We start from the raw sequence: 55,810 nt of genomic DNA, 5'->3' as shown, positions 1-55,810 counted from the left end.
GCCACTGGGCCGCTGGCTGGGCTTCGTGCTGGTCTGGGTGGCGCTGGCGATCTTCACCGGCGAGGCCGTGCGCCACGGACGTCACCGGCGGCGCCAGCTCGCTCTCTCGGCGGAGTCGGTCGCGTGAGCCGGCGCCGGCTGGCCCTGGTCGCGGCGCTCGTGGTCGTCGTGGCGCTCGTCGTCGTCGCGGTCGTCGTACGACGTGACGAGGCGCCGGCTTCCGTCCCTGCGCCCGCGCAGGCGGACCCGACACCGGGCCGGCCTACCCCCTCGCCGACGCGCACCGCTCGGCCCCGCCTGGTCGGCGACCGCACCGGCGACGTGCTGGTGCTCCCCTCGCTGGGCGTCCGGGCGCCGCTGGTCTCGGTGGCGATGTCGGCGACGAGGACGCTGACGCCGCCGCGCAACCCGCGCGAGGTCGGCTACTGGGACGGCAGCGCGGCGCCCGGCTCGGCCACCGGCCAGACGCTGGTCGCCGGCCACACCGTGCACACCGGCGGTGGCGCGCTCGACCGGCTCGCGACGCTGCAGCCGGGCGACCGGGTCGTCATCCGCCGTCCGTCGGCGGGCGCCGAGCGGATCGCCTACCGCGTGGTCACCGTCGAGGACCTCAGCAAGGCGCAGCTCGCCGCTCGGGCAACCGACCTGTTCGGCCAGGGCCGTGGCGCCGGCCAGCTACGCCTGGTCACCTGCACCGGCTGGAACGGGCGCTCGTACGCCGGCAACACCGTCGTCACCGCCGTGCCGCTGCGACCGCCGGCCTGACCGCAGGATCGTCGCGACCACGAGTGCGCCGCTCGCCGCGGTGACCGCTGCCCCCACCCAGAGCCCGCTCGCGCAGGACCGGGCGAAGGCGTGCACCACCTCGGCTCGCTGGGTGGGCGCCGCGTCCAGGGCAGCGGCCACCGTCCGCGCCGACGGCGGCACACCGCCCACGGCGCCGAGCCTGTCGGCGAGCGAGGCGGTGAGGACCGAGCCGACGACTGCGACCCCGAGGGCGCTGCCGAGCTCGCGCAGCGCCGACTGCAGGCCACCGGCAGCACCGGCCTGTCCCGCAGGCATCGAGGTGTTCAGCTCGACGGTCAGCGCCGGCAGCCCGAACGCGAAGCCGATGCCGACCACGGCCAGCCAGAGCGCGTAGACGGCGTACGACGACTCGACCGTCGCTGCGAGGCCGAGCAGCCCGGCGCTGACCGCGACGAACGAGACGCTCAGCGCGGCGACGAGGCCGACCCGCGGCAGGAGCGTCGGCATCACCCGCGAGAGCAGGAGCAGCGGCACCGCCAGCGGCAGGATCGCCAGGCCGGTGCCGAGGGTGGAGAAGTCGTGGACGTACTGCAGCAGCGAGGCGTTGAGGAAGAACAACCCGAAGCTGCCGAAGAACAGCACCACCAGACCGAGCCCTGCCGCCGAGACACCGGCCAGGCGGAACAGCCGCGGGTCGATCAGGGGGTGCTCCACGCGCAGCTCGACGAGCACCCAGACGACCAGGGAGACGGCCGCGGAGGCCAGCAGCGACCCCACGAGCGCGCTGGTCCAGCCTCGCTCGGGTCCTTCGACGATGCCGCCGAGGAGCGCGACGGTCACCACGACGATCAGCAGCGTGCCGACCGGGTCGAGCCGCCGGTCGCTGCGGCCGGTGCGGGTGACGACCAGGGCCGTCCACGCCGCGCACGCCAGCGCCATCGGCACCACCGCGACGAACAGCAACCGCCACGACCCCGGCAGCAGCAGCGCGCCGCCGACGGTGTTGCCGACGACGCCGCCCATGCCCGAGACCGCACCCCACAGCGCGATCGCGCGCAGCCGGGCCGGCCCCTCGGTGGCGTGCACGAGCACGCCGAGGCAGTTGGGCAGCACGAGGGCCGCGCTCGCGCCGGTGAGGATGCGGCCGCCGAGGAGCACGCCGGTGCTCGGCGCGGCCGCCGTGACCGCCGCCCCGACGGCGACGCCGACCAGGCCGGCGACGAGCACGCCCTTGCGGCCCAGCCGGTCCCCGAGCGCGCCGCCGGGGATGACCAGGCAGGCGAAGACGACGACGTGGCCGTCGACCACCCACAGCAGCTGCGACGCCGAGGGGTGCAGCGGACCGGCTGCCAGGGCCGGCACCGCGACGTTGACCGCGGCCACCAGGCCCATGACGACCAGCGTGCTCGCGCACACGCACGCGAGCACGCCGCGCGGGACTCCCGCGGCCCGCGATCGGGTGGCGAGTACCTGCTCAGTCACCGGCGTACGCCCCTGCCGCGATGTCGTCCAGCAGTCCCGGGCCGCTCGGCGTCCAGCCGAGCAGCGCGCGGGTCGCATCGCTGGAGCCGGTCATGGAGGCGGCGAAGAACTCGGCCATGAAGCCGAAGTGCTCGCCCGCCTCGCCCGCGGGGACCGAGTGCACGGGCAGGTCGAGCGCCTCGCCGAGCGCCTCGGCGATCGCACGGGTCGTGATCTCCTGCTCGGCCACGGCGTGCATCCGCGTGCCGGCCGGCGCCTGCTCCAGGCCGAGCCGGATCAGCCGGGCCGCGTCGGCGCGGTGCACGGCGGACCAGGCGTGGACGCCGTCGCCGACGTACGCCGAGACGCCCTTCTCCCGCGCGATCCCCGCGAGGAAGGCGACGAAGCCCCAGTCGCCGACGCCGTGCACCGAGGGCGCGAAGCGAACGGCGATGCCACGTCCGCCCGTCTCCAGCACGAGGTTCTCCGAGCCGCCGCGGTCGCTGGTCGGGCCGACGGCCGGCGAGCGGTCGCTCTCCAGGGCGGCTCGGCCCTCGACTAGACCGGACAGCCCGTTGGCGATGACGAAGGGGCGCTGGGTGCCCTCGATCGCGGCGAGCAGCGTCTCGACGGCGGCCCGCTCGGCGCGGTCGGACTCCTCGGGGTCCGACCAGTCGTGCTTGTTGGCCAGGTGCACGACCGCGTCGGCCTCGGTGGCCCCTGCTCGCAGCGAGTCGAGGTCATCCAGGTCGCCGCGCAGCGCGCGGGCGCCGAGCGCCTCCACTCGCGTGGCCGACGCGTCCGAGCGGACCAGCCCGAGCACCTCGTGGCCGGCTCCGAGGAGCTCCTCGGTGACGGCCGACCCGATCCAGCCGCTGGCTCCGGTGACGAAGACCTTCATGATCCCTCCTTCGATTCGAGACACCATGTCTCGTTGCAGTGACCGTAATAAGAGTCACCATGCATCGCAATACGCGGTGTCTCGTTACAGTGACTGCGTGCCGGAGCGGACGACGACCACCAAGGCGGGACGACCGCGCAGCGAGCGCGCGCGGTCCGCGGTGCTGCACGCGGCGGACGACCTGCTGGTCGAGATCGGCTACGCCGACCTCACGATGAAGGCGATCGCCGAGCGCGCCGGGGTCGGTCGCCAGACGGTCTACCGGTGGTGGGCCACGAAGGCCGAGGTGCTCTTCGAGGCGACGACGTACGACGCCGCCAAGGAGCTCGCGAGCGAGCCGTCCGGCGACGCCCGCGCGGACGTGGTCGCCTACCTCGAGCGGGTCGAGGTGTTCCTCGCGTGCTCCGACGCGGGCGCGGCGTACAAGGCGCTCGTCGCCGCCGCCCAGCAGGACGCCGCCGTGGCCGACCTGATGCGCGCGAGCGACCCGTTGATCGACTCCGCGCACGCGATCGTCGACGCGCTGGGACAAGACACCGTGCAGGTGCCTGCCCGACAGGCCGTGTCGCTCCTCGTCGGCCCGGAGGTGCTCGATGCGTTCACCGACGTCGGAGAGCGGGCCGGCGCCGGCGAGCGGGCCGATGCGTTCCTGCGCGCCGTTCGCTCACCGGCGCAGGACCCGACCGAGACCCTGCGGTCCGGTGAGCAGCCGCCCTGAGCGATCGCCGGTCTCGGCGGTCGACCGCCCGGTGGGCGCGGGAGGTCCCCGACAGCGCAGGATGCGCAGCCCGCCTCGACAGGCACGCAGCTCGTTTGCTCGGCCCGAGGACGCTCAGCCCGGCGTCTCGTAGTCGGGGAGGTCGATCCGGGTGGCGCCGCGCTCGGTCAGCCGGAGCAGCGGCGTCGTGAGCGCGGCCACCGTGAACATCGCGTTGCGCGCTCGCATCCCCGCTCGGGTGCGCGGGGCGAGCAGTCGCCCGGCGTTGACCTCTCCCGAGCCCTTCGCGTAGCGGCGGACCACCTGCTCGTACCTGTCGAACGCCGCCGCGTGGTCACCGCCGGCCCGGCGCAGCTCGCCGGCGAGGACGTACGCACCCACCAGCGCGAGGCCGGTGCCGTACCCACCGAGGGTGTTGCCGTACGCCGCGTCGCCGAGCAGCACCACCCGGCCCGAGGACCACCGGTCGACCCGGGCCCGGCAGATCGCGTCGAGGTAGAACTCGCGCGCTGCCGGCAGCTGGGCGAGCAGCTGCGGCACCTTCCAGCCGGCGCCGGCGTACGCCTGCGTCAGGAGGGCCTGCTGGGCCGTGACGTCACCGCGGGCCTCGGGTCGGGGCGGCGAGGCGAAGACGAAGAACGCCGGCGCCTTCGGCCCGCCCGTCGCCGCCATCCGGCCGGGCTCGCCGTACATCTCGAAGTCGGCGCCGAGCGACTCCTCGACGTCGGCCAGCGCGTAGTAGTAGCCGCGGTGCTGCACCAACCCGTCCTCCGGGCCGAAGGCCAGCCGGCGGACGTTCGAGTGGATGCCGTCGGCACCGACCACGAGGTCGAAGCGACGTGCCTCGCCTCGTTCGAAGGTGACCTCGACGCCGTCGGGCGTCTCGGTGAGCGAGGCGATCGAGTCATCGAAGACGTAGTCGCAGGTCCGTCTCGTCAGGTCGTGCAGGATCGCGGCGAGGTCGCCGCGGGCGATCTCGAGCTCGCCGGCGCTGAACTCCTTCGGCACGACGGCGAGCCGGCGGCCGTGCGCGTCCACGATCGTGCCGTCGTCGCCGCCGGTCTGTGCGGCGCGGACCTGCTCGAGGATGCCCGTGCGCTCCAGGACCGCTCGGTGGACGGGGCCCTTGAAGTCGACGGCCTGGCCGCCGGGTCGAAGCGTCGGCGCCTTCTCGACGACGGTGACGTCGAAGCCGTAGCGCTGCAGCCAGTGGGCGATCGCCGGCCCGGCGATGCTGGCACCGGAGACGAGGACGGTGCCTGAGGTCATGGCCCGACCGTGCACGGGGCGGGTTTCACCGCGGCTTCACCGGCTCGACGTGGTGGGCCATCGCCTCCTGCAGCCGGGCGACGACGGCGGCGGCCACGTCGAGCTCGGCGGCCGAGAACTCCCCGAGGGCGGCGTCGAGGTCGACGCCCAGCGGGGCGTAGAACGACTCCGCCTCCTCGTGGATGCCCGGGGTGGAGCGCAGCGTCACCACCCGGCGGTCGCGGTGCTCACGCGTGCGGACGACGTGTCCTGCCTGCTCGAGCCGGTTGAGCAGCGTGGAGGTGGCGCCGGTGGTCAGCGAGACACGCTCGGCCAGCCGGGCCGGCGTCAACGGCTCACCACGTCCCTCGGCCGTGAGGATCTCGACCACGGCGGCCGCGTCGGTGGTGTGCATGCCCCGGCTGCGGGCGAACGCCCGGCCGAGCTCGGTCGTGGTCGCAGCGAGTGCTCGGACCCGTCGTACGACCTCGGCGCGGCGCTGCTGCTGGTCCACGACTGCTCCTGTCGACGACGGGGTTGCACGTTAGCACCTTGCCGTAATAACTTCACTATCAAGTAATCATTTCGTCAAGCAATCAAGGAGTCCGCGATGCGCAGCAACGAACCCACCCGCGTGCACCCGGTCGTCGTGGTCGGCGGCGGGCTCGGAGGCAGCGCCGCCGCCGCGTTCCTCGGGCGCGCCGGGGTCAGGGCGACCGTGCTGGAGCGACGCGACGCGCCGACCCCGCGACCCCGGGCGTGGGTGCTCTCCGCCCGCACCATGGAGCTGATGCGCGGCCTCGGTCTCGCCGAGGAGGTACTCCGGCTCGGCACCCCGGGCTCCTGGGACCTGCAGACCGTGGACACGCTGCTCGAGGTCCACGAGGAGCGAGCGGTGGTCGACGAGACCGCCGCGCTCAGCCCCACCGGTGCTGCGCAGTGCGACCAGGACGTGCTGGAGGGCCTGCTGCGCGCCCGAGCCGAGACCGACGGCGCCGAGGTCTGCTGGGGCCACCAGGTGACCGGGCTGGTCGACCTGGGCGAGGTGGTGCAGGTGCACCACGACGGCGACGGGCCGCCGCTGCTGGCCTCGTACGTCCTGCTCGCGGAGGGCGCGCGAGCCGGCCTGCTCGAGGACCTCGGGATCGGCTCGCAGCGGTTCGCGGAGGACGCCGAGGAGTTCTTCCAGGTGCTCTTCCGCAGCCGGCGGCTCGAGGAGCTGATGGCGACCCGACCGGGCAAGGCGTTCCTCTGCGGCTCGGGCGGGACGATCGTCTTCCGCCGCGACCTCGACCGCTGGCAGCTGCAGCGGCAGGGCAAGGACTTCCTCGACGTACCGGCGGACGTCGCAGCGGCGGTCGGCGCGCCGGTGGACGTCGAGGTGCTCGACCACGGCTCGTGGCGCCCGAGCGGACACCTGGCGGACCGGTTCCGCGCCGGACGGGTCCTCGCGCTCGGCGACGCGGTGCACTCGATGCCGCCCTCCCTCGGGATGGCCGGCAACCTCGCGGTGGGCGACGCCCACGACCTGGCCTGGAAGCTCGCCTGGGTGCTGGGCGGCCGGGCCGGTGAGGACCTGCTGGACAGCTACGAGATCGAGCGGCGCCCCGTGGACGAGCGGGTGCTGCGCGCGTCGGTGGCGCTGGCCCACGGGGAGCGGGAGCTGGCCGGGCTGGTCGCGGACCTGGGCCTGGGCTACCCGGCAGGCGCCTCCCCCGCGCTGTCCGGCGAGGGCGACGACCTGCAGGTGGTCGACCCGCGCGCGCCGACCCCCGTCGTCGGTGCGCGGCTCCCGCACGTGTGGCTGCCCGACGGACGCTCGTCGCTGGACCTGGTGCGCCCCGACACCTTCGTCGCCGTCGGCGACCGCGTGCCGGCTGCGGCGCCCGTTCCCTGCCACGAGGTGGCCTCCTACGGCCCCGGGCTGTGGCTCGTGCGCCCCGACGGCCACGTCGCGGCCCGGGTGGAACCGGACCACCTGACGGACGTGCTCGACGCGCTGCTCTCCCGGGACGCCGGCCCGTGGTCGGCATGAGCCCAGTGCCCGGCCGTGGGCACCGCCGACCCGCGCCTGTACACCGCTCCGTGCACTCCGCCGACGGCACGCGGATCGGGTTCCTCGAGCAGGGCACGGGTCCCGGCGTCGTCCTGGTGCAGGGCGCGATGGCCGACGTCTCGGCCTACCGACGACTCGCCGAGGCGCTCGAGGGCAGCCACACCGTCTTCCGGGTCGAGCGCCGCGGTCGAGGGCTCAGCCCGCGTCCGTACGACCACGGCCACGACGTGGCGCGCGACGTCGAGGACGTCGACGCGGTGCTCGAGGCGACCGGTGCCAGCACGGTGTTCGGCCTCAGCTCAGGGGCGATCATCACCCTGGAAGCGGCGCTCACCCTCACCAGGGCCCACCAGGTCGCGGTGTACGAGCCCCCCTTCTACCCGCACGGCGTCGACGAGCACGGTGTGCGTCGCATCGACGAGGAGATCGAGCGCGGCGATCTCGGCGCTGCCCTGCTCGACGCGCTGCTGGTGGCCGGCACGGCCCCGCGCCTGCTCGAGCGTGTTCCGCGACCGATCGCCCACAGGCTCGCGGGCATCGTGGTTCGCGCCGACCACCTGCTGCGGCACGGCAGTACGAGCTTCGCCCACCTGCTGCCGGGGGTGCGCTACGACTTCCACGACGTCGCCCAGCTCGGTGCCAACCTCGACCGGTACTCGACCTTGCGGAAGCCGGTTCTGTTGATCAGCGGGACCACGAGCCCCCCGTTCCTGCGCGAGGCGGCCACGAGACTCACCGAGCTGCTGCCGGACGTCCGCCACGTCGAGCTCGTCGGACTCGGCCACGACGGCCCGTGGAACGGCGGAGGTCCACGACGGGTCGCCGCCCTCCTCGAGGCCTGGGCGCGGCCACCAACGCTCGGCCGAGGTCGGTCGCGCCGTGCCGTCTAGTCCGCCTGCACCGGGTCGGCGAACCGCTGGTGGCCGACCACCTCGAGCAGCCGCAGCCGCTCGGCGGAGTCGGTGCCGGGGGTCGCGGTGTAGACGAGGAGGAGCTGGCCGTCGCGCGGTGCGGTGAGCTGCTCGCAGTCCAGCTGCATCGCGCCGACCTCGGGGTGCAGGAACGTCTTGCGCTCCGGCCCGGGCCGCCAGGTGACGTCGTGGCCGGCCCACAGCGCGGCGAACTCGGGTGAGGCCGCGCGCAGCCCGTCGACCATCGCCCGGGTACGAGGGTCGTCGGGGTGGCGCCCGGCGGCGAGGTGCAGCATCGCGGTGTACGAGCGGGAGTACTCCTCGTGCTCCTCCGGCGGGTGGATCCGGCGGGCCGTGGCGTCGGTGAACCAGCGGTACACCCGGGACCGGGCCAGGTCGCCGTCCGCGAAGCGGGTCTCGTCGCCGAGCAGAGCGACCGCCTGAGCGTTCTGGGCCAGCACCTCGCCGAGGTCGTTGAGCACCATGGCGGGGGTGTCGATGCGGTCCAGCACTCGTCGTACGCCGGGCGAGACGTGGTCGCTGCGCACGTCACTGGCGGGCGGCGTCTGCCCGCCGAGCCGGTAGAGGTGGTCGCGCTCGGTCAGGCTCAGGTGCAGCGCACGAGTGATGGCGCCCAGCATCTGCGGCGAGGGCTGCGGGCCGCGGGCCTGCTCGAGACGGGTGTAGTAGTCGCTGGACATGCTGGCCAGCAGCGCGACCTCCTCGCGGCGCAGCCCCGGCGTACGTCGGCGCGCGGCCGCGACCAGCCCGACGTCCTCGGGCTGCAGCGCCTCGCGGCGGCGGCGCAGGAAGTCGGCGAGGCGCTCACGGTCCATGCCCCCATCCTCGCCCGGGGCACCGCGGCCCACCAGGGACTGTCGATCCCAGGGCTCGACAGGTCTCTTTCGCGGCCGCTGGGCGCGGGCGACCGTGGCGGACATGACCACCACAGACACTCTCCAGTCCCCCGTCGCCCTCGTCACCGGCGGCAGCCGCGGCCTCGGCCGCGCCACCGTCCTCGCCCTCGCCGGCGCAGGTGTCGACGTCCTCCTCACCTACCGCTCGGGTGAGGCCGAGGCCGCCGAGGTCGTCGCGGCGGTGGAGGCCGCGGGCGCACGCGCCCACGCCCTGCACCTCGACACCACCGACCTGGGCTCGTTCGCCGACTTCGCCTCGCAGGTGCGCGAGGTCGCCCCGGACGGGCTGGACATCCTGGTCAACAACGCCGGCACGGGGCTCTACAGCATGCTGCAGGAGACCACGGAGGAGGAGTTCGACCAGGTCTTCGCCGTGCACGTGAAGGGGCCGTTCTTCCTCACCCAGGCGCTCGAGCCGCTGCTCGCCGACGGCGCCCACATCGTCAACATCTCCAGCGGCCTGACCCGGCTGACGCTCGCCCGCTCTGGGGCGTACGCCGCCGCGAAGGGCGCGGTCGAGGTGCTGACCCGCTACCAGTCGGTGGAGTACGGCGCGCGCGGCATCACCGCGAACACCGTCGCCGTCGGCCCGGTACCGACCGACTTCGGCGGCGGCCACCTGCGCAGCAACCCCGAGCTGCTGAAAGTGATGGCCGAGCGCACCGCGCTGGGTCGCGTCGCGACGCCCGAGGACGTCGGCCAGGCGATCGCCGGCCTGACCACCGCCTCCGGGACCTGGATCACCGGCCAGCGCATCGAGGCCTCCGGCGGGCTGTGAGGAGCGACGCGGTCGACCAGACCCCGGCCTGCAGCCGGGGAGTCTCGACGTCCTCGTTCGCTGCGCTCACGTCGGGCTCGACCACCCGAGACGCTGGACCGCCCGTCGGTGGTCGAGCAGCGAGCGCGTCGAGACCTCCGGCTACGGCTGATGGTCTCGACGTCCCTTCGACGCGCTCCCTCGTGCCTCGGTCGCTGCTCAGGACACCGCCTCGCCGTCAGAACTCGGCCATCTTGTCCCAGCCGTCCTGCTCGGGGACGTCGAGGTAGATGATGTCAGGCGTCTCGGCGACCAGCGGCCGCGTCGCATCCTGCTCGAGGTAGGCCTGGAAGTGCGCCGACGCCACGTGCGCCTCGCCGGCCGCCTTGTCGTCGAACGCCTCCAGCGTGAGGATCACGTCCGGGTCGTCGACGCTGCGGAACTGCTCGTACCAGCGGTTGCCAGGCTCCTGCCGGGTCGCCTCGAGGAACGGGCGGTTCGCGGCGAGGTACGCCTCCGCGCTGCCCGGGGTGACCGTGGTCTTGACGGTGATGAGGATCAACGAGATGTCTCCTGTGTCGTGGGCCGGTGCGCCGCACCGATGAGTCCCGGCGCCTCGTCAGTCTGTCCTGCCATGACCGCGACCTACACCTTCGACGTGTTCACCAGCCTCGACGGCTTCGCCTCGTACGACCCGCCCGGCGACTGGGGCGGCTACTGGGGCAAGCAGGGACCCGAGCTGCTCGCGCACCGGCTGTCGCTGTACGACGACCCGCAGCGCATGGTCTTCGGCGCCACCACCTTCCGGCAATTCGTCGGCTTCCTCGCCGTGCCCGAGGAGATGCCCGACGCCCAGGACCCCTGGGTCGGCCGGATGCGTGCCCTGCCCGCCACGGTCGTCTCCTCCACGCTCACCGCGCCGCTGGACTGGCCCGACGCGACGGTGGCCTCCGACGACGCCGTCGAGGCCGTACGCCGCCTCAAGGCCGAGTCCGACGTCCCCCTCCGGTCCCACGGCAGCCTCTCGCTCAACCGTGCCCTGCTCGACGCCGGGCTCGTCGACCTCGTCCAGGTGACCGTCTTCCCCGTCATCGCCGGCGCGACCGGGGTCGAGCCGGTGTTCTCCGGGGTCGGCGACTTCGACCTGGCGCTGGTCGAGCACCGGGTGCTGGACGGGCGCACGACGGAGGTGACGTACCGGCCGCAGGCGCACCGGTAGCGCCGGAGCGACGACGTCACGCGCGTTCCGCGGACAGGTCAGGCAGAGCGCTCTGCGCTCACCAGCTCGCGAAGCAGCCGCGCGAGGTCGGAGGCCCGCGCCTCCTCCAGCGGCGCCAGCAGCTCCTGCTCGGCGGCGGCGTACGCCTCGGCCGCCTTGTCGTACGTCGTCCTCCCCTGCTCCGTCAGCTCGACGACGTTGCGCCGGCGGTCGGCCGGGTCGGGGCGGCGGGTGACGACGCCCTTGCGCTCGAGGGCGTCGACGAGCGCGACCATCGTGGTGCGGTCGATGGCGAGGATCTGCGCGACGGCGGCCTGGGACTTCGGCTCGCCGGTGGCGACGACCCGCAGGACACCGAAGTCCTTGCCGTCGATGTCGTACGGCGCGAGGCCGGCGTCGACGAGCCCGGTCAGCCGCAGGTGAGCGTGCTTGAGCAGGTACGCGAGCAGGTCGCGCGGGTCGTCGCTGTCCCTGGACACGTCGGGATCCTATGCCTACGCTGATCGTCAGTAATACTGACAATCAGCAATGAGGAGGACTGCATGATTCTCGTGACCGGAGGCGCCGGCTTCATCGGCACCCACACCGTCCGCGCGCTGTGCGACGCAGGCGAGGAGTGCCTGCTCGCGCAGCGCCGCTCCCCCGTCGTGCCCGACTCGCTGACAGACCTCCCCGTGCACGTCGCGCAGGTCGACGTCACGGACCTCGACGCCCTCCTGACGGTCGGTCGGGAGCACCCCGTCACCGGCATCGTGAACCTCGCGCTCGCGCTGCCGTGGCCCAGCACCGACGTACCGCCCGTCGACGGCGTGCGGACGGGGGTCGACGGCTTCCTCAACGTCGTGCAGGCGGCGCAGGAGTGGGGCGTGCGACGCGTGGTCAGCGCCAGCACCATCGGCGTGTACGGCGACCGCCTCGCGCAGGGCGGCGCGCTCACCGAGGACCTGCCGCTCTCGCTCGGGCGCTCACACCCGATCCCCACCTTCAAGAAGACCGCGGAGCTGCTCGGCGGCTTCCTGTCCGCAACGTCCGAGGTCGACGTCGTCACCGCGCGCGTCAACGGCAACTGGGGTCCCGGCGGCCACCAGCCCGACCCGTTCTTCGCCCCGCCGTCGCTGGCGTACGCCGCCGCGCACCGCGTCGCGCCGGACTTCTCCCAGATGGAGGTCGCGCCGCACGCCGAGGACTCGCTCGACTTCTCCTACGTCAAGGACACCGGCCGCGCGCTCGCCATGCTCCAGCTGGCCGACGAGCTGCAGCACACGACCTACAACGTGGCCTCGGGATTCGCCACCTCCAACGCCGAGGTCGTCGAGGCGCTCCGCCGCATCGAGCCGTCCTTCGAGGCCCACCTGCCCGACGCCGAGGTGCCGCCGCGCACCTGGCTGGACACCGAGCGCCTGCGCACCGACACCGGCTTCGAGCCGGAGTGGGACCTGGAGCGGTCGGCCGCCGACTACGTCACGTGGTTGCGCGACGGGCACGAGCGCTGAGGCGTACGGCAACCGCTCCCCTCGTGCCCCCGGGTCTCGACGGGCTCGACCACCGGCCTCACACCCCGCGCACGTCACCAGGTCTCGACAGGCTCGACCGCCGACGAGGGCGGCCGCGCGCGCCGGCGGGCGGCCTGGTCTGATCAGTTCTGATCGTTTGCCCGCGATCATTGACACTTTGTGATCGGAGTTGCTTGGATCAGAGCACTGTGTCGCTCGTCACAGCAGACCACCGCCGGGGTCCCGGCGCTCGGGAGGAGCCGTCATGCATCTGTCCGCACCACGCCGAGGTCGCCGGAGGTGGACAGGGGTCGCCGCCGCGGTCGCCGTCGTCCTGTCCGCCGGCCTCGGAGCCACCCAGGCGCCGGCGACCGGCGCCGCACCCGACCGCGCCGCCAAGGCCGACCTGACGCCGAAGACACCGCCGCTGACCACCCCCTGGACCAAGGACGTCTCCGCCGACAACGCGCTCCCGGAGTACCCCCGCCCCCAGATGACCCGCTCGGCGTGGCAGAACCTCAACGGCGAGTGGCAGTTCGCCGCTGCGGCCTCGGCCGCGACCCGCCCGGACTTCGGCCAGGACCTCGGCGAGCGCGTGCTGGTGCCGTACCCGATCGAGTCCGCGCTCTCGGGCATCCAGCGCCACGAGGACCACATGATCTACCGCCGCACTTTCGAGGTGCCGGCGTCGTGGCGGACCAACGCCGCCAACCGGCTGCTGCTGCACTTCGGCGCCGTCGACTACCAGGCACGCGTCTGGGTCAACGGCCAGCAGGTCGCCACGCACAAGGGCGGGTACGAGGCGTTCAGCGCCGACGTCACCGACGCCCTCACCAGGTCCGGCCCGCAGGAGCTCGTGGTCGCCGTCACCGACTACACCGACCCCAAGCAGCAGCCGGTCGGCAAGCAGCGGGTGCGGGCCATCGACTCGCCCGGCGGCATCGAGTACGTCCCCGCCTCCGGCATCTGGCAGACCGTCTGGATGGAGCCGGTGCGCACCGCGCACGTCGAGCAGGTCGTCGCCACGACCCAGCAGAACCGACAGGGCTTCAACGTCCGCGTGAACACCGCCGGCGCGAAGAACCCGCAGGTCACCGTCACGGCGTACGACGACGGCAAGAAGGTCGGCCAGGCCTCCGGCGCGGGCGACTACCCGCTCAGCCTGAAGATCCGCGATCCCCATCTCTGGACCCCGGACGACCCACACCTCTACGACTTCACGGTGGTCCTCAAGGACCGTGGCAAGCGCGCCGACACCGTCTCCTCGTACGCCGGGCTGCGGACCATCGCGACCCAGAAGGGCGCCGACGGCAAGCAGCACATCGTGCTCAACGGCAAGCCGGTGTTCCTCAACGCGACCCTCGACCAGGGCTACTGGCCCGACGGCATCTACACCGCGCCGACCGACGAGGCGCTCGCCTTCGACCTGCAGGCGCACAAGAAGCTCGGCTTCAACGCGGTCCGCAAGCACATCAAGGTCGAGCCGGACCGGTGGTACTACCACGCCGACAAGCTCGGACTCCTGGTCTGGCAGGACATGCCCTCGCTCAACGACGGCGAGCCGCCCAGGGCCGTGCAGGACGCCTACAAGTCCGAGCTGCGCCAGATCATCGCCCAGCACCGCGGCGACACCTCGATCATCGGCTGGGTGCCGTTCAACGAGGGCTGGGGCGAGTGGAGCAGCGAGGGCACCGGCGAGGTCGCCGACATGGTCAAGGCCATGGACCCGACCCGGCTGGTCGACGCGCACTCCGGCGTCAACTGCTGCAACTCCCACGGCGACTCCGGCAAGGGCGACGTCATCGACTGGCACACCTACACCGGCCCGGCCAGCCCCAGCCCGACCGCCGACCGCGCCGCGATCGACGGCGAGCACGGTGGCTTCGGACTGGTCGTCCCCGGGCACGTGTGGCCGGGACAGCCGGGCGCGTACCAGATGGCCAAGAGCAAGGAGGAGCTCACCGACCTCTACGTCGCCAACCAGCGCAAGCTGCTGGAGTACAGCGAGAAGTGCGGCCTCTCGGGCGGGATCTACACCCAGATCACCGACGTCGAGGACGAGGTCAACGGGCTCTACACCTACGACCGCAAGCAGCTGAAGATGCGGGCCAACCCGGTGCGCCGGATCAACGAGGCGCTCTCCGCGTCCGGCAACCTCGGCGTGCCACCGACGTCGTACCCGCCGGGCACCCCGGGGCTGGGCGGCACCCACGCCTACGCCGCGGACGAGGCGTCGGGGACGACCGTGGCGGACGGGGTCGGCTCGGCCGACCTGACCACCTCGGGCGGGGTCGGCCGCACCGCCGGCGTCGAGGGCAACGCGCTGTCCTTCGACGGCACCGGTGCCGCGGAGTCGGCGAAGCCGGTCGTGGACACCACGAAGAACTTCTCGGTCTCGGCCTGGGTCAAGCTCGACGCCACCGGCGGCGGCTTCCAGACCGCGGTCAGCCAGGACGGTGACCAGGCCTCGGCGTTCTTCCTGCAGTACGACGGCGGGGCGAACAAGTTCGCCTTCTCGACAAAGAGCGGCCGGGCCTACGCCGACACCACGGCGAAGGCGGGCCAGTGGTACCACCTGGTCGGGGTCCGCGACGCCGCCGCCCAGACGTACACGCTCTACGTCGACGGCGAGAAGCAGGGCTCGTTCGGCCAGTGCCTGGGCGACGAGTCCACCGGGCCGCTGGCCGTGGGCCGCGCGAAGTACGACGGGAACCCCGTCGACCGGCTCAAGGGCGCCGTGGACCAGGTGACGGTCTTCGACCGCGCCCTGTCCGACTCGGAGGTGGGCCAGGTCAAGTAGCACGACCACGTCGAGGCCCCGGTCCGGTACGCCGGCCGGGGCCTCGACGTGCTCCGGGCACCGCCGATCAGGCCCCGGCGCCCCCGTCGACCGGCACGATCGCGCCGGTCACCATCGAGGCCCGGTCGCTGAGCAGCCAGGCCGCCGCCTGGGCCACCTCGACCGGCTCGGCCATCCGGCCCATCGGCGAGGAGGCGGTGATCTGCTCCACGACGCCTGGCGTGGCGCTCTCCCACGCGTCGATCATCTCCGTCGTCGTCCCGCCCGGCGTGAGCGCGTTGACGCGGATCCCGTCGCGCGCCCAGGTGACCGCAGCGGACTCGGTGAGGCTGTTCAGCGCCCGCTTCATCGCCCCGTACGCCGGCAGCACCGGGTTCGCCCGCCGGCTGCCGATGCTGGAGGTGTTGACGATGGCTCCGCCACCGACCTGACGCATCAGCGCTGCCTCCGCCTTCATCGCGACCCAGTGTGCGCGGAAGTTCACCTCGAACTGCTGCTCGACGTCCTCATCGCTGGTCTCGTCCAGCGGACCGGGCGTCTGGATGGCCGCACCGTTGTTGAAGGCGCCGTCGAGCCGTCCGTGCAGCTCACCGACCCGTGCCACGGCCGCGCGAACGCCGGCGCGGTCGGCCAGGTCAAGCGCGACCGCGTCGGCGGTCCCGCCCTGGTCGCGGATCTCGGTGACCAGGGCGCCGAGCGCCGCGGTGCCGCGGGAGGCGAGCACGACACGGGCGCCCTCCGCCGCGAAGAGCCGCGCGGCCGCGGCGCCGATGCCGCGGCTCGCGCCGGTGACGAGCACGATCTTGCCGGTGAGCAGGCCGATGGGGAGGTGCGTGGTCTGAGTCATGGCACCACCGTGGCTCCCGGCGGACCGGTGAGGCAGGCACAAGCTGTACCAGGGTGCGGACGCCCACCTCGGGGCACACTGTCGTCGTGGACAAGGCCGACCTCGCGGACTTCCTGCGCAGCCGACGCGAGCGGCTGCGCCCGGAGGACGTCGGACTGGCCTCGGGCCCGCGCCGTCGTACACCCGGTCTGCGGCGCGAGGAGGTGGCCGTGCTCGCGCACATCTCGACCGAGTACTACGTCCGCCTCGAGCAGGCCCGCGCGCCGCGACCCTCCGCCGAGGTGCTGGCCGGCATCGCCGGGGCCCTGCTGCTGACCGACACCGAGTCCGACCACCTGCACCTGCTCGCGGGGACCGCGCCGACGCGTCGCCGACTGGTGTGCCGCGACGTGCGCCCCAGCGTGCTGACGATGCTCGAGCGCCTCCCCCGGACCGCGGGCTTCGTGATCGCGGCGGACTTCGAGGTGCTCGCCTGGAACGAGCTCGCCGCCGCGCTCATGGAGGACTTCGGCTCGCTCGTCCCGGCGCAGCGCAACCTCGCCCGGCGGGCGTTCCTCGACCCGGCCGGGCCCGACCACCTGTACGGCGTCTCCGACGCGACGGCGTTCCGCCACCACGCGGTGATGCAGCTGCGCGCCACGGCGACCCGTTACCCCACCGACCCCGACGTCGTGAGCCTGCTCGACGACCTCCGCACCGCCCCCGACTTCGAGCGGCTCTGGCGACGTCACGACGTCCAGCCCGCCGCGATGCTCACCAAGACCTTCGAGAACCCCGCCGTCGGCTCGGTCACCGTCGACTGCGACTCCCTGCTGCTCGAGGAGAGCGACCAGCACCTCGTGCTCTACACCGCGCCCGCGGGATCACCCTCGGCCGACGCGCTCGCTCTGCTCCACATGGCCGGTCCGCTCGCCGCCGAGCGCTGACCGCCCGGGTCAGCCCTCGTAGGTGAAGAACCCGTGGCCGCTCTTGCGGCCCAGCAGCCCGGCGTCCACCATCCGCGCCAGCAGCGGCGGAGGAGCGTAGAGCGGCTCCTTGAACTCCTCATACAGCGAGAGCGCCACCGCCTGGGTGGTGTCCAGTCCGATCAGGTCGGCCAGGGCCAGCGGGCCCTGCGGGTGTGCGGCGCCGAGGACCAGACCGCGGTCGATGTCCCCGGCGGAGGCGAAGCCCGACTCGTACATCCGGATCGCCGAGAGGACGAACGGGATCAGCAGCGCGTTGACCACGAAGCCGGCCCGGTCCTGGCTGTCGATCGCCTGCTTGCCGAGCTGGTCGGTGACCAGAGCACGAGCACGCTCGGTGGTCTGCGACGAGGTGAGCAGCGAGGGCACCAGCTCCACCAGCGGCAACACCGGCACCGGGTTGAAGAAGTGCACGCCCAGGACTTGCTCGGGCCGTGAGGTGGCGACGCCCAGCTTCATGATCGGGATCGAGGAGGTGTTGGAGGCCAGGATCGCCTTGGGTGACGACACGATCCGGTCCAGCGTGCGGAACAGCTCGACCTTGGCCGCCTCGTCCTCCCCGATCGCCTCGACGACCACCTCCCGGTCCGCCAACGCGTCCAGCTCGCAGTCCACGGTGACCCGCGCGAGGACCGCCTCGGTCGTCTCCTGCCCGAGCTTGCCCTTGGACTCGGCGCGCTTCAGTGAGGCCTCCAGCCGCTCGCGGCCGCGGGCCGCGGCCGCGGACTCGGACTCCACCACGACCACGTCCAGCCCGGATCGGGCCGAGACCTCCGCGATCCCGGCGCCCATCAGCCCGCAGCCGACGACGCCCACCCGCTCGATCGGCGTCACCGGAACGCCGCCTGACCGGTCATCGCCTGCCCGAGCACCAGCGTGTGCATCTCCGAGGTGCCTTCGTAGGTGAGCACGGCCTCGAGGTTGTTCGCGTGGCGCATCACCGGGTACTCCAGGGAGATCCCGTTCGCCCCCATCACCGTCCGCGCCGTACGGCAGATCTCCAGCGCCTCACGCACGTTGTTCAGCTTGCCCGCGCTGACCTGCTCCGGGCGGAGCGTGCCGGCGTCCTTGCGCCGGCCGAGGTGCAGTGCGAGGAGGACCCCCTTGGTGTACTCCAGCTCCATGTCGACCAGCTTCTGCTGGGTCAGCTGGAAGCCGGAGATCGGCCGGCCGAACTGCACCCGCTCGCCGGCGTACGACAGCGCCGCCTCCAGCGAGGAGCGCGCGGCGCCCATCGCGCCCCACACGATCCCGTAGCGGGCCTCGTTCAGGCAGCTCAGCGGGCCGCGGAGCCCGTGGGCCTTCGGCAGCTGTGCCGAGGCCGGCAGCCGTACGTCCTCGAGCACCAGCTCGCTGGTCACCGAGGCCCGCAGAGACTGCTTGTGGTGGATCTCGGGCGCGGAGAACCCCGGCGTCGAGGTCGGGACGACGAAGCCGCGCACCCCCTCCTCGGTCTGCGCCCAGACGACGGCGACCGAGGCGACCGACCCGTTCGTGATCCACATCTTGCGCCCGCGCACGACCCAGTCGTCGCCGTCGCGCCAGGCACGGGTCTGCATCGACTGCGGGTCAGACCCCACGTCGGGCTCGGTGAGCCCGAAGCAGCCGATCGCCTCGCCGGAGGCCATCTGCGGCAGCCACTCGGTCTTCTGCTCCTCCGAGCCCCAGTGGTGGATCGCGAACATCGCCAGCGACCCCTGGACCGAGACCAGCGAGCGGATCCCCGAGTCGGCGGCCTCCAGCTCCAGGCAGGCCAGGCCATACTCGGTCGCGGTCATCCCGGCACAGCCGTACCCCTCCAGGTGCATGCCCAGCAGGCCGAGCGAGCCGAGCTCCTTGGCCAGGCCCCGCACGTCGTCGATGTGGCCGCGCTCGAACCAGCCCGCGACGTACGGCTCGACGCTGGCCGCGCACAGCCGGCGCACCGCCGAGCGGACGTCCTTCTCCTGGTCGGTGAGCTGGTCGTCGACGCCGATCAGGTCGATCGGGTCCAACGGGGTCGTCGTGGCGTTCGCGCTCATCGGTCGTGCTCCGTCACTCTCGGGTGTGGGGTGGTCGTCTCGGGGGTGGATCGGGGGACCTGCAGCCAGCGGCGCACCTCGTCGTCGTGCTCGCCCAGCCGGGGCGGCCGGGTGGGTTCACCGACCGGGGTACGACCGAGCCACAGCGGGCTGCGTACCTGGGGGATGCCGCCGTCGCCGACCTCGCTGACCGGGTCCAGCCCGAGTTCGTCGGCCAGCCGGAACCCGTCGGCCAGGCTGCCGACCCGCCCGCAGGGCACGCGCGAAAGACCGACAGCCTCGACCCAGTGGTCGACAGTGTCCGTCGCGAGCGCGGACTCGAGTGCGGCGACCATCGCGGGACGGTGGGCCACGCGGTCGCGGTTGGTGGCGAAGCGCGGGTCCTCGGCCAGCCCGGGCACGCCGAGGGCTTCGGCCAGCGAGGCGAACTGGCGGTCGTTGCCGCAGGCGATCGCGAGGGCACCGTCAGCTGCCCGCAGCGTCTCGTACGGGGCGATGGACGGGTGTGCGTTGCCCATGCTGGAGGGATCCCGACCGGTGGTGAGGTAGCCGGACGCCTGGTTGGCCATCGACCCGAGCAGGCTGGAGAGCAGATTGACCTCCACGAGCTGACCACGTCCGCTGGTCTCGCGCTCGTGTAACGCAGCGAGGACCCCGATCACCAGATCCTTCGAGGTGAGCACGTCGACCAGGGCGACGCCGACCTTGCTCGGCTCCTCTGGCGGGCCGGTGATGCTCATCAGCCCGCCGACGGCCTGCACCAAGAAGTCGTACCCCGGGCGCCCGGCACCCTCGGCGGACCCGAAGCCCGAGACCGATGCGTAGACCAGGCCCGGGTTGATCTCGGTGAGAGCCGCCTGGTCGAGCCCACGGCGACGCATCGTGCCGGAGGCGAAGTTCTCCACCAGCACGTCGGCGCGCAGCGCCAGCTCGCGCGCGAGCACCAGGTCGTCGTCGTCGTCGAGGTCGAGGCACACCGAGCGCTTGCCGCGGTTGGCCGACTCGAAGTACGAGCTCGAGCTCTCCGTCCACGGCGGGCCCCACTGGCGGGTGTCGTCGCCGCTGCCCGGCCGTTCGACCTTGACCACGGTGGCGCCGAGGTCGGCGAGGGTGACCGTGGCCAACGGGCCTGCCAGCACCCGGCTGAAGTCGGCGACCAGGATCCCCTCGAGCGGTCGGCTCACGCCGGCTCCTCCGGACGGCCGTCGACCCGGCGCGGCAGACGCCAGGGGTTGTCCGAGCGCAGCGGCGGCGGGAGCAGAGCGTCGGTGGCGTTCTGGTAGACCACCGGGACCAGGAACCGGTCGAGCGCGGTGGCGCCGACCGAGGTCCACGCCGGGTCGGCGGTCGCCGGCCACGGGCCGCCGTGGTGCTGGGACCAGGTCGTCGCCACACCAGGCGGCCACTGGTCGACGACCAGTCGGCCCGCCCGGCCTGCGAGCAGGTCGACGTACCGTGCCGCGTCGGGGTCGTGCCGGCCGGCCGTCTGCACCGTCGCTGCGAGCGCTCCGGGCAGCTCGGGCAGGATCCAGGCCAGTCCCTCGGCCGCGTCGACGTCCGGGTCGTGCTCCACGACGACGGCCACGGCGCCGAAGCACTCCTCGAGGACGCTCGACCCCCTCCGCAACGCCGTCGGGCCGGCGGCGAGCACCGCCGCGGGCGCGGACCAGCCGGACTCCCTCGACCCGCTCGAGGCGAGCACCGTGGCTCCGGCGGACTCCATCGCGGCCATGCGCTCCCCCACGTCGGCAGCGATGCCGCTGGTGAGCATCACGGGCTGCGGCGCGAGCTCGCGGAAGGCCTCGGTCACCAGTCGGGCGGCGTCCGCACCGCGGGGTGCCAGCAGCAGCCCGGGCTTGGTGCACATCTGACCCGAGCCCGCGGTGTACGACGCGACGAACCCGCGTGCGATCTCGGCCATCCGCGTGGTCGCCGCCGACGGCGTGACGAGCACCGGGTTCACCGATCCCATCTCTGCGTAGACCGGAACGGGGACGGGGCGCTGCGCGGCCGCCCGCAGCAGTGCGGTGCCACCGGACGTGGACCCGGTGAAGGCGACTGCTGCGACCTCGTCCGCGCCGACCAGGCTGAGGCCGGCCTCGAAGCCGCTGACCACCGAGGCTGCACCGGCCGGCGCTCCGCACTCGCGCAGGGTGTCGACCAGCAGGTCCGCGAGCAGGTCGCCGAGCACCGGGTGCGCCGAGTGTGCCTTAATCACGACCGGGCAGCCGGAGGCCAGAGCGCTTGCGGTGTCGTGACCCAAGATTCCGAACGCGAAGGGGAAGTTGCTCGCGGCGAAGACGGCGACGACGCCGCGCGGTCGCCGGTACCGCGCGAGCGCGGGCCGAGTGTCCGTCGCGCGATCCAGGGTGACCTCCAGCGACTCACCGCCCGCCGCGACCTCCGCGTAGAACCGCAGCTGGGCGGCGAGTCGCTGCACCTCGCCACTCAGCCGGTCGTGCCCGAGCGCGGTCTCGAGGTCCGCCTGCTCGACCAGCCCGGTGGCCGCGGCCTCGACCGCCTGCGCGAGTGCGTCGAGCCAGGTCGCGCGCTCGGCGGGCGGGACCGCCTCGACGGCAGGTGCCGCGGCACCCGCGCGCGCCAGGGCGGCGCGGACGTGTCGCGGCGAGCTCTCCTTGACCTCGTCGTGCACCTCGCCGGTGCGAGGGAGGTACGACGCGATGACCGCCGTCACGGGATCACCGACTTCGCCGTCTGTGCGATCCCGCGGTGGGTGACGGGCTCGCCGATCGTGGCGTACGTCGGCCCGCCCAGGCGGGCGAGCGGGCGCAGCGTGGGCGTGTCCACCTTGCCGTCGACCCACAGGTCCTCACGCACGTGGAAGCAGACGACCTCTCCGACCATGAACTGGCTGCCCGTGCGGCCGAAGGGCACCGTCTGCTGCCACCGGCACTCCATCGCCAGCGGAGCGAGCGCGAGCCGCGGTGGGGTGACGAGCCTGCTCGTGCTGGTCTCCAGTCCGAGAAGGTCGACCTCACTGGTCGCCGGCGGGTGCTCGACGGCGCTGAGGTGGACCAGCTCCGAGTGCTCCTCGGCGGGGACGTTGACGACGAACTCGCCACTGCGCTCGATGTTGGTGCCGGTGTCCTTCAGGGTGCCCGCCTTGCGGCCGACGTTGACCCCGATCAGGGGAGGCGCCGTGGAGACGAAGGTGTAGCAGCTGAACGGCGCGAGGTTGACCACGCCGGCCTCGTCCACGGTAGTGATCCAAGCGATCGGGCGCGGAACCACGACTCCGGAGAGCAGCCGGTAGGTCTGCTCCGGGTCGAGGTCCGAGGCGGCGATGGTGACCTCGTTCCCACCCTCGGCGCTCATCGGTCCACCTCCTGTTCACGGAAGGCGGCGACGGTGTCGGGGCCGGGCGGGTAGAGCCCGGCCAACGGCTCGCCGTCGCGCACCCGGCGCAGGACGTACTCCTCGAGCCGCTCCTGCTCGGCCGCGGCCGGCGCGATCTCGGCGGCCAGCTCGGCCGGCACGACCACCACCCCGTCGCGGTCGCCGACGAGCACGTCACCGGGATACACGGCGACGCCGGCACAGCCGATCGGGACGTCGAGCTCGAGCGTGCGCACGTCCGCGCGGCTGATGTCGGCGGTCGCGCCGGCGGCGTACGTCGGCATCGGGACCTCGCCGACCCCGGAGGCGTCGCGGAACGAGCCTGCGGTCACGACGCCGGCCACCCCTCGCTCGTGCATGCGCTGCAGCAGGATGTCGCCACCGGTCGCGGCGCGGGTGCTGCCCGCGGTGTCGACGACCAGCACGTGACCGGCCAGGACCCGCTCGGCGACGTCGAACATCGACAGCCCGGGCGTCGGCGGCGTGCCCGGCACCAGACCGTCGATCGTCGCTCGCGACGGTACGCACCTCAGCGTCGCGGCGGGGGCCGCGAACCCGGACGTCTGGCCTACCGGCCGCAGGCCGGCGAGGGTCTGGTGCGCCAGGCCGTGCTTGAGCAGCTGGCTGGCGACCGTGGCGGTGCTGGCCGACGCCAGCTGGTCCAGAGTCTCCTGCGCCACCGCCTCGCTCACAGCGCGACACCGAGGTCGAGGGACTCCATCGCCGAGCGGACCAGCGTCTGGCCGCGGTCCGAAAGCGGCTGCAGCGGCTCGCGAACCCGGTTGTGGACCAGACCCATGCGGGAGAGCACCCACTTGACGGCCGTCGGGTTCGTCTCGGTGAGGATCGCGTCGTTGAGCGCCATCAACCGGAAGTGCAGGTCACGGGCCTCGTCCCACCGGTTCTCGGTGGTGAGCTCGTAGAGCGCCACCAGCTCCGCCGGGAAGATGTTGGCGGTCACGCTGATGTGCCCGGCACCACCGATGGCCAGCAACGGCAGGCACAGCATCTCCAGACCGGAGAACACCAGGAAGTCTCGACCGCAGGCGTCGAGCACCCGGTTGGCGTGCTCGAAGTCCTTGTTCGCCTCCTTCATCCCGACGATGTGGGGGTACGCAGCACGGAGCCGGGCAACGGTCTCGGGGGTGATGTCGACCGACGTCCGGGACGGGATGTTGTAGACCAGCAGCGGCAGGTCGGTGCTCTCCGCGACGGCGGCGAACCAGCGGAACAGGCCCTCCTGGGTGGGCTTGCTGTAGTAGGGCAGGATGACCATCGCCGCGTCGGCGCCCACCTGCTGCGCCTGCTTGGTCAGCTCCAGGGTCTCGCCGAGCTGGTGGGACCCTGTCGCCGGGACGAACGGGACCCGACCGGCGACCGACTGCGCGGTGTGCGCCACCAGGTCCATCCGCTCGCGCAGGCTCAGCGCGATCGGTTCACCGGTGGTGCCGGCGACGGAGATGCCGTGCGCACCGGCGGCGATCTGCCGCTCGACCATGGTCGAGACGACGTCGTGGTCGACCGTGTCGTCCTCGCGGAAGGGGGTGACGAGCGGGGCGATGGACCCGCGAAGCTGCACTGTCATGACTGGACCTCTCTGAGGGTGCGGGATGTAGGAGACGGAAGGCTCGGCGTCAGACGCCGAACAGCTCGGCCGGGTTGTCCAGCAGGACCCGCCGCAGTTCGGCCTCGTCGGGTGCGTAGCGGTGGAGCAGGTCGACGAGGTGCCCGTCGTTGGGAACCACGCCGGTGTGCAGCGGGTGCGGCCAGTCGGTGCCCCACAGCACCCGCTCCGGCGCCGTGGCGATGTATCCCCGGGCGTACGCGGCCGCGTCGTCGTAGGGGCTGCCGAGCTGGGAGCGCCGATCCCCGTTCGAGACCATCACGTACCAGTTGCCGCGTCCCAGCAGCTCCCGGACGCGACCGAAGTTGGCGTCCTGGAGGCCCTGGGAGTAGTCCAGCGGGCCGAAGTGGTCGATCACGGCCGGGCCGGTGACGTCGTCGAGCACATCCAGCTCGGCCAGCGGGAGGCCGTTGACGTGGAACTTGACGTACCACCCCAGCTCGGCGACCCGGGCGATGGTGCGACGCACGAGATCGGCGGAGGGCGCGTGGCCGAGGGTGCCGTGGAAGTTGAACCGCGCGCCGCGGACACCCCCCTCGTGCAGCCGTGCCAACTCCTCGTCGGTGGTGTCGTCGTCGACCACGCCGCAGCCGCGGTAGCCGGGCCCGGCGACGGCGAGCGCGTCGAGCAGGGCACGGTGGTCGGTGCCGTACGCCGTCGACTGCACGACGATGCCCTTCTCGATGCCGAGGACGGAGTGCATCTTCAGTGCCGCCTCGATGGTCGCGTCGGGTGCGAGGTACGCCGCCCTCGGCGAGTACGGATAGGCCTCCGGGTCGCCGAACACGTGGATCTGGCTGTCACAGGCGCCGGCGGGCAGCGGGATCTGCGGCGCGACGGTGTCGGGATCGAAGTGCGAGTAGTCCTTCATGGGTCCTCCGGAGTGGTCGTTCGGGTCGGTCGGTCAGTGGGCCGGCGATCCGTCGTCCAGCACCGCCACGGCGTTGCACTGCACGAGGATGTCGGCGCGGGTGGTGCCCGGCAGGGTCTCCCTGGCCGGGCGGGAGTCCGGGTCGGGGAAGGTGGCCAGCCACTCCTCGTTGAGCGCCGACCGGTCCTGGTGATCGCGCAGCCGGACGGTCAGCTTCACCACGTCGTGGGTAGAGCCGCCCGCCGCCGCGAGGGTGGTGCGCAGGTGGCCGAACATGTTGCGCGTCTGCTCCCGCACGTCTGCCGGCATCTCCCCGGAGGTGGGATCCGCGCCGTGGATGTTGCCGGTCATGAGCAGCGATCCGACGCGGCAGGCTGCAGGGATCGGGTTCTGGTGGGCGAATCCCTCGGTGTAGTAGCTGCGGCGACGCGCCTCGTCGGACGCGGTCACCGGCCGCGCGTTCACCGGACGCTCCGGTCGGCCTGCTCGGCGACGTCGTTGGTGATCAGCTGGTCGACCGACGGCGGGTCGTCCACGCCCTGGACGTCGGCGTACTGCTTGACGTAGGACTCGACCTCGTCGGGGTCGAAGACGCCGTACGGGGGGCTGGTCACGAAGTCACCGAGAACGGCCTTCAGCGACGTGAGCGTGGACTGCATCCCGACCGACTTGGCGGAGGGGTTGACCGCCCAGTAGTCCTCGATGGCCTTCTGCGGGTTCTTCGCGATGAACGCGTCGGCCTTGGCGAGCGCCTTGGCGTACTTCTCCAGGTCGCTGCGCTTGTCGCCGTCGAGCACCTTGTCGGAGGCGAAGTAGCCGCCTCCGCCGGGACGACCGACGCCACCCTGCTCGACGGTGCGCAACCTCAGTCCGTCCTGGGCCAGCGTGGAGTACGGGTCGCTCCACAGCGCGAGTGCCTGCACGTCGCCGCTCTGGACGGCGGTCTTCGCCGGGCCTCCGAGCCCGGTCGGCTGGAACGTCACTGAGTCGGTGGGGACACCGGCTCGCCGGAGATTGATCTTGGTGAACGGGATCGCCGAGCTGGTCAGGCTGGCCACGCCGACGGTCTTGCCCTTCAGGTCGGCGAAGCTGCGAATCGGGCTGTTCTCGGGCACCTGGACCGAGTAGATGCCCTGCTTGTACTTGGCCCAGAAGAACGACCCCTTCACGCCCTTGGAGTAGGCGTCGACGATCGGCTCGAAGGTGATGCTGGCGACGTCGGCCTTGCCGCTCGCCACGAGCTGCGCGGCGAGGGTGGCGCCGTTGGAGTAGCGCACCGAGACGTCGAGACCCTCGTCGTCGAAGAACCCCTCCTTCTGTGCCACGTAGAGGTCGATGTTGCTGAGGTTGGCGGCGGGGTTCCCGCTCTGGACGACGAGGGTGCCGGCCTCGGACCCGCCCGCACCGCAACCGGTGGCGACCAGGCACACGAGCGCCACGAGGGCGATCAGGGCGCGCTTGCGCATCAATTCTCCTTGGATGGGTGGGGACGGGCCTCTAGCTGTCGCGGTTCTCGGACCACGCCAGGAAGGGTCTGGTGACGCCCTCGAGCAGATAGCTCAGAGCGAGGCCGATCAGTGAGAGGTAGAACAGGACCGAGAACACACCGGCGACGTCGATGCTCGCCTGACGGGTCAGGATCACGCTGCCGAGCCCGTTGCTGGACCCGATGAACTCACCGACGATCGCGCCGATGATGGCGAAGACGATGGCGATGTTCAGCCCCGCGACCAGGTACGGGAGGATCGCGGGCAGCTTGAGCTTGAGGAAGGTCTGGGTCCGGCTGGCGCGCAACGAGCGCATCAGCAGCAGGGCGTCGCGATCGATGCTGCGGAAGCCGGTGAGCACGTTGACGAAGACCGGGAAGACGGCCACCAGGGCAGTGATGACGACCTTGGAGTTGATGCCATAGCCGACCCAGATCGTGATCAGGGGCGCGAGGGCGATCTTCGGCAAGGTCTGGAAGCCGACGATGTAGGGCATCAACAGCCGCTCGAGCAGCGGGACGCTGGCGACGAAGACCGCCGCCGCCGCCCCGGCGAGCGAGGCCAGGACGAAGCCGAGGAGCACCTCCACGAGGGTCACCCAGACATCACCCCAGAACGCTCCGGAGCTCGCGTCGTCGACGATCTTGCGGGCGACGTCGAGGGGCTCGGGCAGCAGATAGGCACCGACGAGCTGCGAGAGCAGCTGCCACACGGCGACGATGACGACGGGGATGAGCACTCCGAGGCCCCACACGGTCACGCGGCGGCGGACGGCGGCGCGGCGACGCACCTGCACGGGTGTCCTCCCGTCGCCGACGTGCCTGGAGGACCCCTCGGCACGTCGGTCGTCGAGCTGCTGGGTCGTCTGGCTCATCAGTGACCACCTGCCTGGTTCATGACGGCCCGGACCTGGTTGGCGTGGCGACCCAGCTCTGCCGAGCCGAACGTCTCCTGCCCCCTAGGACGCGGAAGATCGATGGGGAGGTCGGCCGCCACCCGGCTGGGACGGGCGCTCATCACGACCACGCGGTCGCTGAGGAAGACGGCCTCGTCGATGGAGTGGGTGACCATGACGACGGCTGTGCCCAGCTCCGCGTTGACGGCCTGGAGCTCGATGTTCATCTGCTCGCGGGTCATCGCGTCGAGTGCGCCGAAGGGCTCGTCCATCAGCAGCAGGGGAGGGTCGGTCGTCAGCGCGCGAGCGATGGCGACGCGCTGCTGCATCCCGCCTGAGAGCTCGCGCGGCGACTTGCGCCCGAAGCCCTGCAGCCCGACCAGCTCGAGCAGCTCCTCGACCCGCCGCTCGCGGTCTCGTCGACCGACACCGTTGATCTCCAGCGGTAGGCCGACGTTGGCGGCCACGTTGCGCCACGGCAGGAGGTTGGGCGCCTGGAACACCAGCCCGTACTCGGGTGCGACATCCGCAGGGGAGTGACCCTGCACGCGGATGTCTCCCGCGCTCGGGTGGACCAGTCCGGCGATGATCTTCAGCAGCGTGCTCTTGCCGCAGCCGGACGGACCGATGATGGAGACGAACTCGCCCGCGCCGACGCGCAGGGTCGCATCGCCGACCGCCGGGATCTCCTCACCGTTGCCGGCCAGGTAGGTGTGCTGGATCCCGGTCATCGCGATGACCTCGTCGCCGGACCTCGGCTCGGAGGGCGGGACCTGTGCTCCCTCCACCGGCGCCACGTCGTTCGCAGTCAGCTCGGGCACGTCGTCGACCTCCTCACCTCGTCGTTGGGCGACGTGACGACGGTCTCATTGCGTCAGCGGCATGTCCAAGACGCAAAAAGCGGTTCATTGATAAGCAGTCGCGATCAGTGGGTAGCCTGGCGCCATGCAGGACGTCGAGCTCCCGCTGGTGCGGACCTTCCTCGTACTCGCCGACGAGCTGAACTTCCGCCGAGCGGCTGAGCGCCTGTTCATCGCCCAGCCGGCGTTGAGCCAACGCATCGCGCGGCTGGAGGAGAAGGTGGGCATGCGCCTGTTCGACCGCACCACCAGGCGGGTCGAGCTCACCTTCCAGGGCCGCGAGCTGGTCCCGACGGCGATGGCCCTGGTTTCCGCGCAGGAGAACTTCGCCTCGCGCGCGTCCGCGCTGTCGTCGGGTCGCACGGACGAGCTCCGCGTGGCGTACACCGTCAGCACCGGGTACGACGTGGTGCCCGGCCTCGTCTCGCGCTTCCGCCACCACAACCCCGACGTCGAGGTGCTCGCGCGCGAGACGTGGGGTCGGGACGTCGTCGCGGGTCTGAGGACACGGGCGTTCGACGTCGCCATCGGCCGGGTCTTCGACCCTCCAGACGACATGGAAGCGATCGTCCTGCGCCACGAGGGGTTGGTCGCCACGCTCGGCGAGGACCACCCGCTCGCTGGGCGGACCTCGCTCAGGCTCGCCGACCTGGACGGCGAGCAGATCATGTTCTGGCCGCGCGAGCTCGCCCCGCTCTACCACGACCTGCTGCTCAGCATCTGCCGCGCGGGGGGGTGCACGCCCCGGATCGTGCACAACCCCATCCCGGGACAGCGGATCCTCACCCGTCTCAGCGGCGACGTCCTGGCGATCCGCCCGGAGTCCTGCCGGTTCCTTCGCCCGGACGGGCTGGTGCTCGTCGACCTCGTCGACGAGGTGGCCACCGTGCCGGTGATGATGATGTGGCCGCGTGAGCACCGCAGCCCGAACGATGTCGCTGCGTGGCGACGCAACGCAGAGGCCTTCGCCGACTTCGCCGGCTGGAAGGGCTACGGCAGCCCCCTCGAGGCACGGACGTCCTGAGCCGGCGCGCGCGAGGGACACCGGTCATCGGCCGGGCTCCTCGACCTGATGCCCGTGGGTGGCCTGCCTAGGCTCGTCGGATGGAGGAGATGAAGGCCCGACGCGTCGTCGACCGGCTCCGCGAGCTCGGCACGGACGCCGATCTCGCCCGGGTGGGCGTACGCCAGTTCGGCGTCACCGTGAAGCTCCCCGGCAAGCGCGAGGCGATCTGGGACGCCGACGGCACCGCGTCGCTGGAGGCCAACGTCATGCGCGACGGGATGCTCGTCGGCTACGTCCCCGAGATCCCCGGCTCGGCGGACTTCGACGAGGACGAGGTCGTCGATGCGATCCGCAGCACGGACTACGACGCGCCGATCGCGACGCGGACGAGCACGACCCCGCCACCCGAGCCGGCACTGCCGGTCAAGGGCGGGCTCTACCGACGCTTCCTCGAGGGACTCCGCTGGCGCTGAGCGTGCCGACGGCACGGCACGGTGGCGTGGACCGACGGCCCTCACTGAGGACAGCTAGGTCTTGCGGCTCGGGCTCAGCAGCGTCTGCAGGATCACGACCACCAGCAGGAACCCGCCGCTCACCACGGACTGGATCGAGCTGGTGAGACTGCCGACCTGGTTGATCAGGTTCTGGATGACACCCAGCAGGTAGACGCCGGCGAGGGTCCCCGTGACGTTGCCCCGCCCGCCGGAGAGCAGCGTGCCGCCGATGACGACCGCGGAGATCGCCTCCAGCTCCATGCCGACCCCGACCGTGGTGACCCCCGAGGAGGACCGAGCGGCGTTGAGGGCGCCGGCGAACGCGGCGAGCATGCCGGATGCGACGTACACCCCGAGCTTCACCCGCGCGACGGGCAGGCCCATCAGCCGCGAGGCGTCCTCGCCGCCTCCGGTGGCCACCACCACCTGGCCCGCCCGGCTGCGCTGGCGCACCACCCAGCCGACGGCGAACAGCGCCAGCATGATGACGACCGGCCAGGTCGCCTCCCAGACGTGTCCCTGACCCAGCGACACGAACGCCTCGGACTTCACCTTCGGCGTCGTGTTTCCCTCGTCGGTGATCGCGAAGACCAGCCCGCGGGCACCGAGCAGCCCGGCGAGGGTGACGATGAACGGCGCCATCCCGGCGTAGGCCACCAGCCCGCCCTGGACCAGGCCGATCAGCGCACCGACCGCGACCGGCAGCAGGATCGCGGTGAGCCACCCGCCGCCGGAACCGTACGCCGCGAGCACGCCGCCGAGCGCGAAGACCGACCCCACGGAGAGGTCGATGCCGCCGGTGAGGATGACGAAGGTGACCCCGAGCGCGACGATTGCGAGGAAGGAGCCCTGCACCGCGACGTTGGAGAGGTTGTCGACCGTGCCGAAGGTGTCGAAGGCCAGCGACCCGACGACCAGCAGCAGCACGAGGACGGCGACCGCGCCGTGCTGGGAGAACAGCTCGGCGACCGCCTCCCCGCGACGCCTGGTCGGGGCGGCGGCCCCGGCATCGACGGTCGACGCCGTGGTCGGCGCGCTCACGAGCGCACCCCCTTGCCGCGTTGCACGAACACCGCGATCACGATGATCACCGCCTGCACGATCTGTGAGTAGGAGTCGGGCACGTCGTGCTTGATCAGCGTCGCGTCGATCAGCTGCAGCAGCAGCGCGCCGGCGACGGTGCCCCAGACGCGGACCTGCCCGCCCGAGAGCGGGGTGCCGCCGACGACGACCGCGGTGATCGCGGACAGCTCGATCAGGTTGCCCAGCGTCGAGGGGACGCTGGCCCCGGCGCGGGCCACCCCGATCACGCCGGCGATCGAGGCCAGCAGCGCGCAGAGGACGTACGCCGTGATCAGCACCCGCTTGACCGGCAGGCCGGACAGCTCCGCGGCGCGGCGGTTGCCGCCCACCGCCACCAGCTGGCGCCCGTACGTGGTCGAGGAGACCAGCAGCCAGACCAGCACCGCGAGCACCGCGGCGATCACGACGATCAGCGGGATCCCCGCGACCTCCGCGGTGCCGAGGCTGCGGAGGTCCTGGTTCTGGATCGACTTCAGCTGCTCGCCGGAGATCACCAGCGCGATGCCGCGGCCACCGACCATCAGCGCGAGGGTCGCCACGATCGGCTGCACGCCGATGAACGCGATCACCCCGCCGTTGACCAGGCCCACCACGAGACCGGCGACGAGCGCGACGAGCACCGCCGGGACGACGCCGTAACCCAGCCACAGCGGGATGACCGCGGCCGCCAGCGCCATCACCGCACCGACGGAGAGGTCGATGCCCTCGGTACCGATCACCAGGGCCATGCCCAGGGCGACCACGAGCACCGGGACGACCTGCACCAGCTGGATGCGGAAGTTGTCGACGGCGAAGAAGTTGTCGGTGAAGAGCAGGTTGATCACCAGGACGACGACCAGGGCGGCGTACACGCCGTAGACGCGCAGCCAGCCGCTCACCGAGGTCGAACGGGTGGGGGCACTGGTCACGGTGGCCTCAGCCACGGCTCGCCTCCTCGGGGGGTGCGCCGGGGTCCGCCGGCAGTGCGGTCTCGGTCGACAGGGCCGCCATCAGCCGCTCCTCGGTGATCTCCTCGCCGTTCAGCTCCGCGACGACGGCGCCGTCCTTGAGCACGACCATCCGGTCGGCGCCCTCGATGACCTCCTCCAGCTCGGAGGAGACCAGGACGATGCCCAGGCCCTCGCGGGCGAGCTCGTCGATCAGCGCCTGCACCTCGGCCTTGGCGCCGACGTCGATCCCCCGGGTCGGCTCGTCGAGCAGCAGCACCCGGGGGCTCATCGCGAGCCAGCGGGCGATCATCACCTTCTGCTGGTTGCCCCCGGACAGCTCGGCCACCGGCTGCTCGGGGCTCGAGGCCTTGATGTGCAGCCGCTCCATCATCGTGCGGACGACCGCGTCCTGCTTGCGCCGCGAGGTGAACCCGAAGCGGGACAGCCGGGGCAGCGCGGCGAGCACGATGTTCTCGCGGACAGACAGGTTCGGGATGATCCCCTCGGCCTTGCGGTCCTCGGGGAGCAGGACGACGCCGGCCCGGATCGCGGCCGGCACCGACCCGCTGCGGACCCGCTTCCCGTCGAGGCTGACCTGCCCGCGGTCCAGCGGCATCGCGCCGGCCACCGCCTTGAGGGTCTCGCTGCGTCCGGCGCCGAGCAGGCCACCGAGGCCGAGCACCTCACCGGGGCGTACGGACAGGGCGACGTCCTCGATCTCGTGCTTGCGGGTCAGGTGCTCGGCGACGAGCACCGGCTCGGCGGCCTGGGTGTGCGCCTCCTCGCCGAACTCGGTCACCCCCGACCCGGACATCTCCGAGGTCGTACGACCGAGCATCATCGCCACGAGCTCCAGGCGCGGCAGGTCGGCGAGGTCGCCGGTGTGCACGAGCCGGCCGTCGCGGAGCACGGTGACCTTCTCGCACACCTCGTACAGCTCGTCCATCCGGTGGCTGACGTAGACGATCGCGATGCCCTGCTCGCGCAGCCGGGCGATCACCTCGAACAGCGTGCGCACCTCGCGCGGCTCCAGCGAGGAGGTCGGCTCGTCCATGATCACCACGCGGGCGTCGATGCTGACCGCACGGGCGAGAGCGACCATCTGCTGGGCACCGAGACCGAGCGTGCGCAGCGGACGGCGTACGTCCACGTCGATGCCGTACGAGTCCAGGAGCTCGCGCGCGTCCCGCTCCATGGCGCGCGTGTCGACCAGGCCGAACGAGGTCCGCGGCTCACGTCCGAGGTAGACGTTCTGCGCCGCCGACATCAGCGGGATCAGGTTGACCTCCTGGTAGATCGTGGAGATCCCCGCCTGCTGCGCGTCCAGCGGTCGGCCGAAGCTGCGCGGCTCGCCACCGAGCAGCACCTGCCCCTCGTCGGGACGGTGCACGCCGGTGAGCACCTTGATCAGCGTCGACTTGCCGGCGCCGTTCTCCCCCACCAGGGCGTGCGCCTCCCCCTCGCCGAGGGCGAAGTCCACCCCGGACAGGGCGCGCACGCCACCGAACACCTTGGTGATCCCCTGGGCCTGGAGCACCGGGGGACGCACGTCGTCTGTCATCGACACTCCTCGGGGGCGTCGCGACTCAGAAGGCGGAGCTCAGCCCGTCCTCGGCGTTGTCGGGGTCGTACTCGGTGTCCTTGATGACGATGTTCTCGTAGACCTTCTCGCCGGACAGGAACTGCTCGAGGGTCTGGAAGGCCAGCGGCCCGAAGCGCGGGTTGGACTCCACGACGCCGTTGTAGTCGCCGTTCACGATCTCCTGGACCGCGTTGCGGGTGCCGTCGACGGAGTAGATCTGCACGTCCTTGCCGGCCTGCTTGCCGCTGCCCTGGATCGCGGCCAGGGCGCCGAGGCCCATCTCGTCGTTCTCGGCGTAGATCGCGGTGATGTCGGGGTTCGACTGCAGCAGCTGCTCGGTGACCTGCTGGCCCTTGTCACGGGCGAACTCCCCGGTCTGCTGGGCGACGATGTCGATCCCGGACCCCTTGGCCTTGATCTCGTCGACGAACCCCTTGGTGCGCTCGGTCGTCACGTTGTTGCCGGAGGCGCCGAGCAGGATCGCGACCTTCGCCTTGCCGCCCGTGCCCTTGATCAGCTGGTCGGCGGCCCGCTGGCCCTGCTCGGTGAAGTTCGAGCCGAGGAAGGAGACGTACGTGTCGCACGCCCCCGAGGTCAGCTTCCGGTCGACGGTGAGCACCGGGACGCCCTTGGCCTTCGCGGCGTTGAGCGCGGGCTCGAGCCCGTCGGAGTTCAGCGGCGCCACGATCAGGGCGTCGACGCCCTGCGCGAGCATGTCCTGGATGTCGGAGATCTGCTTGGACAGCTGGGTCTGCGCGTTGGTGTGGATGTACTTCTTCACGCCCGCCTTCTTCGCGGCGTCGCCGATCGACTTCGTCTCAGCGATCCGGAACGGGTTGTCCTCCTTCTCCGACTGGGAGAAGCCGACCGTCGCGTCCTTCAGGTCGAGCTTCTTCACCCCTCCGCCGTACTGCGTGAGGTCGCACTGCGCGCCGTTCTGGTCGGCGGGCTCGACGACCTGCTGAGCCGCGGAGGAGTCGCTCGAGCCGCCGCCGGTGTCCTCGGCCTTGCCGCAGGCCGCGGCGGTGCCGGTCAGCGCGAGGATCGCCAGGCCGGAGAGCAGGAGACGGAGACGGGGGGCGCGAGCAGACATGGGCATTCGCTTTCTCGGAGTACGGCCACCAGTGTGGTGGGCGTCACGCGAAAATCAATCACAACCGATCAGAAAGTGTCAACGAACGCCACGGGGTGAGTCGCCGACGATCGCCTGCTCGGCGATCGTGACGTCCACGCCGGCCGCTCGCAGCCGGTCGAGCTCGTCCGCCGGAGCCGCGGCGTCGGTGACCAGGTGACTGATCTGCGTCGTACCGACCGTCTGCACGACCGAGTCGCGCTCGAACTTGGTGTGGTCGGCGACGACCACCACCTCCCGTCCCGCCGCCGCCATGGTCCGGTCGATGCTGGCGACCATCGGGTGCGGGGTGGACAGGCCGTTCTCGGCTGAGAGCCCGTTGCCGGACAGGAAGGTCACATCGGCCTTGATCCCTGCGAGCGCGGTCTCGGCCACGTCGCCGACCATCGCGAGGATGGAGCCGCGCAGCATCCCTCCGGTGAGCAGCACCTCGATCCGCGGCGAGTCCGCGAAGACCTGCGCCACCAGCAGGGAGTTGGTCATCACCGTCAGCTCGGAGCGGTCCAGCAGCTCCGCCGCCAGCGCCATCGTCGTGGTTCCCGCGCCGACCACGACCGCGTCGCCGTCGCGGACGAAGCGAGCGGCGGCCTGGGCGATCGCGGCCTTCTCGCGGCTGGCCGTGTGCCGCTTCTCGGCGTACGTCGGCTCGGCGGAGGTCGGCGCGACCGGCATCGCGCCACCGTGGTGGCGCTGGACCAGGCCCGCCTCCTCCAGGGTCCGCAGGTCCCGCCGCACCGTGACCTCGGAGGCGTCGACCGCGGCTGCCAGGTCGTGGATCGTCACCGCGCCGTCGCGGTGGACGATGTCGGTGATCAGGCGCTGGCGCTCGGCGGCGAACATGGGAGCAACGTAGCGCGAGTTCGATCAGATTCGATCACATTCGTCGGCTTCGAGTCGGACGAGCCTGCGTCGTCCCAGCTGCCCCTCGGTGGCCGCTCAGCCCTCCGGCCGTACCCGCTCGAGGTCGGCGAGCAGCCCCTCGTGGGTCGGCTCCCAGCCCAGGACCTGCCGGGTACGCACGCTGGTCGAGGGCTGGTCCATCGCGAACACCGGGCCGAGCGGGCCGAAGGTCTCCTCCGGCACCGAGCGGACCGGGAGGCCGAGCCGGCGACCGACCACCTCCATCGTGTCCCGCACGGCGACTGCCTCCTCGCCGACCGCGTGCCAGGCGGTGCCGGCGGGCGCCTGCTCGAGCACCAGCCGGAACAGCGCCGCGGCGTCGAGCGCGTGGACGGCGGGCCAGCGCTGGGTCCCGTCGCCCGGGTAGCCGGCGACGCCCGAGCGTCGGGCGGCCTCGGTCAGCACGCCGGCGAAGCCACCCCGGCCGTCGCGGTGCACCGTGCGCGGCAGGCGGACGGCGGCCGACCGGACGCCCCGGTCGGCCAGCGCCAGCACCGTCTGCACCGCACGCCCCCTCGCCGCGACCGCGCCGTCGACCGGGGTGGGGTCGTCCTCGGTCGAGGCCCGCCCGGCGATCCACGGCGTGCCCGAGGCGACGACGAACGGCCGGCCGCTGCCGAGCAGCGCCTCGCCCATCGCGTGCAGGGCGGTCGCCTCGTCGGCGGCCGCGGCGTCCACCGCGGCCTGCGTGCCGAAGTCGTGGTTGAAGGCGAGGTGCACCACACCCTCAGCGGCCGCCGCCGCGCCTCGCACGACCTCGGCGTCGCCCAGCGCACCGCGGACGACACTCGCGCCGGCGCCCTCGAGAGCGCGCGCCGATGCGTCCGAGCGGGCGAGTGCACTGACGCGGTGGCCGTGCGCGCGCAGCTCGGCGACGACGGCGGTGCCGATCAGGCCGGTGCCACCGGTGACGAAGACGTCCATGGTTCCTCCACAGTGATGGGACTCTTGTCCCGTCAACGTAGCACGGCGATGGGACAAAGGTCCCGTCGCTAGGATCGGCCCATGGCTCGCTGGGAACCCGGGGCACGCGACCGGCTCGTCGTGGCCGCGGTCGACCTGTTCACCGAGCAGGGCTACGACGCCACGACCGTCACCGAGATCGCCGAGCGGGCGGGGGTCACCAAGAGCACCTTCTTCCGCCACTTCCCGGACAAGCGCGAGCTGCTCGTCGCCGGCCAGGACGCCCTGAGCGAGCTGCTCGCCGACGGCATCCGCGAGGCGCCCGAGGGGTCGGGCGCACTGGCCTGCGTACAGGCGGGTCTCGAGCGCGCCTCGACGATGATGGGCCCGACCAACCGGGACCTCGGGCCTCGCATCCGGGCCGCGGTCGCCGCCAGCGAGGCGCTGCAGGAGCGGGACGCGCTGAAGAGCGTCGGCCTGGCCGCCGCGATGACCGACGCCCTGCGCGCCCGAGGCCACACGGACCTCGTCGCGCACCTGGCGGCCGAGCTGGGGGTCCTGGCGTTCAAGCGTGGGTACGCCGCGTGGGCGGACACCGAGAGCGACGAGCTCGCGCCGTACGTCGTCTCGGCGCTGGAGGAGCTGAGGTCCGCGAGCGCCGCGCTCGACTGAGCGGGCCCGTGGCGGTCGGGTCAGGCCGGTGAGAGCCAGGTCCAGCCCGGGACGTTGCGCAGCACGGCGTACGTCACCACGACGACCAGGAAGCCCCAGATCACGGCGGCCGGTACGCGGCTGACCCGCGGCAGGTCCCGGCCCGCCAGGCGTGCTCCCCAGGCGACCCACGCGTAGACCAGCACCGGGACCAGCACGACCGTGAGCGGGTTGCGCGCCAGCGCACCCGCGAGGTCGAGGTGGGCCAGGTCGTGGACGGCGCGCATGGTGCCGCAGCCGGGGCACCACAGGCCGGTGACGAAGAGGAACGGACACGTCGGGTAGTGGCCCGGCCGGTTCGGGTCGAGCGTCGCCACCGTGCCGACGGCGGCGGCCGCGGCGAGGGTCGTGCCCACGAAGGGGAGCCAGCGGCGACCCGGCGACCTCGAGGAGATCGCCGGGTCCGCCCGCTGGAGCAGGCTCATCAGTAGCTGTCGTAGGTGTCGAAGTCACCGCTGTTCACGGCGACGGCGATGAGGACGGCGTAGAGCGCGATGCCGATCACGATCACGATCGCGCCGATGATCGCGGCCCAGATCGCGAACTGCTTCGCCTTGCGCGAGGACTCCTGCGCCCCGGCGAGGTCGCCCATCTGCCACTTCGAGGACACCTGCGCCGCGAAGACGATCGAGACGATGCCCAGCGGCAGGCAGCAGAAGACGGTCGTGAGGATCGACCAGACCAGGTAGTTCTCGGGCTGGGGTCCCGCCGGCTGCGCGGGGTAGCCGCCCCAGCCGTGCCCGGGCGGTGGCGGGGGCGGTGCGCCGTAGCCGGACGGCGGGCCCGGGTCCTGCGGCGGTGGGGTGCCCTGGTCGGACATCGTTCGGGTCCTCTCGTCGGTGACGTCCGGGGCAGATTAGTACGGATCGCCCCGGATCGGAGGCGTCACCGAGCACCCGGTGGTCGAGCCCGATGCGAGCCCCGGGCGGTCGAGCCCGACCGAGCCCCGGGCGGTCGAGCCCGACCGAGCCCCGGGTGGTCGAGCCCGATGCGAGCCCCGGGTGGTCGAGCCCGACCGAGCCCCGGGTGGTCGAGCCCGATGCGAGCCCCGGGTGGTCGAGCCCGATGCGAGCGCAGCGAGCGAGGACGTCGAGACCACCCGTCAGGCCGGGTGGTTTCGACGCGCTCGCTGGCGCTCGCTGCTCAACCACCCCGAGGCGCTCGCTGCCCAACCACCCACACGTGTGGGAACCGTCGACGGGCGATGTCCTCAGCCTGTCGAAGGGCGACGCACCGAGCCTGTCGAAGGCGAGGACGTCGAGACCACCACCACTGACCACGCCCGCTTCGCCGGGTGGTCGAGCCCGATGCGAGCGCAGCGAGCGAGGACGTCGAGACCACCCGTCAGGCGGACCGGTCGCCGATCAGGTCGGCGAAGTCGTCGAGGGCGATGCGTACCGCACCGTCGGGAAGCACCTCGAGCAGCGCCTTGGCCTCGGCGACGAGCGCGGCGACGTAGGCGCGGGCCTGACCCAGAGCGGGGTGCGCGCGCAGCAGCCCGAGCGCCTCGGCGACCTCGGCGTCGCCGGTGATCGGTCCGGCCAGGAGCGCCTTCAGCCGGTCGTCGGCCGGGTCGGTCGAGCGGGACGCGAACAGCGTCGGCAGCGTCGGCACGCCCTCGCGCAGGTCGGTGCCAGGGGTCTTGCCGGAGGCGTCGGAGGCGATGTCGAGGATGTCGTCGGAGAGCTGGAAGGCCACGCCCACCTTCTCGGCGTACGACGTCAGGGCCTCGGCCACCTCGGGCTCCGCGCCCGCGAAGTGGGCGCCGTACCACGCCGAGGCGGAGATCAACGACCCCGTCTTGCCGGCCACGACGCGCAGGTAGTGCTCCAACGGGTCCTCGTCGGGGCCGGGGCCAAGCGTCTCCAGGATCTGCCCCTCGACCAGCTGCGCGAAGGTCTGGGCCTGCACGCGCACGGCGTCCGGGCCGAGCTCGGCCGTCAGCTCGGAGGACCGGGCGAACAGGAAGTCTCCGGTGAGGATGGCGACGAGGTTGTCCCAGCGGTGGTTGGCCGACTCGGCGCCCCGCCGCAGCTCGGCCTCGTCCATCACGTCGTCGTGGTAGAGCGAGGCGAGGTGGGTCAGCTCGACGACGCACGCGGCCGTGCGCAGCTGGCGTCGTACGACGTCGGGCAGGTCGGCCCCGCGCACGGGACCGGCCTCGCCGGCCAGCAGCACCAGCAGCGGGCGGATCCGCTTGCCACCGGCGGTCAGCAGGTGGCGGGCGGCCTCGGTGACGAACGGCGCCTCGCTGACGGTGTGCTCGAGCAGCGCGCTCTCGACCTCGTCCATGCGCTCACGCAGCCGCTGCTCCATCGCCGTGTCGACGACGGGCAGGGCGAGGGTGTCACTCACGCGTGCACTGCCTTCTGCTGGGACCGACTGGTTCCACCGAGCCTAGCCGGAGCCTGACGCCCACCGGTCACCGGACGAACAGCGACAGGTCCCCGATCCGGTCCAGGAGGTAGCCGGGGACCAGACCGAGGAGCAGCGTCGCCAGCGTCCCGACGGCGATCACCACCATCGTCAGCACCGACGGCACCGCGACGCTCGGGCCGTCGGGCAGCGGGGCGGTGAAGAACATCAGCCGGATGACGCGTACGTAGAAGTACGCCGCCACCGCCGAGAGCAGCACCGCGACCACCACGACCGGCCACCAGCCTGCACTCACCGCGGCCGTGAAGACCGCCCACTTGCCGGTGAAGCCGCTGGTCAGCGGGATGCCGGCCAGCGCCAGCAGCAGGAACGCGAACACCCCGGCCACCAGCGGCGACTTCTGCCCCAGGCCGGCCCAGCGCTCGAGGTTGGAGACCTCGCCGCCGCTGTCGCGCACCAGCGTGACGATCGCGAAGGCGGCCATCGTGGTGAAGCCGTAGGTGACCAGGTAGAACAGCACGGCCTGGACCGCGCCGAGCTCGCCGTTCTGCAGCGCCCCGATCGAGCGGATCCCCAGCACGCCGACGAGCAGGAACCCGGCGTGGGCGACAGAGGAGTACGCCAGCAGCCGCTTCACGTCGTTCTGGGTCACCGCGACCACCGAGCCGATGACCATCGTGAGCACCGCGATGCCGGCGAAGACCGGCACCCAGTCCCAGCGGGCACCACCGAAGGCGACGTAGAACAGCCGCAGCAGAGCGCCGAAGGCGGCCACCTTGGTCGCCGCGGCCATGAAGCCGGTGACCGCGGTCGGAGCTCCCTGGTAGACGTCGGGCGTCCAGGAGTGGAACGGGGCCGCGCCGACCTTGAACAGCAGACCGACCGACATCAGGCCGATGCCGCCGAGCAGCAGCCCGGTGCCGGTCGTCCGCCCGGACACGGCCGCGGAGATCTCCGCGAAGCGCATCGAGCCGGCGTACCCGTAGACCAGTGCGAGGCCGTAGACGAAGAAGCCGGAGGAGAAGGCGCCGAGGAGGAAGTACTTCATCGCCGCCTCCTGGCTCAGCAGCCGTCGGCGCCGGGCCAGGCCGCACAGCAGGTACAGCGGGAGCGAGAGCACCTCGAGGCCGACGAACATCGTCACGAGGTCGTTGGCGGCGGGGAAGATCAGCATGCCCGCGACCGCGAACATCAGCAGCGGGAAGACCTCGGTGTGCTCCAGACCCTTGCTGGAGGCCTCGCGCTCGGCCTCGGTGCCGGGCAGCGCCGCGGCCTGCCCCGCGAAGGACAGCACGCCGCCCTCCAGGTGCCGCTCGGCGAACAGCAGCACGCCGAGGAGGGCGAAGACCAGCACCAGCGCCCAGATCACCACCGTCGGCCCGTCCAGGGCGAGCGACTGCTCGGCGACCAGACGACCCTTGCCGGCGTCACCGCCGCCGAACAGGTCGAGACGTCGGCAGACGAGGACCAGCTGCACCAGCGCGGCGATCAGCCCGACGCCGGCCACGAGGGCCTGCCAGAGGTAGCGGCGACCGCGCGGCAGCGCGGCCTCGAGCAGGACGCCGACCACGGCGGCGCCGAGGACGATGAGGACGGGAGCGAGCAGGAAGTACTCGATCTTCGGGGCGTCGAAGCTGGTCACTGGTCACTCCCTGCCGAGTCTGCGCGCGATTCCGGGGCCGAGCCGACGGCCGGGGCGGGGTCGGCCTTGCCGACGTGGCTCAACGTGTCCTGGACGTACGGGTCGATCACGTCGAGCAGCGGCTTGGGGTAGAAGCCCAGCACGACGAGCAGCACGATCAGCGGCACCGCGGCGACGACCTCGCGCGGCCGGAGGTCGGTCACGACCTCGACGCCCGGGGCGACGGGCCCGGTCATGGTGCGCTGGTACATCCGCAGCACGTAGACGGCGGCCAGCACGATGCCCGGCACCGCCACGATCGCGATCCAGGGGTGCTCCACCCAGGCCCCGACCAGCACGAGCAGCTCGGAGACGAAGGTCGCCATGCCGGGCAGCGAGAGCACCGAGAGGCCGGAGAGCAGCAGGAACCCGGCGAGCACCGGTGCGACCTTCTCCACCCCGCCGTAGTCGCTGATCAGCTGGGAGCGGCGCCGCTTCACGAGGAAGCCGGCGACGAGGAACAGCGCGGCCGTGGAGATCCCGTGGTTGACCATGTAGAGCGTCGAGCCGGACTGTCCCTGGCTGTTGAAGACGAAGATCCCGATGACGATGAACCCGAAGTGGGAGACCGAGGTCAGCCCGATCAGGCGCATCATGTCGTCCTGGCCGATCGCGACCAGCGCGCCGTACAGGATGCTGATCAGGGCCAGCACGATCACCACCGGCGTCGCCCACTGCGAGGCGTCCGGGAAGATCCCGAGGCAGTAGCGCAGCATCCCGAAGGTGCCGATCTTGTCGAGGATGCTCACCAGCATCACCGAGACGCCGGGCGTGCCCTGCTGGGTCGCGTCGGGCAGCCACGTGTGCACGGGGAACATCGGCGCCTTGATCGCGAAGGCGATGAAGAACCCGACGAACAGCCAGCGCTCGACGCCCGTGGAGAGGTCCAGGTTGCTCAGGTCGCTGAGCAGGTACGACGGCGTCCCCGCCTTGGCGGACTCGACGTAGAGCCCGATCACCGCGACCAGCATGACCAGCCCACCGAGCAGGTTGTAGATCAGCAGCTTGGCCGCGGCGCGGGCGCGGTCGGGACCGCCCCAGCCGCCGATGAGGAAGTACGTCGGGATCAGCGTCGCCTCGAAGAGCACGTAGAAGAGGAAGACGTCGGTGGCCGCGAAGACGCCCAGCGAGAGCGCCTCCAGGCCGAGGAGGAACCCGAAGTACGTCCCCGTGCCCCACCGTCCCTCGTCTCCGTCGTTCCACGCCGCGAGGATGACGATCGGCGTCAGCACGGCGGTGAGCAGGACCAGCGCGAGACCGAGGCCGTCGACGCCGAGCGCGTAGTGGGTGCCGAAGGCGCTGATCCAGCTGATCTCCTCGACGTACTGCATGCCGCCGCCGGGGTCGTACCCGACGGCGATGACCACGGCGAGCACGAGCACCGCCAGCGAGACCACCAGCGCGAGCTGCTTGGTCAGCAGCGGGTTGCGCCTGGTCGGTGCGAAGGCGACCACGAGCCCGCCGACGAGCGGGACCAGCAGGAGAGCCGTGAGCATCAGAGGTTCACCACCAGGAGGGCGGCCACCACGAGGGCGGCACCGGCGAGCAGGGCGACGGCGTAGGAGCGGACGTACCCGTTCTGCAATCGTCGGGACACCGCCGAGAGTCCGCCGACCGAGCGGGCGACCCCCTCCGCGGCCCCGTCCACGGCACGTCCGTCGGCGGCGTCGAGCGCCGTGATGGTCCGCATCGTCGGCGTCACCACCAAGGCGTCGTTGACCTCGTTGCCGTAGAGCTCGTTGCGCGCCGCCCGGGTCACGAAGGAGACGTCCTGCGGAGCCTCACGGGGTACGTCGCGCCGGCCCACGGTCAACCAGGCGACGACCACCCCGACCGCGACGACGACGACGGCGATCGCGGAGAAGGCCAGCGGCGAGATCGCGAGGTGCTCCTCCTCGTGCTCCCCGACCACGGGGGCGAGGAAGTCGACGATCCAGTCGCCGAGCAGCAGCACCCCGCCGAGGACCGACAGCGCGGCCAGGACGACCAGCGGGACCGTCATCGTCCTCGGCGACTCGTGCGGGTGGACGTCGGGCTCCCAGCGCTCCTTGCCGAAGAACGTCATCAGCATCAGCCGGGTCATGTAGAAGCCGGTGACCCCCGCCCCGACCAGCGCGCAGGCACCGGCGACCGGGTTCTGCGCGAACGCGGTCTCGATGATCTTGTCCTTCGACCAGAAGCCGGAGAAGCCGGGGAACCCGATGATCGCGAGGTAGCCCATCGCGAAGGTCAGGAACGTCACCGGCATCGCCTTGCGCAGCAGGCCGTAGTGGCGCATGTCCACGTCGTCGTCGGTGCCGTGCATCGTCGACCCGGCCCCGAGGAACATGTTGGCCTTGAAGAAGCCGTGGGTGAGCAGGTGGAAGATCGCGAACGCGTAGCCCGCGACCCCGAGCCCGGAGGCCAGCACCATGTAGCCGATCTGGCTCATCGTGGACCCGGCCAGCACCTTCTTGATGTCGTCCTTCGCACAGCCGATCACGGCGCCGTACAGCAGCGTGATGCAGCCGATGACGATCACCCCGGTGCGGGCGGCGGGCGCGAGCTCGAAGATGAAGTTCGAGCGGACGATCAGGTAGACGCCCGCCGTGACCATCGTCGCGGCGTGGATCAGCGCGGAGACCGGCGTCGGACCCTCCATCGCGTCCAGCAGCCAGGCCTGCAGCGGGAACTGCGCCGACTTGCCGCAGGCGGCGAGCAGCAGCAGGAACCCGATCGCGATCAGTGCTCCGTCGGAGGCCCGTCCGGCCGCCTCGGAGACGCCGGCGAAGCTGGTCGTGCCGAAGGTCGCGAAGATCAGGCCGACCCCGAGCGCCATGCCGAAGTCGCCGACCCGGTTGATGACGAAGGCCTTCTTGGCCGCCGCGGCTGCGGACGGCTTGTGCTGCCAGAAGCCGATCAGCAGGTACGAGGCGAGGCCGACGCCCTCCCAGCCCAGGAACGTGCCGACGTAGTCGGCGGCGAGGACCAGCACCAGCATCGCGGCGACGAAGAGGTTGAGGTAGCCGAAGAACCGCCGCTTGCGCGCGTCGTGCTCCATGTAGCCCAGCGAGTAGACGTGGATCAGCCCGCCGACACCGGTGATCAGCAGGACGAACAGGGCCGAGAGCGGGTCGTAGAGCAGGTCCGCGCCGACCTGCCACTGCCCGGCACTGATCCAGGTCCACAGGTGCTGCCCGACCTGCCGGTCGTCCTCGGACCGGCTGAGGATCTCCACGAACATCGCGACGCCGAGGCCGAAGGATCCGAAGACCAGCCCGGTGGCCAGGCCCGGTCCCCAGGCGTTCGTACGGCGGCCCCCGACGAGCAGGACGAGCGCGCCCAGCACGGGCAGCGCGATCACCAGCCAGAGGAGCCCGAGGACCCCGTCGGCGGACGAGGGGTCGACCACGGGCACCTCGGTCGGGACGACGCTCGTGAGGGCAGACGTCAGAGCAGCAGTCATCACAGTGGCGTCCCGTCAGTACTTCAGCAGGCTCGCGTCGTCGACCGAGGCCGAGCGACGGGTGCGGAAGATGGTCATGATGATGGCCAGGCCGACCACCACCTCGGCAGCGGCGACGACCATCACGAAGAAGGCGGCGATCTGGCCGTCGAGGTCGCCGTTGGCCCGCGCGAAGGTGATCAGCGCGAGGTTGCCGGCATTGAGCATCAGCTCGACGCACATGAAGATCACGATGGCGTTGCGTCGTACGAGCACGCCGACGGCGCCGATGCTGAACAGGATCGCCGACAGCACGATGAACGGGGTGGTGTCCACCTCAGTCCTCCTTCGTCGTCGTGCCGGACCGGGAGCCGGCGCGGGTGAATCCGGCCGCCTCGGCGGAATCGGCGGAGTCGAACCAGACCTCCGCGCGGGTCTGGGCGTACCAGCGCCCGCCGGGCTCGTGGAAGAGCCCGGAGACCTTGTTGCCCTTGACCGGGTGCCCCTCCGGCTCGCTGCCGTCGGGGAGCGGCCGGACCGAGCCGGGCCACTCGTCGGACTGCACCGGGCCCTCGGCCGGCGGGGCGGGCAGGCCACCCATCGGTCCGACGGGGGCGTCCGCGCCGATCTCGTGGCTGATCACGTCGATCTCGTGCGCGGGAGCGGTGCGTACGGTGCCGCGCGCGGCCAGCGCGCGGGGCACCGAGCCGGGAGCGGTCGACCCGTCCGGCAGCAGCGCCGGGGTGTCCACCGCGTTGTGCCGGGCGAACGTGCCCGGAGGCGGCAGCGGCCCGAGGTGCGTGCCCCGCTCCGCGAAGTCGCGCATCCGCTGCGCCGCCCAGTCAGCCTGGTTGGGCTTCGGGGTCAGGCGCTCGCGGTGCGCGAGCACCATGGCGCCGAGCGCGGCGGTGATCAGCAGCGCGGAGGTCACCTCGAAGGCCAGGACGTAGCGCGTGAACAGCACGCGGGCGATGGCGGGGACGTTGCCACCCTCGTTGGCCTGCTCCAGGCCCTGGTCGACGCCGACCGAGACCTGGGCGACGCCGAGGGTGAGCAGCACGAGGAACGCCAGCCCCATCGCCGCGGCGACCGCGCGCTGGCCGCGGATCGTCTCGACGAGCGAGTCCGAGGCGTCGACCCCGACGAGCATCAGCACGAACAGGAACAGCATGAGGATCGCGCCGGTGTAGACGATGATCTGCACCGCGAACAGGAACGGCGCGTCCTGGACGGCGTACAGCACCGCCAGCGAGATCATCACGACCGCCAGCAGCAGCGCGCAGTGCACCGCCTTGCGGACCACGAGGATGCCCAGCGCGCAGACCACCATGACCGGCGCGAGGATCCAGAAGGCGATCACTCGCCGACCTCCTGCTTCGGGGCCCCGGTGGCGCCGCGGTAGTAGTCGCCCTCGTCGTCGCCGAGCAGCATCGCGTGCGGCGGGGCCTCCATGCCGGGCAGCAGCGGGGCGATCAGGTCGGACTTCTCGTAGATCAGGTCCTCGCGGGTCGCGTCGGCCAGCTCGTACTCGTTGGTCATCGTCAGCGCCCGGGTCGGGCAGGCCTCGATGCACAGGCCGCACAGGATGCAGCGCAGGTAGTTGATCTGGTAGACGCGGCCGTAGCGCTCACCGGGCGAGAAGCGCCCGGAGCCGTCCTCCGTGTCGACGTTCGAGGCTCCCTCGACGTAGATCGCGTCCGCGGGGCAGGCCCAGGCGCACAGCTCGCAGCCGACGCACTTCTCGAGACCGTCCGGCCAGCGGTTGAGCTGGTGCCGGCCGTGGAAGCGGGGAGCGGTCGGCTCCTTCTGCTCCGGGTACTGCTCGGTGACGACCTTGCGGAACATCGTCCGGAAGGTGACGCCGAACCCGGCCACCGGGTCCCAGTAGGTCTCCTTGAGGCCCATCACTGCTCCTTGTCGCGACGTGCGGTGGTGAGGCTGTCGGGGGTCGACCCGCCGGCGGCACGAGGTCCGCCGGGGCCCCGCGTACCGAAGCCCTCGAGCGCCGGGGGCACGGGGTAGCCGCCCGCGAAGGGGTCGAAGTCCTCCGGTTCCGGCTCGGGCTCGGGCGTCTTCTCGGGAATGAGGAAGGTGACCACCAGCGCGATCGCGAGCACGATCGCCACCCCGATCAACCAGTTGCGGTCGAAGCCGTAGGTCCGGTCGATGGCGCGGATCGCGGCCACCAGCAGCGTCCAGGCCAGCGCGATCGGGATCAGCCGCTTCCAGCCGAAGTGCATGAACTGGTCGTAGCGCAGCCGCGGCAGCGTCCCGCGCAGCCAGATGAAGAGGAAGATGAAGAACATCACCTTGAGGAAGAACCACAGCACCGGGAAGTAGCCGTCGTTCGCGCCGTCCCAGTAGCCGATCGGCCACGGAGCGCGCCAGCCGCCGAGGAACAGCGTCGTCGCCAGCGCCGAGACGGTGCCCATGTTGATGTACTCGGCGAGGAAGAACAGCGCGAACTTCAGCGAGGAGTACTCGGTGTGGAAGCCGCCGACCAGCTCGCCCTCGGCCTCGGGCAGGTCGAACGGGGCGCGGTTGGTCTCCCCCACCATCGCGATCACGTAGATCAGGAAGCTGGGCAGCAGCAGGAAGCAGAACCAGCCGCCCTGCTGGGCGTCGACGATCTCGCTGGTCGACATCGAGCCGGCGTACAGGAACACCGCGACCAGTGCGAGCCCCATCGCCACCTCGTACGAGATCATCTGCGCGCTGGAGCGCAGACCGCCGAGCAGGGAGTACGTCGAGCCGGACGACCACCCGGCGAGCACGATGCCGTAGATCTCGATCGAGGCGATGGCGAGCACGAAGAGCACCGCGACCGGCATGTCGGTCAGCTGCAGCGGCGTCTGCACGCCGAACAGGTTCACCTCCGGGCCGAACGGGATCACCGCGAAGGCCAGGAACGCCGGCACCACCGAGAGGACCGGTGCGACGACGAAGATCAGCTTGTCGGCGGCCTTGGGGACGATGTCCTCCTTCAGCGCCAGCTTCACCCCGTCGGCCAGGCTCTGCAGAAGGCCGAAGGGACCGTTGCGGTTGGGGCCGATCCGGTGCTGCATCCGCGCCACCACGCGGCGCTCCCACCAGATGTTGAACAGCGTCAGCAGCACGAGGAAGACGAAGATCAGCACCGCCTTGACGATGACGATCCAGACCGGGTCGCTGCCGAAGGCGGACAGCCCCGGGTCGTCCACGAGCGGGGTGAGGGCGGTCATGCGACACCTCCGGTCGGGCTGAGGGTCACTGCGGAGCCGGCAGGACCGACGAGGGTGCGGACGCTCGCGCCCGGCGCGGAGGCCGGGGCCCAGACGACACCGTCGGGCAGGTCGGCGACGTCGACCGGCAGCACCAGCGAGCCCAGCGGACCGGAGAGCTCGGCGGTGTCGCCGGCAGCGAGGCCGAGCTCGTCGAGCAGCCCGGCAGGGGCGAGAACCACAGGTCGCCGGGCCGTGGCGCGCAGGTGCTCGTCGCCATCCTGCATCCGGCCGTCGTCGAGGAGCTGCTTCCAGGACGCCAGCAGCAGACCGCCGTCGCCGGTCGGCTCACCGGGTCTCGACGCGCTCGCTTGCGCTCGCTGCTCGACCACCTCCGTGGTCGAGCTCTCCGAGGTGGTCGAGCCCGACCGAGCCCTGCGAGGGAGGACGTCGAGACCACCGGGCTCCACGCTCGGCGAAGCGGGCCGCTCGCCGTCCCAGGCGCCGACCGAGGCGATCTCGTCCTGCACCTGCTCGGGAGTGCGGAAGCCCAGCGGAGCACCCATCTCCTCGGCGATGCCGGCCAGCACGCGCAGGTCGGGAAGCGAGGCGGGCACGTGCATGATCCGCCCGAAGGGCCGCAGCCGCCCCTCCCAGTTGAGGTACGAGCCGGCCTTGTCGGTCGTCGGAGCGACCGGCAGGACGACGTCGGCCCGCTCGGTCACCTCCGAGGCGCGCAGCTCCAGGGAGACCAGGAACCCGACGGCGTCCAGCGCCTCTCGGGCGGCCACCGGGTCGGGCAGGTCGGCCACCTCGACGCCGCCGACGACGAGGGCGCCGAGCGCCCCGGCCGCAGCCGCCCCGAGGATGCCGGCGACGTCGCGACCCGGCTCGGTCGGGAGGCTCTGCGCCCCCCACGCCGCGGCGAGGTCGACCCGCGCGGTCGCGTCGGTGACCGGGCGGCCACCGGGCAGCAGACCCGGCAGCAGGCCGGACTCGACGGCGCCGCGGTCGCCGGCGCGACGCGGCACCCAGGCCAGCTTGGCGCCGTGCGAGCGGGCGAGCTTCGCGGCCACGGACAGCGCGCCCGGCACGCTCGCCAGGCGCTCGCCGACCAGGACGACGGTCCGCTCGTCGACGGGGACGACACCGTCCCAGGACAGGCCGGCCAGCGCCTCGGCCTCGGCACCCGGAGCGGTGGGCAGCAGCGTGCCGTGGACCTTGCGCAGCCCGCGCGTGGTGTACGGCGCGATCGCGTAGACCGACGTCCCGCTCTTGCGGGCCGCCTTGCGCAGCCGCAGGAACAGCGTGCCGGCCTCGTCCTCGGGCTCCAGCCCGGCCAGGACCACCACGGAGGCGGCGTCGAGGTCGGCGTACGTCACGTCCTCGGTGCCGACCACGTCGGAGGCCAGGAAGTCGGCCTCCTCCGCGGAGTGCGCCCGGGCCCGGAAGTCGACGTCGTTGGTGCTGAGCGCGACGCGGGCGAACTTGGAGTACGCCCAGGCGTCCTCGACGGTCAGCCGGCCACCGGGCAGCACACCGACACCGGTCGCCCGGGCTGCCGCGAGGCCGCGGGCGGCCACGGCCAGCGCCTCCGGCCAGGACGCGACGCGCAGGCTGCCCGTCTCGTCGTCGCGGACCATCGGGTGCTCGAGGCGGTCCTCGAGACGAGCGGCACGGAAGGCGAAGCGGTCCTTGTCGGTGATCCACTCCTCGTTGACCTCGGGGTCGTTGCCGGCCAGCCGGCGCATCACCTTGCCGCGGCGGTGGTCGACCCGGATCGCGGCGCCGCACGCGTCGTGCTCGGCGACACCGGGGGTGGAGACGAGGTCGAAGGGACGCGAGCGGAAGCGGTACGACGCGGAGGTCAGCGCACCCACCGGGCAGATCTGGATCGTGTTGCCCGAGAAGTACGACTCGAACGGCTCGTTCTCGTAGATCCCCACCTGCTGCAGCGCCCCGCGCTCGATCAGGGCGATGAACGGGTCACCGGCCACCTGCTCGGAGAACCGCGTGCAGCGCGCACACAGCACGCACCGCTCGCGGTCGAGCAGCACCTGGGCGGAGATGTTGATCGGCTTGGGGTAGGTCCGCTTGGCGACCTCGAACCGGGTCTCGCCGCGGCCGTTGCTCATCGCCTGGTTCTGCAGCGGGCACTCCCCGCCCTTGTCGCAGACGGGGCAGTCCAGCGGGTGGTTGATCAGCAGCAGCTCCATCACGCCCTGCTGCGCCTTCTCGGCGACCGGGGAGGTCGCCTGGGTGTTGACCACCATGCCGGGGGCGACGGTCAGCGTGCACGAGGCCTGCGGCTTGGGCATCCCGCGGCCGTTGCCCGCGTCGGGCACGTCGACCAGGCACTGGCGGCACGCGCCGACGGGGTCCAGCAGCGGGTGGTCGCAGAAGCGCGGGATCTGCACGCCGACCTGCTCGGCGGCGCGGATCACCAGCGTGCCCTCGGGCACCGAGACCTCGATGCCGTCGATGGTGAGGGTGACCAGGTCGCTCTTCTCGACCTCGGCCTGCGTGTCTGCGGTAGCCGTCATGGCGTCAGGACCCCCTCGTCGGCGAAGACCGTGGACCGGATCGGGTCGAAGGGGCACCCGCCACCCGACAGGTGGGCGAGGTACTCCTCCTTGAAGTACTTGATGGAGGAGGTGATCGGGCTGGTGGCGCCGTCACCGAGGGCGCAGAACGAGCGGCCCAGGATGTTGTCGCAGACGTCGTCGAGCTGGTCGAGGTCGGACTCCGAGCCGATCCCCTTCTCCAGGTTCGCCAGCGTCTGCACCAGCCACCAGGTGCCCTCGCGGCACGGCGTACACTTGCCGCACGACTCGTGCTTGTAGAACTCCGTCCACCGCAGCACCGCGCGGACCACGCAGGTCGTCTCGTCGAAGATCTGCAGAGCGCGGGTGCCGAGCATCGAGCCGGCCTCGCCCACGCCCTCGAAGTCCAGCGGCACGTCGAGGTGCTCGGCGGTGAGGATCGGCGTGGAGGAGCCGCCGGGGGTCCAGAACTTCAGCTCGTGACCCTCGCGGATCCCGCCGGCGAGGTCGATGAGGGTACGCAGGGTGACGCCGAGCGGGGCCTCGTACTGGCCCGGACGCTTGACGTGGCCGGACAGCGAGAAGATCCCGAAGCCCTTCGACTTCTCGGTGCCCATCGAGGCGAACCAGTCCGCACCGTGCTCGAGGATGGAGGGCACCGAGGCGATCGACTCGACGTTGTTGATGACGGTCGGCGAGGCGTACAGCCCGGCCACGGCGGGGAACGGCGGGCGCAGCCGCGGCTGGCCGCGGCGACCCTCCAGGCCCTCGAGCAGCGCGGTCTCCTCGCCGCAGATGTACGCCCCGGCGCCGGTGTGCACGACGACGTCGAGGTCGTAGCCGGAGCCGTGGATGTCGGTGCCGAGGTGGCCGGCGGCGTACGCCTCCGCCACGGCCGCCTGCACCCGGCGGACGCAGTGCAGGATCTCGCCGCGGACGTAGATGAACGCGGTGCGCGCCTTGATGGCGTACGAGGAGATGATCACGCCCTCGAGCAGGGTGTGCGGGCTGGCCATCATCAGCGGGGTGTCCTTGCAGGTCCCCGGCTCGGACTCGTCGGCGTTGACGACGAGGTAGCGCGGCTTCGGGTCCTCGGGGTCCTCGGGCGGCAGGAACCCCCACTTCATCCCGGTCGGGAACCCCGCTCCCCCGCGTCCGCGCAGGCCGGAGTCCTTGACCATGGTCACGATGTCCGCCGGCGCCATGCCCAGCGCCGTGTCCAGCGCGGCGTAGCCGCCGCGGCCGCGGTAGGCCTCCAGCGTCCAGGACCGCTCGTCGCCCCAGCCCGCGGTCAGGACCGGTGTCAGCGTGTCAGCCACGAAGTGTCCTCTCTCCGGTTCCTGAGCAGCGAGCGTGTCGAAGGGCAGTCATGCCTCGCCCTCCCCGGGCTTGGCGCCCTGCTCGCTCTTGTCCTCGGGGTCGTCCTCGTGGACCGCCTCCGCCGGCGACTCCGCGACGACCTCCTCGGCCTCGTCCCGCTCGGTGGGCGCCTCGGCCGGCGCACCGTCGGCCTCACCGGAGGCGTCGGCGTCCGGGGCGCTCCAGCCGCGCTCGCCCGCGAGGGCGAGACCGACCAGCGACGCCGGACCGGCCGCCGGGCCCTCGTCGACGCGACCGTCGGGGAAGCCGGCCAGCACCCGCTCGGCCTCGCGCCAGGTGCACAGTGCCGGTCCGCGCGTCGAGCGCACCCCCACGCCCGCGCGGAGGTCGTCGACGAGGTCGGTGGCGCTCTGCGGGGTCATGTTGTCCATGAACTCCCAGTTGACCGTCATCACCGGGGCGTAGTCGCACGCGGCGTTGCACTCGATGTGCTCCAGCGTGATCGAGCGGCGACCGACCTCGTCGGGGGTCGTCTCGTCGTTGCCGATGTCGAGGTGGTCCTTGAGCCGGTCGAAGATCAGGTCGCCGCCCATCACCGCGCACAGCGTGTTGGTGCAGACCCCGACGTGGAAGTCGCCGACCGGGCGGCGCTTGTACATCGTGTAGAAGGTCGCGACCCCGGAGACGTCGGCGGCCGACAGCTCGAGGATCTCGGCGCAGGCCTCGATCCCGGCCGGGGTGACCATGCCCTCGTGGGCCTGGACCAAGTGCAGCATCGGCAGCAGCCCGGAGCGCTTCTGCGGGTAGCGCGCCGCGATCTCCTCGAGCTCGGCCCACACCTCGGCGGGCAGCGCGCGGACCTCGGTCGTCGTACGGGTGGTCTCGTCCTGCTGGGGGCTCTCGGTCATCGGGGTCCCCGATCGGTTGTTCCCGCTCCGAGCGGAGCGAGGCGACGGAGGAACCGAGTGGGGTGGTTCACCTGTCGACACCTCCCATGACGGGGTCGATGGACGCGATCGCCACGATCACGTCGGCCACCTGCCCGCCCTCGGCCATCACCGAGGTCGCCTGCAGGTTGACGAAGGACGGGTCGCGGAAGTGGACGCGGAACGGACGGGTGCCGCCGTCGGAGACGACGTGGGCGCCGAGCTCGCCGCGCGGCGACTCGATGGGGACGTACGCCTGCCCCGGGGGCACCCGGAACCCCTCGGTCACCAGCTTGAAGTGGTGGATCAGCGCCTCCATCGACTCCCCCATGATGTGGCGGATGTGGTCCAGGGAGTTGCCCTGACCGTCGGAGCCGATGGAGAGCTGGCTGGGCCAGGCGATCTTCTTGTCCGCCACCATGACGGGCTCGCCCTCCATGCCGGCCAGCCGCTCGACGCACTGGTCGACGATCCGCAGCGACTCCCACATCTCGTCGAGCCGGACCCGGAACCGGCCGTAGGAGTCGGCGGTGTCCCAGGTGCAGACGTCGAAGTCGAACTCCTCGTAGCCGGCGTACGGCTGGGTCCGGCGCAGGTCCCAGGCGTAGCCGGTGGAGCGCAGCACCGGGCCGGTCAGCCCCAGCGCCAGGCACCCGGCGAGGTCGAGGTGGCCGACGCCCTCCAGGCGCGCCCTGAAGATCGGGTTGGCGTTGCAGAGCGCGGCGTACTCCGGCAGCCGCTTGCGCATCAGCTTGCTGAACTCGCGCACGTCCTCCAGCGCACCCTGCGGGAGGTCCTGGGCGACGCCGCCGGGACGGATGTACGCGTGGTTCATCCGCAGACCGGTGATCGTCTCGAAGAGGTCGAGGACCAGCTCGCGCTCGCGGAAGCCGATCGTCATCACGGTGAGCGCGCCGAGCTCCATGCCTCCGGTGGCGATGGCCACGAGGTGGGAGGAGATCCGGTTCAGCTCGAGCATCATGACCCGGATCAGGCGCGCCTTCTCGGGGATGTCGTCCTCGATGTCGAGCAGCCGCTCGACGCCGAAGACGTACGTCGCCTCGTTGTGGAACGGCGCGAGGTAGTCCATCCGGGTGCAGAACGTGACGCCCTGCGTCCAGGAGCGGAACTCCATGTTCTTCTCGATGCCGGTGTGCAGGTAGCCGATGCCGCAGCGGGCCTCGGTCACCGTCTCGCCCTCGAGCTCGAGGATCAGGCGCAGCACGCCGTGCGTCGAGGGGTGCTGCGGGCCCATGTTGACGACGACCTTGTTGTCGTCGGACTCCGCGACGCCGGTGACCAGGGAGTCCCAGTCCTGCCCAGTGACGGTGTAGACGCGGCCCTCGGTCGTGGACGACTCGGCGGCGGCGTACGGGTCGGTGGTGGTGTCGGTCATGTCAGCTGTAGCTCCGTCGCTCGTCGGGAGGAGGAACGGTCGCGCCCTTGTACTCCACCGGGATCCCACCGAGGGGGTAGTCCTTGCGCTGGGGGTGCCCGGGCCAGTCGTCGGGCATCTCGATCCGGGTCAGCCCGGGGTGGCCGTCGAAGACGATCCCGAAGAAGTCCCAGGTCTCGCGCTCGTGCCAGTCGGCGGTGGGGTACGTCGCCGCGACGCTGGGCACGTGCGGGTCGGCGTCGGGGCAGGTCACCTCGAGGCGGATCCGGCGGTTGTGGGTCATCGAGAGCAGGTGGTAGGCGACGTGCAGCTCGGCGCCGGTCTCGTCGGGGTAGTGGACCCCCGACAGGCTGGAGAGCACCTCGAAGCGCAGGCCCTCGTCGTCGCGCAGGACCCGGGCCAGGGCGGCGACGTCCTCGCGGCGGACGTGGAAGGTGATCTCGCCGCGGTGGACCACGACGTACTGCACCGGCTGCTCGACCCCCGCGGCCCGTCCGGCGCTGTCGAGCGCACCGGCCACCTCGTCGAACCAGCCGGGGCCCGCGCCGGGGCCGTACGGTGCCCGGGCCGCGCCGGGCATCTGGACCGTGCGGACCAGGCCGCCGTAGCCGGAGGTGTCACCGGTGCCGCGGACGCCGAACATGCCGTGGCGCACGGCGACGGCCTCGCCGGTCCGCTGGGCGTCCTCGTGGCTCGGGTCGTGGGCCTCGAGGCCCTTCTCGTCCTTGCCCTCCTCGGCCATCAGCGGAGGAGTCCCGTCTGGTCGGAGGTGGGCAGCGCGGAGAGACGCTGGGTCTCCAGCTCCTCGATCTGCTTCATCCGGTTGGCGCCGAGCTTGGTGTGCTGGACCTGGTCGTGCAGCTTCAGGATCGCGTCGATCAGCATCTCGGGGCGCGGCGGGCAGCCGGGGAGGTACATGTCGACGGGGACGACGTGGTCGACGCCCTGGACGATCGCGTAGTTGTTGAACATCCCGCCCGAGCTGGCGCACACGCCCATCGCGAGAACCCACTTGGGGTTGGCCATCTGGTCGTAGATCTGACGCAGGACCGGTGCCATCTTCTGGCTGACCCGACCGGCGACGATCATCAGGTCGGCCTGGCGCGGCGAGGCGCGGAAGACCTCCATGCCGAAGCGCCCGGTGTCGTACTTCGGACCGCCGGAGGTCATCATCTCGATCGCGCAGCAGGCGAGACCGAACGTGGCCGGCCAGAACGACGCCTTGCGCATGTAGCCCGCGACGCCCTCGACGGTGGTCAGCAGGACTCCGCTGGGGAGCTTCTCCTCGAGACCCATCAGATCTCCCTGTCAGTGGTGTGATTCGTCAGTGTTGAGAGTTGCGAGGCGCGTGCGCTGCCAAGGCGGACGAGCGCAGGCGACCCGGGTTTGGTCGTCAAGCGAGGACAACGCCGGCAGCGCGCGTGCATCGTGGCTCTCAATCCCAGTCCAGGCCGCCGCGGCGCCATACGTAGACGTAGGCGACGAAGACGGGGATGACGAAGAGGACCATCTCGATCAGGCCGAAGATCCTCATCTGGTCGAAGGCGACCGCGATCGGGTAGAGGAACACGATCTCGATGTCGAAGACGATGAAGAGCATCGCGGTGATGTAGTAGCGGACCGGGAACTTGCCGCCGCCGGCCGGCTGCGGGGTCGGGTCGATGCCGCACTCGTACGAGTCGAGCTTGGCGCGGTTGTAGCGCGCGGGCCCGGTCTGGGTGCTGATGACCACCGAGAAGACGGCGAACCCGGTCGCCAGGATCAGCAGCGCGAGGACCGGCGTGTAGAGCTCCACTTCGGGTCGTCCCTTCGGTCGCGGACCTGGTGCGGGCCACCGACTCGCGACTTTGTGAATACCTTCACGAGTGTGGCGTGGGCCTCACTCTACGACTGTCGGGCGACGCCTCCCAACCACCCCCCGCACCCGGAAAACCCGCGCCACGCCTGACGACTTCGACAACGCTCAGGTTGCGAAAAGGCAGCCCTGCCGGCCCTCGCCGGGATCCGCCGACTCGTGACGCCGCGCACACCCGGGCGCGGGTCAGGACT

At 71.8% G+C, this 55,810-nt stretch carries 57 protein-coding genes and 1 pseudogene (2 of these 58 cut by a window edge); 13 read left to right on the top strand and 45 right to left on the bottom strand.

The window, feature by feature from the left end; all coding sequences use genetic code 11:
• Positions 1 to 127 carry the final stretch of an EamA family transporter RarD gene (rarD, locus tag IEX42_RS13385; RefSeq protein WP_188780216.1) on the top strand. Its footprint begins 842 nt before the window's first position, so the window shows 127 of its 969 coding nt (coding positions 843–969); the start codon falls outside the window, past its left edge; it ends in the stop codon at positions 125 to 127.
• The gene (locus tag IEX42_RS13380; protein ID WP_188780215.1) at positions 124 to 765 is read left to right on the top strand and encodes a class F sortase; all 642 of its coding nucleotides are present in this window, start codon (positions 124 to 126) and stop codon (positions 763 to 765) included. Before rarD ends, IEX42_RS13380 begins: the two co-directional genes overlap by 4 nt.
• Here IEX42_RS13380 and IEX42_RS13375 read toward each other — a convergent pair.
• Complete coding sequence (locus IEX42_RS13375; RefSeq protein WP_229660856.1) at positions 676 to 2,229, bottom strand: MFS transporter; 1,554 nt, start codon at positions 2,227 to 2,229, stop codon at positions 676 to 678. The genes IEX42_RS13380 and IEX42_RS13375 overlap by 90 nt on opposite strands.
• Entirely contained in the window at positions 2,222 to 3,109 is an 888-nt protein-coding gene (locus tag IEX42_RS13370; protein WP_188780213.1) for an SDR family oxidoreductase, read from the bottom strand. The genes IEX42_RS13375 and IEX42_RS13370 overlap by 8 nt, the downstream gene beginning before the upstream one ends.
• Before the next feature lie 97 nt (positions 3,110 to 3,206).
• On the opposite strand from IEX42_RS13370, the gene IEX42_RS13365 reads away from it, so the two are divergent.
• Positions 3,207 to 3,827, top strand: a complete 621-nt coding sequence (locus IEX42_RS13365; RefSeq protein ID WP_229660855.1) for a TetR/AcrR family transcriptional regulator — start codon at positions 3,207 to 3,209, stop codon at positions 3,825 to 3,827.
• A gap of 114 nt (positions 3,828 to 3,941) precedes the next feature.
• On the opposite strand, the gene IEX42_RS13360 is transcribed toward IEX42_RS13365, so the two are convergent.
• Together IEX42_RS13360 and IEX42_RS13355 are read right to left on the bottom strand one after the other, a co-directional pair.
• Positions 3,942 to 5,096, bottom strand: a complete 1,155-nt coding sequence (locus tag IEX42_RS13360; protein WP_188780211.1) for an FAD-dependent monooxygenase — start codon at positions 5,094 to 5,096, stop codon at positions 3,942 to 3,944.
• Between the two features lie 25 nt (positions 5,097 to 5,121).
• Entirely contained in the window at positions 5,122 to 5,589 is a 468-nt protein-coding gene (locus IEX42_RS13355; RefSeq protein WP_229660854.1) for a MarR family transcriptional regulator, read from the bottom strand.
• A gap of 96 nt (positions 5,590 to 5,685) precedes the next feature.
• On the opposite strand from IEX42_RS13355, the gene IEX42_RS13350 reads away from it, so the two are divergent.
• The gene (locus tag IEX42_RS13350; protein ID WP_188780210.1) at positions 5,686 to 7,110 is read left to right on the top strand and encodes an FAD-dependent monooxygenase; all 1,425 of its coding nucleotides are present in this window, start codon (positions 5,686 to 5,688) and stop codon (positions 7,108 to 7,110) included.
• A 50-nt stretch (positions 7,111 to 7,160) separates the two neighbouring features.
• Complete coding sequence (locus tag IEX42_RS13345) at positions 7,161 to 8,021, top strand: alpha/beta fold hydrolase (protein ID WP_188780209.1); 861 nt, start codon at positions 7,161 to 7,163, stop codon at positions 8,019 to 8,021.
• Here the strand turns inward: IEX42_RS13345 and IEX42_RS13340 are convergent.
• Entirely contained in the window at positions 8,018 to 8,878 is an 861-nt protein-coding gene (locus IEX42_RS13340; RefSeq protein WP_188780208.1) for a helix-turn-helix transcriptional regulator, read from the bottom strand. The genes IEX42_RS13345 and IEX42_RS13340 overlap by 4 nt on opposite strands.
• Before the next feature lie 103 nt (positions 8,879 to 8,981).
• Between IEX42_RS13340 and IEX42_RS13335 the strand changes: the two genes are divergently transcribed.
• On the top strand, positions 8,982 to 9,737 hold the full coding sequence (locus IEX42_RS13335; protein ID WP_188780207.1) for an SDR family NAD(P)-dependent oxidoreductase: 756 nt from the start codon (positions 8,982 to 8,984) through the stop codon (positions 9,735 to 9,737).
• Positions 9,738 to 9,954: 217 nt separating this feature from the next.
• Here the strand turns inward: IEX42_RS13335 and IEX42_RS13330 are convergent, their stop codons facing one another.
• Positions 9,955 to 10,278, bottom strand: a complete 324-nt coding sequence (locus tag IEX42_RS13330; protein WP_188780206.1) for a putative quinol monooxygenase — start codon at positions 10,276 to 10,278, stop codon at positions 9,955 to 9,957.
• Positions 10,279 to 10,350: 72 nt separating this feature from the next.
• On the opposite strand from IEX42_RS13330, the gene IEX42_RS13325 reads away from it, so the two are divergent.
• Entirely contained in the window at positions 10,351 to 10,935 is a 585-nt protein-coding gene (locus IEX42_RS13325; protein ID WP_188780205.1) for a dihydrofolate reductase family protein, read from the top strand.
• A 38-nt stretch (positions 10,936 to 10,973) separates the two neighbouring features.
• Here IEX42_RS13325 and IEX42_RS13320 read toward each other — a convergent pair whose 3' ends face one another.
• Positions 10,974 to 11,414 carry a MarR family winged helix-turn-helix transcriptional regulator gene (locus IEX42_RS13320; protein WP_188780204.1) on the bottom strand — a complete coding sequence of 147 codons (441 nt, stop codon included), beginning with the start codon at positions 11,412 to 11,414 and terminating at the stop codon, positions 10,974 to 10,976.
• 63 nt (positions 11,415 to 11,477) lie between these two features.
• Between IEX42_RS13320 and IEX42_RS13315 the strand changes: the two genes are divergently transcribed.
• Positions 11,478 to 12,428, top strand: a complete 951-nt coding sequence (locus IEX42_RS13315; RefSeq protein ID WP_188780203.1) for an NAD-dependent epimerase/dehydratase family protein — start codon at positions 11,478 to 11,480, stop codon at positions 12,426 to 12,428.
• A gap of 265 nt (positions 12,429 to 12,693) precedes the next feature.
• Complete coding sequence (locus tag IEX42_RS13310) at positions 12,694 to 15,228, top strand: LamG-like jellyroll fold domain-containing protein (protein ID WP_188780202.1); 2,535 nt, start codon at positions 12,694 to 12,696, stop codon at positions 15,226 to 15,228.
• Positions 15,229 to 15,295: 67 nt separating this feature from the next.
• Here IEX42_RS13310 and IEX42_RS13305 read toward each other — a convergent pair whose 3' ends face one another.
• Positions 15,296 to 16,075 (bottom strand): SDR family NAD(P)-dependent oxidoreductase, encoded by a 780-nt coding sequence (locus tag IEX42_RS13305; protein ID WP_188780201.1) that lies wholly within the window; start codon positions 16,073 to 16,075, stop codon positions 15,296 to 15,298.
• 86 nt (positions 16,076 to 16,161) lie between these two features.
• Here IEX42_RS13305 and IEX42_RS13300 point away from each other — a divergent pair, with 86 nt between their 5' ends.
• On the top strand, positions 16,162 to 17,001 hold the full coding sequence (locus IEX42_RS13300; protein WP_188780200.1) for a helix-turn-helix transcriptional regulator: 840 nt from the start codon (positions 16,162 to 16,164) through the stop codon (positions 16,999 to 17,001).
• Positions 17,002 to 17,010: 9 nt separating this feature from the next.
• Here IEX42_RS13300 and IEX42_RS13295 read toward each other — a convergent pair whose 3' ends face one another.
• The 12 genes from IEX42_RS13295 to IEX42_RS13240 are packed head-to-tail and all read right to left on the bottom strand — an operon-like array spanning position 17,011 to position 28,116.
• A complete protein-coding gene (locus IEX42_RS13295) occupies positions 17,011 to 17,865 on the bottom strand; it encodes a 3-hydroxybutyryl-CoA dehydrogenase (protein ID WP_188781131.1) in 855 nt (284 codons plus the stop codon).
• Positions 17,866 to 17,870: 5 nt separating this feature from the next.
• Positions 17,871 to 19,061 carry an acyl-CoA dehydrogenase family protein gene (locus tag IEX42_RS13290; protein ID WP_188780199.1) on the bottom strand — a complete coding sequence of 397 codons (1,191 nt, stop codon included), beginning with the start codon at positions 19,059 to 19,061 and terminating at the stop codon, positions 17,871 to 17,873.
• Positions 19,058 to 20,245 carry a CaiB/BaiF CoA transferase family protein gene (locus IEX42_RS13285; RefSeq protein WP_188780198.1) on the bottom strand — a complete coding sequence of 396 codons (1,188 nt, stop codon included), beginning with the start codon at positions 20,243 to 20,245 and terminating at the stop codon, positions 19,058 to 19,060. Before IEX42_RS13285 ends, IEX42_RS13290 begins: the two co-directional genes overlap by 4 nt.
• A complete protein-coding gene (locus IEX42_RS13280; protein ID WP_188780197.1) occupies positions 20,242 to 21,756 on the bottom strand; it encodes an aldehyde dehydrogenase family protein in 1,515 nt (504 codons plus the stop codon). The genes IEX42_RS13285 and IEX42_RS13280 overlap by 4 nt, the downstream gene beginning before the upstream one ends.
• Positions 21,753 to 22,397, bottom strand: a complete 645-nt coding sequence (locus tag IEX42_RS13275) for a flavin reductase family protein (RefSeq protein WP_188780196.1) — start codon at positions 22,395 to 22,397, stop codon at positions 21,753 to 21,755. The genes IEX42_RS13280 and IEX42_RS13275 overlap by 4 nt, the downstream gene beginning before the upstream one ends.
• Positions 22,394 to 23,110 (bottom strand): RraA family protein, encoded by a 717-nt coding sequence (locus tag IEX42_RS13270; protein WP_188780195.1) that lies wholly within the window; start codon positions 23,108 to 23,110, stop codon positions 22,394 to 22,396. The genes IEX42_RS13275 and IEX42_RS13270 overlap by 4 nt, the downstream gene beginning before the upstream one ends.
• A complete protein-coding gene (dapA, locus tag IEX42_RS13265) occupies positions 23,107 to 24,003 on the bottom strand; it encodes a 4-hydroxy-tetrahydrodipicolinate synthase (RefSeq protein ID WP_188780194.1) in 897 nt (298 codons plus the stop codon). Before dapA ends, IEX42_RS13270 begins: the two co-directional genes overlap by 4 nt.
• Positions 24,004 to 24,052: 49 nt before the next feature.
• The gene (locus IEX42_RS13260; protein ID WP_188780193.1) at positions 24,053 to 24,913 is read right to left on the bottom strand and encodes an amidohydrolase family protein; all 861 of its coding nucleotides are present in this window, start codon (positions 24,911 to 24,913) and stop codon (positions 24,053 to 24,055) included.
• A gap of 33 nt (positions 24,914 to 24,946) precedes the next feature.
• Positions 24,947 to 25,363: a RidA family protein gene (locus tag IEX42_RS13255; protein ID WP_229660853.1), complete on the bottom strand. Its 417-nt coding sequence runs from the start codon at positions 25,361 to 25,363 to the stop codon at positions 24,947 to 24,949.
• 11 nt (positions 25,364 to 25,374) lie between these two features.
• Entirely contained in the window at positions 25,375 to 26,379 is a 1,005-nt protein-coding gene (locus tag IEX42_RS13250; RefSeq protein WP_188780192.1) for an ABC transporter substrate-binding protein, read from the bottom strand.
• Positions 26,380 to 26,410: 31 nt separating this feature from the next.
• On the bottom strand, positions 26,411 to 27,274 hold the full coding sequence (locus tag IEX42_RS13245) for an ABC transporter permease (RefSeq protein WP_188780191.1): 864 nt from the start codon (positions 27,272 to 27,274) through the stop codon (positions 26,411 to 26,413).
• Positions 27,274 to 28,116 carry an ABC transporter ATP-binding protein gene (locus tag IEX42_RS13240; protein ID WP_229660852.1) on the bottom strand — a complete coding sequence of 281 codons (843 nt, stop codon included), beginning with the start codon at positions 28,114 to 28,116 and terminating at the stop codon, positions 27,274 to 27,276. Before IEX42_RS13240 ends, IEX42_RS13245 begins: the two co-directional genes overlap by 1 nt.
• Positions 28,117 to 28,240: 124 nt before the next feature.
• On the opposite strand from IEX42_RS13240, the gene IEX42_RS13235 reads away from it, so the two are divergent.
• Complete coding sequence (locus tag IEX42_RS13235; RefSeq protein WP_188780190.1) at positions 28,241 to 29,179, top strand: LysR family transcriptional regulator; 939 nt, start codon at positions 28,241 to 28,243, stop codon at positions 29,177 to 29,179.
• 80 nt (positions 29,180 to 29,259) lie between these two features.
• Positions 29,260 to 29,634 carry a hypothetical protein gene (locus IEX42_RS13230; protein WP_188780189.1) on the top strand — a complete coding sequence of 125 codons (375 nt, stop codon included), beginning with the start codon at positions 29,260 to 29,262 and terminating at the stop codon, positions 29,632 to 29,634.
• A gap of 54 nt (positions 29,635 to 29,688) precedes the next feature.
• Here IEX42_RS13230 and IEX42_RS13225 read toward each other — a convergent pair whose 3' ends face one another.
• The 6 genes from IEX42_RS13225 to IEX42_RS13200 all read right to left on the bottom strand — a co-directional run bounded on the left by IEX42_RS13225 (position 29,689) and on the right by IEX42_RS13200 (position 36,205).
• Positions 29,689 to 30,696, bottom strand: coding sequence for an ABC transporter permease (locus IEX42_RS13225; RefSeq protein ID WP_188780188.1), 1,008 nt, complete (start codon positions 30,694 to 30,696; stop codon positions 29,689 to 29,691).
• Entirely contained in the window at positions 30,693 to 31,661 is a 969-nt protein-coding gene (locus IEX42_RS13220) for an ABC transporter permease (RefSeq protein ID WP_188780187.1), read from the bottom strand. The genes IEX42_RS13225 and IEX42_RS13220 overlap by 4 nt, the downstream gene beginning before the upstream one ends.
• On the bottom strand, positions 31,654 to 33,228 hold the full coding sequence (locus IEX42_RS13215) for a sugar ABC transporter ATP-binding protein (protein WP_188780186.1): 1,575 nt from the start codon (positions 33,226 to 33,228) through the stop codon (positions 31,654 to 31,656). The genes IEX42_RS13220 and IEX42_RS13215 overlap by 8 nt, the downstream gene beginning before the upstream one ends.
• Positions 33,229 to 33,253: 25 nt before the next feature.
• Positions 33,254 to 34,342 (bottom strand): ABC transporter substrate-binding protein, encoded by a 1,089-nt coding sequence (locus IEX42_RS13210; RefSeq protein WP_229660851.1) that lies wholly within the window; start codon positions 34,340 to 34,342, stop codon positions 33,254 to 33,256.
• A 78-nt stretch (positions 34,343 to 34,420) separates the two neighbouring features.
• Positions 34,421 to 35,221, bottom strand: a complete 801-nt coding sequence (locus IEX42_RS13205) for a DeoR/GlpR family DNA-binding transcription regulator (protein ID WP_188780184.1) — start codon at positions 35,219 to 35,221, stop codon at positions 34,421 to 34,423.
• Positions 35,222 to 35,317: 96 nt separating this feature from the next.
• The gene (locus IEX42_RS13200; RefSeq protein ID WP_188780183.1) at positions 35,318 to 36,205 is read right to left on the bottom strand and encodes an NAD-dependent epimerase/dehydratase family protein; all 888 of its coding nucleotides are present in this window, start codon (positions 36,203 to 36,205) and stop codon (positions 35,318 to 35,320) included.
• 81 nt (positions 36,206 to 36,286) lie between these two features.
• Between IEX42_RS13200 and IEX42_RS13195 the strand changes: the two genes are divergently transcribed.
• Complete coding sequence (locus tag IEX42_RS13195) at positions 36,287 to 36,856, top strand: TetR/AcrR family transcriptional regulator (RefSeq protein ID WP_188780182.1); 570 nt, start codon at positions 36,287 to 36,289, stop codon at positions 36,854 to 36,856.
• Between the two features lie 20 nt (positions 36,857 to 36,876).
• Here IEX42_RS13195 and IEX42_RS13190 read toward each other — a convergent pair whose 3' ends face one another.
• From IEX42_RS13190 to IEX42_RS13105, 19 genes and pseudogenes are all read right to left on the bottom strand, one after another.
• The gene (locus tag IEX42_RS13190; RefSeq protein WP_188780181.1) at positions 36,877 to 37,320 is read right to left on the bottom strand and encodes a DUF2752 domain-containing protein; all 444 of its coding nucleotides are present in this window, start codon (positions 37,318 to 37,320) and stop codon (positions 36,877 to 36,879) included.
• The gene (locus tag IEX42_RS13185) at positions 37,320 to 37,715 is read right to left on the bottom strand and encodes a CD225/dispanin family protein (protein WP_188780180.1); all 396 of its coding nucleotides are present in this window, start codon (positions 37,713 to 37,715) and stop codon (positions 37,320 to 37,322) included. The genes IEX42_RS13190 and IEX42_RS13185 overlap by 1 nt, the downstream gene beginning before the upstream one ends.
• Positions 37,716 to 38,239: 524 nt before the next feature.
• Positions 38,240 to 39,211: a polyprenyl synthetase family protein gene (locus IEX42_RS13180; RefSeq protein ID WP_188781128.1), complete on the bottom strand. Its 972-nt coding sequence runs from the start codon at positions 39,209 to 39,211 to the stop codon at positions 38,240 to 38,242.
• A gap of 106 nt (positions 39,212 to 39,317) precedes the next feature.
• Positions 39,318 to 40,913, bottom strand: a complete 1,596-nt coding sequence (nuoN, locus tag IEX42_RS13175; RefSeq protein ID WP_188780179.1) for an NADH-quinone oxidoreductase subunit NuoN — start codon at positions 40,911 to 40,913, stop codon at positions 39,318 to 39,320.
• The gene (locus tag IEX42_RS13170) at positions 40,910 to 42,448 is read right to left on the bottom strand and encodes an NADH-quinone oxidoreductase subunit M (RefSeq protein ID WP_188780178.1); all 1,539 of its coding nucleotides are present in this window, start codon (positions 42,446 to 42,448) and stop codon (positions 40,910 to 40,912) included. The genes nuoN and IEX42_RS13170 overlap by 4 nt, the downstream gene beginning before the upstream one ends.
• A complete protein-coding gene (gene nuoL / locus IEX42_RS13165) occupies positions 42,448 to 44,397 on the bottom strand; it encodes an NADH-quinone oxidoreductase subunit L (protein WP_188780177.1) in 1,950 nt (649 codons plus the stop codon). The genes IEX42_RS13170 and nuoL overlap by 1 nt, the downstream gene beginning before the upstream one ends.
• Before the next feature lie 15 nt (positions 44,398 to 44,412).
• Complete coding sequence (gene nuoK / locus IEX42_RS13160; protein ID WP_188780176.1) at positions 44,413 to 44,712, bottom strand: NADH-quinone oxidoreductase subunit NuoK; 300 nt, start codon at positions 44,710 to 44,712, stop codon at positions 44,413 to 44,415.
• A 1-nt stretch (position 44,713) separates the two neighbouring features.
• Positions 44,714 to 44,977: a sunset domain-containing protein gene (locus IEX42_RS18370; protein WP_444543250.1), complete on the bottom strand. Its 264-nt coding sequence runs from the start codon at positions 44,975 to 44,977 to the stop codon at positions 44,714 to 44,716.
• A gap of 24 nt (positions 44,978 to 45,001) precedes the next feature.
• Positions 45,002 to 45,706, bottom strand: a pseudogene (locus IEX42_RS18300) (NADH-quinone oxidoreductase subunit J); the annotation flags it as partial.
• A gap of 26 nt (positions 45,707 to 45,732) precedes the next feature.
• The gene (gene nuoI, locus IEX42_RS13150; protein WP_188780174.1) at positions 45,733 to 46,281 is read right to left on the bottom strand and encodes an NADH-quinone oxidoreductase subunit NuoI; all 549 of its coding nucleotides are present in this window, start codon (positions 46,279 to 46,281) and stop codon (positions 45,733 to 45,735) included.
• Positions 46,281 to 47,597 carry an NADH-quinone oxidoreductase subunit NuoH gene (gene nuoH, locus IEX42_RS13145; RefSeq protein WP_188780173.1) on the bottom strand — a complete coding sequence of 439 codons (1,317 nt, stop codon included), beginning with the start codon at positions 47,595 to 47,597 and terminating at the stop codon, positions 46,281 to 46,283. The genes nuoI and nuoH overlap by 1 nt, the downstream gene beginning before the upstream one ends.
• Entirely contained in the window at positions 47,594 to 50,119 is a 2,526-nt protein-coding gene (locus IEX42_RS13140; protein WP_188780172.1) for an NADH-quinone oxidoreductase subunit G, read from the bottom strand. Before IEX42_RS13140 ends, nuoH begins: the two co-directional genes overlap by 4 nt.
• On the bottom strand, positions 50,116 to 51,438 hold the full coding sequence (gene nuoF, locus IEX42_RS13135) for an NADH-quinone oxidoreductase subunit NuoF (RefSeq protein WP_188780171.1): 1,323 nt from the start codon (positions 51,436 to 51,438) through the stop codon (positions 50,116 to 50,118). The genes IEX42_RS13140 and nuoF overlap by 4 nt, the downstream gene beginning before the upstream one ends.
• Before the next feature lie 48 nt (positions 51,439 to 51,486).
• On the bottom strand, positions 51,487 to 52,347 hold the full coding sequence (gene nuoE / locus IEX42_RS13130; protein WP_188780170.1) for an NADH-quinone oxidoreductase subunit NuoE: 861 nt from the start codon (positions 52,345 to 52,347) through the stop codon (positions 51,487 to 51,489).
• A 67-nt stretch (positions 52,348 to 52,414) separates the two neighbouring features.
• Positions 52,415 to 53,761: an NADH-quinone oxidoreductase subunit D gene (locus IEX42_RS13125; RefSeq protein WP_188780169.1), complete on the bottom strand. Its 1,347-nt coding sequence runs from the start codon at positions 53,759 to 53,761 to the stop codon at positions 52,415 to 52,417.
• 1 nt (position 53,762) lies between these two features.
• A complete protein-coding gene (locus IEX42_RS13120) occupies positions 53,763 to 54,503 on the bottom strand; it encodes an NADH-quinone oxidoreductase subunit C (protein ID WP_188780168.1) in 741 nt (246 codons plus the stop codon).
• Entirely contained in the window at positions 54,503 to 55,057 is a 555-nt protein-coding gene (locus IEX42_RS13115) for a NuoB/complex I 20 kDa subunit family protein (protein WP_188780167.1), read from the bottom strand. The genes IEX42_RS13120 and IEX42_RS13115 overlap by 1 nt, the downstream gene beginning before the upstream one ends.
• A 139-nt stretch (positions 55,058 to 55,196) precedes the next feature.
• Positions 55,197 to 55,556: an NADH-quinone oxidoreductase subunit A gene (locus tag IEX42_RS13110; RefSeq protein WP_188780166.1), complete on the bottom strand. Its 360-nt coding sequence runs from the start codon at positions 55,554 to 55,556 to the stop codon at positions 55,197 to 55,199.
• A gap of 246 nt (positions 55,557 to 55,802) precedes the next feature.
• Positions 55,803 to 55,810 carry the final stretch of a hypothetical protein gene (locus IEX42_RS13105; protein WP_188780165.1) on the bottom strand. 1,042 nt of this gene lie beyond the right edge of the window, so 8 of the gene's 1,050 nt are visible here — the last part of the coding sequence; the start codon falls outside the window, past its right edge; its stop codon occupies positions 55,803 to 55,805.

The organism is Marmoricola endophyticus (assembly GCF_014644415.1).
Classification (GTDB): domain Bacteria; phylum Actinomycetota; class Actinomycetes; order Propionibacteriales; family Nocardioidaceae; genus Marmoricola; species Marmoricola endophyticus.
The sequence above is the reverse complement of the archived record's forward strand: the minus strand, read 5'-3'. Positions and strand labels throughout refer to the sequence as shown.

Coding starts and splice junctions, on each gene's coding strand:
- IEX42_RS13370 (WP_188780213.1), bottom strand. CDS start 3,109: ATGAAGGTCTTCGTCACCGGAGCCAGCGGCTGGATCGGGTCGGCCGTC.
- IEX42_RS13360 (WP_188780211.1), bottom strand. CDS start 5,096: ATGACCTCAGGCACCGTCCTCGTCTCCGGTGCCAGCATCGCCGGGCCG.
- IEX42_RS13350 (WP_188780210.1), top strand. CDS start 5,686: ATGCGCAGCAACGAACCCACCCGCGTGCACCCGGTCGTCGTGGTCGGC.
- IEX42_RS13340 (WP_188780208.1), bottom strand. CDS start 8,878: ATGGACCGTGAGCGCCTCGCCGACTTCCTGCGCCGCCGCCGCGAGGCG.
- IEX42_RS13335 (WP_188780207.1), top strand. CDS start 8,982: ATGACCACCACAGACACTCTCCAGTCCCCCGTCGCCCTCGTCACCGGC.
- IEX42_RS13325 (WP_188780205.1), top strand. CDS start 10,351: ATGACCGCGACCTACACCTTCGACGTGTTCACCAGCCTCGACGGCTTC.
- IEX42_RS13315 (WP_188780203.1), top strand. CDS start 11,478: ATGATTCTCGTGACCGGAGGCGCCGGCTTCATCGGCACCCACACCGTC.
- IEX42_RS13310 (WP_188780202.1), top strand. CDS start 12,694: ATGCATCTGTCCGCACCACGCCGAGGTCGCCGGAGGTGGACAGGGGTC.
- IEX42_RS13305 (WP_188780201.1), bottom strand. CDS start 16,075: ATGACTCAGACCACGCACCTCCCCATCGGCCTGCTCACCGGCAAGATC.
- IEX42_RS13290 (WP_188780199.1), bottom strand. CDS start 19,061: ATGAGCGCGAACGCCACGACGACCCCGTTGGACCCGATCGACCTGATC.
- IEX42_RS13275 (WP_188780196.1), bottom strand. CDS start 22,397: ATGAGCGCCGAGGGTGGGAACGAGGTCACCATCGCCGCCTCGGACCTC.
- dapA (WP_188780194.1), bottom strand. CDS start 24,003: ATGACAGTGCAGCTTCGCGGGTCCATCGCCCCGCTCGTCACCCCCTTC.
- IEX42_RS13260 (WP_188780193.1), bottom strand. CDS start 24,913: ATGAAGGACTACTCGCACTTCGATCCCGACACCGTCGCGCCGCAGATC.
- IEX42_RS13250 (WP_188780192.1), bottom strand. CDS start 26,379: ATGCGCAAGCGCGCCCTGATCGCCCTCGTGGCGCTCGTGTGCCTGGTC.
- IEX42_RS13245 (WP_188780191.1), bottom strand. CDS start 27,274: ATGAGCCAGACGACCCAGCAGCTCGACGACCGACGTGCCGAGGGGTCC.
- IEX42_RS13235 (WP_188780190.1), top strand. CDS start 28,241: ATGCAGGACGTCGAGCTCCCGCTGGTGCGGACCTTCCTCGTACTCGCC.
- IEX42_RS13230 (WP_188780189.1), top strand. CDS start 29,260: ATGGAGGAGATGAAGGCCCGACGCGTCGTCGACCGGCTCCGCGAGCTC.
- IEX42_RS13215 (WP_188780186.1), bottom strand. CDS start 33,228: ATGACAGACGACGTGCGTCCCCCGGTGCTCCAGGCCCAGGGGATCACC.
- IEX42_RS13210 (WP_229660851.1), bottom strand. CDS start 34,342: ATGTCTGCTCGCGCCCCCCGTCTCCGTCTCCTGCTCTCCGGCCTGGCG.
- IEX42_RS13205 (WP_188780184.1), bottom strand. CDS start 35,221: ATGTTCGCCGCCGAGCGCCAGCGCCTGATCACCGACATCGTCCACCGC.
- IEX42_RS13200 (WP_188780183.1), bottom strand. CDS start 36,205: ATGGACGTCTTCGTCACCGGTGGCACCGGCCTGATCGGCACCGCCGTC.
- IEX42_RS13195 (WP_188780182.1), top strand. CDS start 36,287: ATGGCTCGCTGGGAACCCGGGGCACGCGACCGGCTCGTCGTGGCCGCG.
- IEX42_RS13190 (WP_188780181.1), bottom strand. CDS start 37,320: ATGAGCCTGCTCCAGCGGGCGGACCCGGCGATCTCCTCGAGGTCGCCG.
- IEX42_RS13185 (WP_188780180.1), bottom strand. CDS start 37,715: ATGTCCGACCAGGGCACCCCACCGCCGCAGGACCCGGGCCCGCCGTCC.
- IEX42_RS13180 (WP_188781128.1), bottom strand. CDS start 39,211: ATGGAGCAGCGGCTGCGTGAGCGCATGGACGAGGTCGAGAGCGCGCTG.
- IEX42_RS13170 (WP_188780178.1), bottom strand. CDS start 42,448: ATGCTCACGGCTCTCCTGCTGGTCCCGCTCGTCGGCGGGCTCGTGGTC.
- nuoL (WP_188780177.1), bottom strand. CDS start 44,397: ATGACTGCTGCTCTGACGTCTGCCCTCACGAGCGTCGTCCCGACCGAG.
- IEX42_RS18370 (WP_444543250.1), bottom strand. CDS start 44,977: ATGGGTGGCCTGCCCGCCCCGCCGGCCGAGGGCCCGGTGCAGTCCGAC.
- nuoI (WP_188780174.1), bottom strand. CDS start 46,281: ATGGGCCTCAAGGAGACCTACTGGGACCCGGTGGCCGGGTTCGGCGTC.
- nuoH (WP_188780173.1), bottom strand. CDS start 47,597: ATGACCGCCCTCACCCCGCTCGTGGACGACCCGGGGCTGTCCGCCTTC.
- IEX42_RS13140 (WP_188780172.1), bottom strand. CDS start 50,119: ATGACGGCTACCGCAGACACGCAGGCCGAGGTCGAGAAGAGCGACCTG.
- nuoE (WP_188780170.1), bottom strand. CDS start 52,347: ATGACCGAGAGCCCCCAGCAGGACGAGACCACCCGTACGACGACCGAG.
- IEX42_RS13125 (WP_188780169.1), bottom strand. CDS start 53,761: ATGACCGACACCACCACCGACCCGTACGCCGCCGCCGAGTCGTCCACG.
- IEX42_RS13120 (WP_188780168.1), bottom strand. CDS start 54,503: ATGGCCGAGGAGGGCAAGGACGAGAAGGGCCTCGAGGCCCACGACCCG.
- IEX42_RS13115 (WP_188780167.1), bottom strand. CDS start 55,057: ATGGGTCTCGAGGAGAAGCTCCCCAGCGGAGTCCTGCTGACCACCGTC.